The 55669-nt window shown below is 54.2% G+C and carries 50 protein-coding genes and 1 pseudogene; 25 read left to right on the top strand and 26 right to left on the bottom strand.

Features of this window, described 5'->3' with window-relative positions; translation table 11 throughout:
* Nucleotides 1-86 precede the first annotated feature (86 nt).
* The 3 genes and pseudogenes from MWU64_RS12480 to MWU64_RS12470 all read right to left on the bottom strand — a co-directional run.
* A pseudogene (locus MWU64_RS12480) lies at nucleotides 87-806 on the bottom strand (IS1380 family transposase); the annotation flags it as partial.
* Nucleotides 807-1428: 622 nt separating this feature from the next.
* Nucleotides 1429-3243 (bottom strand): Wzy polymerase domain-containing protein, encoded by a 1815-nt coding sequence (locus tag MWU64_RS12475; RefSeq protein WP_247064714.1) that lies wholly within the window; start codon nucleotides 3241-3243, stop codon nucleotides 1429-1431.
* A 69-nt stretch (nucleotides 3244-3312) separates the two neighbouring features.
* Complete coding sequence (locus MWU64_RS12470) at nucleotides 3313-3771, bottom strand: pilin (RefSeq protein WP_281496355.1); 459 nt, start codon at nucleotides 3769-3771, stop codon at nucleotides 3313-3315.
* Nucleotides 3772-4165: 394 nt separating this feature from the next.
* Here MWU64_RS12470 and pilB point away from each other — a divergent pair, with 394 nt between their 5' ends.
* From pilB to MWU64_RS12410, 12 genes are all read left to right on the top strand, one after another.
* Nucleotides 4166-5878: a type IV-A pilus assembly ATPase PilB gene (gene pilB, locus MWU64_RS12465; protein ID WP_247064713.1), complete on the top strand. Its 1713-nt coding sequence runs from the start codon at nucleotides 4166-4168 to the stop codon at nucleotides 5876-5878.
* 2 nt (nucleotides 5879-5880) lie between these two features.
* Nucleotides 5881-7101 carry a type II secretion system F family protein gene (locus MWU64_RS12460; protein ID WP_247064712.1) on the top strand — a complete coding sequence of 407 codons (1221 nt, stop codon included), beginning with the start codon at nucleotides 5881-5883 and terminating at the stop codon, nucleotides 7099-7101.
* A 121-nt stretch (nucleotides 7102-7222) separates the two neighbouring features.
* A complete protein-coding gene (locus MWU64_RS12455; protein ID WP_247064711.1) occupies nucleotides 7223-8098 on the top strand; it encodes an A24 family peptidase in 876 nt (291 codons plus the stop codon).
* 9 nt (nucleotides 8099-8107) lie between these two features.
* Nucleotides 8108-8707: a dephospho-CoA kinase gene (gene coaE, locus MWU64_RS12450; protein ID WP_247064710.1), complete on the top strand. Its 600-nt coding sequence runs from the start codon at nucleotides 8108-8110 to the stop codon at nucleotides 8705-8707.
* Nucleotides 8708-8759: 52 nt separating this feature from the next.
* Complete coding sequence (locus MWU64_RS12445; RefSeq protein WP_247064709.1) at nucleotides 8760-9791, top strand: hypothetical protein; 1032 nt, start codon at nucleotides 8760-8762, stop codon at nucleotides 9789-9791.
* A 1-nt stretch (nucleotide 9792) separates the two neighbouring features.
* Nucleotides 9793-10542 (top strand): tRNA (N6-threonylcarbamoyladenosine(37)-N6)-methyltransferase TrmO, encoded by a 750-nt coding sequence (tsaA, locus tag MWU64_RS12440; protein WP_247064708.1) that lies wholly within the window; start codon nucleotides 9793-9795, stop codon nucleotides 10540-10542.
* Between the two features lie 19 nt (nucleotides 10543-10561).
* A complete protein-coding gene (locus tag MWU64_RS12435; RefSeq protein ID WP_348645558.1) occupies nucleotides 10562-12940 on the top strand; it encodes a response regulator in 2379 nt (792 codons plus the stop codon).
* 38 nt (nucleotides 12941-12978) lie between these two features.
* Entirely contained in the window at nucleotides 12979-13167 is a 189-nt protein-coding gene (gene yacG, locus MWU64_RS12430; protein WP_247064707.1) for a DNA gyrase inhibitor YacG, read from the top strand.
* Between the two features lie 143 nt (nucleotides 13168-13310).
* Nucleotides 13311-13871, top strand: coding sequence for a YfaZ family outer membrane protein (locus tag MWU64_RS12425; protein ID WP_247064706.1), 561 nt, complete (start codon nucleotides 13311-13313; stop codon nucleotides 13869-13871).
* Between the two features lie 123 nt (nucleotides 13872-13994).
* Nucleotides 13995-16199, top strand: a complete 2205-nt coding sequence (locus tag MWU64_RS12420; RefSeq protein WP_247064705.1) for a hypothetical protein — start codon at nucleotides 13995-13997, stop codon at nucleotides 16197-16199.
* A 77-nt stretch (nucleotides 16200-16276) separates the two neighbouring features.
* Complete coding sequence (locus tag MWU64_RS12415; protein ID WP_247064704.1) at nucleotides 16277-17191, top strand: glucosaminidase domain-containing protein; 915 nt, start codon at nucleotides 16277-16279, stop codon at nucleotides 17189-17191.
* 33 nt (nucleotides 17192-17224) lie between these two features.
* Nucleotides 17225-18121 (top strand): acyltransferase, encoded by an 897-nt coding sequence (locus MWU64_RS12410; RefSeq protein ID WP_247064703.1) that lies wholly within the window; start codon nucleotides 17225-17227, stop codon nucleotides 18119-18121.
* A gap of 28 nt (nucleotides 18122-18149) precedes the next feature.
* Here the strand turns inward: MWU64_RS12410 and MWU64_RS12405 are convergent, their stop codons facing one another.
* From MWU64_RS12405 to zapE, 5 genes are all read right to left on the bottom strand, one after another.
* A complete protein-coding gene (locus tag MWU64_RS12405; protein ID WP_247064702.1) occupies nucleotides 18150-20834 on the bottom strand; it encodes a LuxR C-terminal-related transcriptional regulator in 2685 nt (894 codons plus the stop codon).
* Nucleotides 20835-21100: 266 nt separating this feature from the next.
* Nucleotides 21101-22462, bottom strand: a complete 1362-nt coding sequence (locus MWU64_RS12400; protein WP_247064701.1) for a DUF1329 domain-containing protein — start codon at nucleotides 22460-22462, stop codon at nucleotides 21101-21103.
* A gap of 33 nt (nucleotides 22463-22495) precedes the next feature.
* Entirely contained in the window at nucleotides 22496-24337 is a 1842-nt protein-coding gene (locus tag MWU64_RS12395) for a DUF1302 domain-containing protein (RefSeq protein WP_247064700.1), read from the bottom strand.
* A gap of 470 nt (nucleotides 24338-24807) precedes the next feature.
* Nucleotides 24808-25992, bottom strand: a complete 1185-nt coding sequence (locus MWU64_RS12390) for a thiolase family protein (RefSeq protein ID WP_247064699.1) — start codon at nucleotides 25990-25992, stop codon at nucleotides 24808-24810.
* Nucleotides 25993-26029: 37 nt separating this feature from the next.
* Nucleotides 26030-27127, bottom strand: a complete 1098-nt coding sequence (gene zapE / locus MWU64_RS12385) for a cell division protein ZapE (protein ID WP_247064720.1) — start codon at nucleotides 27125-27127, stop codon at nucleotides 26030-26032.
* A gap of 234 nt (nucleotides 27128-27361) precedes the next feature.
* On the opposite strand from zapE, the gene MWU64_RS12380 reads away from it, so the two are divergent.
* Nucleotides 27362-27796 (top strand): DUF1043 family protein, encoded by a 435-nt coding sequence (locus MWU64_RS12380; RefSeq protein ID WP_247064698.1) that lies wholly within the window; start codon nucleotides 27362-27364, stop codon nucleotides 27794-27796.
* A gap of 206 nt (nucleotides 27797-28002) precedes the next feature.
* Here MWU64_RS12380 and MWU64_RS12375 read toward each other — a convergent pair whose 3' ends face one another.
* From MWU64_RS12375 to MWU64_RS12325, 11 genes are all read right to left on the bottom strand, one after another.
* Nucleotides 28003-28746 (bottom strand): Nif3-like dinuclear metal center hexameric protein, encoded by a 744-nt coding sequence (locus MWU64_RS12375; protein WP_247064697.1) that lies wholly within the window; start codon nucleotides 28744-28746, stop codon nucleotides 28003-28005.
* Nucleotides 28747-28967: 221 nt separating this feature from the next.
* Nucleotides 28968-30029 carry a histidinol-phosphate transaminase gene (gene hisC, locus MWU64_RS12370; protein WP_247064696.1) on the bottom strand — a complete coding sequence of 354 codons (1062 nt, stop codon included), beginning with the start codon at nucleotides 30027-30029 and terminating at the stop codon, nucleotides 28968-28970.
* A gap of 232 nt (nucleotides 30030-30261) precedes the next feature.
* Nucleotides 30262-31566: a histidinol dehydrogenase gene (hisD, locus tag MWU64_RS12365; protein WP_247064695.1), complete on the bottom strand. Its 1305-nt coding sequence runs from the start codon at nucleotides 31564-31566 to the stop codon at nucleotides 30262-30264.
* A gap of 193 nt (nucleotides 31567-31759) precedes the next feature.
* Nucleotides 31760-32410 carry an ATP phosphoribosyltransferase gene (gene hisG, locus MWU64_RS12360; protein WP_247064694.1) on the bottom strand — a complete coding sequence of 217 codons (651 nt, stop codon included), beginning with the start codon at nucleotides 32408-32410 and terminating at the stop codon, nucleotides 31760-31762.
* A 30-nt stretch (nucleotides 32411-32440) separates the two neighbouring features.
* A complete protein-coding gene (gene murA, locus MWU64_RS12355) occupies nucleotides 32441-33703 on the bottom strand; it encodes a UDP-N-acetylglucosamine 1-carboxyvinyltransferase (RefSeq protein WP_199006477.1) in 1263 nt (420 codons plus the stop codon).
* A 19-nt stretch (nucleotides 33704-33722) separates the two neighbouring features.
* Nucleotides 33723-33971, bottom strand: a complete 249-nt coding sequence (locus MWU64_RS12350) for a BolA/IbaG family iron-sulfur metabolism protein (protein ID WP_247064693.1) — start codon at nucleotides 33969-33971, stop codon at nucleotides 33723-33725.
* Between the two features lie 60 nt (nucleotides 33972-34031).
* The gene (locus tag MWU64_RS12345) at nucleotides 34032-34349 is read right to left on the bottom strand and encodes an STAS domain-containing protein (RefSeq protein WP_247064692.1); all 318 of its coding nucleotides are present in this window, start codon (nucleotides 34347-34349) and stop codon (nucleotides 34032-34034) included.
* On the bottom strand, nucleotides 34346-34999 hold the full coding sequence (locus tag MWU64_RS12340) for an ABC transporter substrate-binding protein (protein WP_247064691.1): 654 nt from the start codon (nucleotides 34997-34999) through the stop codon (nucleotides 34346-34348). The genes MWU64_RS12345 and MWU64_RS12340 overlap by 4 nt, the downstream gene beginning before the upstream one ends.
* Nucleotides 35000-35023: 24 nt before the next feature.
* Nucleotides 35024-35473 carry an outer membrane lipid asymmetry maintenance protein MlaD gene (mlaD, locus tag MWU64_RS12335; RefSeq protein ID WP_247064690.1) on the bottom strand — a complete coding sequence of 150 codons (450 nt, stop codon included), beginning with the start codon at nucleotides 35471-35473 and terminating at the stop codon, nucleotides 35024-35026.
* Between the two features lie 21 nt (nucleotides 35474-35494).
* A complete protein-coding gene (gene mlaE / locus MWU64_RS12330) occupies nucleotides 35495-36277 on the bottom strand; it encodes a lipid asymmetry maintenance ABC transporter permease subunit MlaE (RefSeq protein ID WP_247064689.1) in 783 nt (260 codons plus the stop codon).
* Complete coding sequence (locus MWU64_RS12325; protein ID WP_247064688.1) at nucleotides 36274-37086, bottom strand: ATP-binding cassette domain-containing protein; 813 nt, start codon at nucleotides 37084-37086, stop codon at nucleotides 36274-36276. The genes mlaE and MWU64_RS12325 overlap by 4 nt, the downstream gene beginning before the upstream one ends.
* A gap of 203 nt (nucleotides 37087-37289) precedes the next feature.
* Between MWU64_RS12325 and MWU64_RS12320 the strand changes: the two genes are divergently transcribed.
* From MWU64_RS12320 to yjgA, 12 genes are all read left to right on the top strand, one after another.
* Nucleotides 37290-38279, top strand: a complete 990-nt coding sequence (locus tag MWU64_RS12320) for a KpsF/GutQ family sugar-phosphate isomerase (protein ID WP_247064687.1) — start codon at nucleotides 37290-37292, stop codon at nucleotides 38277-38279.
* Nucleotides 38279-38848: a 3-deoxy-manno-octulosonate-8-phosphatase KdsC gene (gene kdsC / locus MWU64_RS12315; protein ID WP_247064686.1), complete on the top strand. Its 570-nt coding sequence runs from the start codon at nucleotides 38279-38281 to the stop codon at nucleotides 38846-38848. The genes MWU64_RS12320 and kdsC overlap by 1 nt, the downstream gene beginning before the upstream one ends.
* Nucleotides 38845-39444: an LPS export ABC transporter periplasmic protein LptC gene (gene lptC / locus MWU64_RS12310; protein WP_247064685.1), complete on the top strand. Its 600-nt coding sequence runs from the start codon at nucleotides 38845-38847 to the stop codon at nucleotides 39442-39444. The genes kdsC and lptC overlap by 4 nt, the downstream gene beginning before the upstream one ends.
* Complete coding sequence (gene lptA / locus MWU64_RS12305) at nucleotides 39428-39949, top strand: lipopolysaccharide transport periplasmic protein LptA (protein WP_247064684.1); 522 nt, start codon at nucleotides 39428-39430, stop codon at nucleotides 39947-39949. The genes lptC and lptA overlap by 17 nt, the downstream gene beginning before the upstream one ends.
* 13 nt (nucleotides 39950-39962) lie before the next feature.
* Nucleotides 39963-40688, top strand: coding sequence for an LPS export ABC transporter ATP-binding protein (gene lptB / locus MWU64_RS12300; RefSeq protein ID WP_247064683.1), 726 nt, complete (start codon nucleotides 39963-39965; stop codon nucleotides 40686-40688).
* Nucleotides 40689-40870: 182 nt separating this feature from the next.
* Nucleotides 40871-42403, top strand: a complete 1533-nt coding sequence (locus tag MWU64_RS12295; protein WP_247064719.1) for an RNA polymerase factor sigma-54 — start codon at nucleotides 40871-40873, stop codon at nucleotides 42401-42403.
* Nucleotides 42404-42474: 71 nt separating this feature from the next.
* On the top strand, nucleotides 42475-42777 hold the full coding sequence (gene hpf / locus MWU64_RS12290) for a ribosome hibernation promoting factor (protein WP_247064682.1): 303 nt from the start codon (nucleotides 42475-42477) through the stop codon (nucleotides 42775-42777).
* A 103-nt stretch (nucleotides 42778-42880) separates the two neighbouring features.
* Nucleotides 42881-43351: a PTS IIA-like nitrogen regulatory protein PtsN gene (gene ptsN / locus MWU64_RS12285; protein WP_247064681.1), complete on the top strand. Its 471-nt coding sequence runs from the start codon at nucleotides 42881-42883 to the stop codon at nucleotides 43349-43351.
* A gap of 42 nt (nucleotides 43352-43393) precedes the next feature.
* Nucleotides 43394-44278 carry an RNase adapter RapZ gene (gene rapZ / locus MWU64_RS12280; protein ID WP_247064680.1) on the top strand — a complete coding sequence of 295 codons (885 nt, stop codon included), beginning with the start codon at nucleotides 43394-43396 and terminating at the stop codon, nucleotides 44276-44278.
* A gap of 6 nt (nucleotides 44279-44284) precedes the next feature.
* Nucleotides 44285-44554 carry an HPr family phosphocarrier protein gene (locus MWU64_RS12275; protein ID WP_247064679.1) on the top strand — a complete coding sequence of 90 codons (270 nt, stop codon included), beginning with the start codon at nucleotides 44285-44287 and terminating at the stop codon, nucleotides 44552-44554.
* A gap of 86 nt (nucleotides 44555-44640) precedes the next feature.
* On the top strand, nucleotides 44641-46002 hold the full coding sequence (mgtE, locus tag MWU64_RS12270) for a magnesium transporter (protein ID WP_247064678.1): 1362 nt from the start codon (nucleotides 44641-44643) through the stop codon (nucleotides 46000-46002).
* Between the two features lie 17 nt (nucleotides 46003-46019).
* Nucleotides 46020-46547: a ribosome biogenesis factor YjgA gene (gene yjgA, locus MWU64_RS12265; protein WP_247064677.1), complete on the top strand. Its 528-nt coding sequence runs from the start codon at nucleotides 46020-46022 to the stop codon at nucleotides 46545-46547.
* Between the two features lie 13 nt (nucleotides 46548-46560).
* Here the strand turns inward: yjgA and MWU64_RS12260 are convergent, their stop codons facing one another.
* Genes MWU64_RS12260 through MWU64_RS12230 form a run of 7 tightly spaced genes read right to left on the bottom strand, consistent with a single transcriptional unit; the run spans nucleotide 46561 to nucleotide 55663 of the window.
* Complete coding sequence (locus tag MWU64_RS12260) at nucleotides 46561-47385, bottom strand: carbon-nitrogen hydrolase family protein (RefSeq protein WP_247064676.1); 825 nt, start codon at nucleotides 47383-47385, stop codon at nucleotides 46561-46563.
* Nucleotides 47386-47400: 15 nt separating this feature from the next.
* A complete protein-coding gene (locus MWU64_RS12255; RefSeq protein ID WP_247064675.1) occupies nucleotides 47401-51114 on the bottom strand; it encodes an AsmA-like C-terminal region-containing protein in 3714 nt (1237 codons plus the stop codon).
* Between the two features lie 40 nt (nucleotides 51115-51154).
* Nucleotides 51155-52636: a ribonuclease G gene (gene rng, locus MWU64_RS12250; protein ID WP_247064674.1), complete on the bottom strand. Its 1482-nt coding sequence runs from the start codon at nucleotides 52634-52636 to the stop codon at nucleotides 51155-51157.
* Nucleotides 52633-53235, bottom strand: a complete 603-nt coding sequence (locus tag MWU64_RS12245; RefSeq protein WP_247064673.1) for a Maf family protein — start codon at nucleotides 53233-53235, stop codon at nucleotides 52633-52635. The genes rng and MWU64_RS12245 overlap by 4 nt, the downstream gene beginning before the upstream one ends.
* Before the next feature lie 6 nt (nucleotides 53236-53241).
* Nucleotides 53242-53718: a rod shape-determining protein MreD gene (gene mreD / locus MWU64_RS12240; protein WP_247064672.1), complete on the bottom strand. Its 477-nt coding sequence runs from the start codon at nucleotides 53716-53718 to the stop codon at nucleotides 53242-53244.
* Entirely contained in the window at nucleotides 53718-54590 is an 873-nt protein-coding gene (mreC, locus tag MWU64_RS12235; protein ID WP_348645559.1) for a rod shape-determining protein MreC, read from the bottom strand. The genes mreD and mreC overlap by 1 nt, the downstream gene beginning before the upstream one ends.
* Nucleotides 54591-54619: 29 nt before the next feature.
* Nucleotides 54620-55663, bottom strand: a complete 1044-nt coding sequence (locus tag MWU64_RS12230; RefSeq protein WP_199006455.1) for a rod shape-determining protein — start codon at nucleotides 55661-55663, stop codon at nucleotides 54620-54622.
* Nucleotides 55664-55669 lie beyond the last annotated feature (6 nt).

The following is a 55669-nucleotide window of genomic DNA, read 5'->3' as shown; positions in this document are numbered from 1 at the left end:
GCTGTACCGTGATTTCTTCATGTCGTTCTCCGTTTGCCTCATTGTAGGCCGGAGAACTCTAATTACGCATGCACCGATTTTAGGGGATGTTTACAGCACCAGCTCAGCAATCGGGGGCGATAGAAGCCGCTGTCACCCCGGAACACGATGCGGGTATCCGGCCAGTACTGCCGGATGAACTTCACCAGCAGGGCCAGAATGGCCCAGCTGTGGCGGCTGTCGCTTCGATTGCTGGTGCGCAGGTAGCTCACCAACAGGTGACGGCCGCAGAACACGTACAGCGGGAAGTAACAATGGTGATCGTAGTAGGCGTTAAAGAACTTGCCGGGCTGGTCGCCATGCACTGGAATGTCAGTGCCATCAAAATCCAGCACAATTTCCTTGGGTGGAGTCTCGTGCTGTTCAATGAAGTGATGCCACAGCAGTTCGTGGGCGTTGATCACCGCCTGCCGGTCCACGCGCTGTTCCATCCGGCACAAGGTCGATTTGCCCGCCAGAATGGCATCTTCACCGGTTGCGGTCTGAAGTGCCTGATCAGCGCGTAGCGCCTCGTGATCGTTGAGGTCTTCGTACCCGGCAGCCACGCCAAAGACCCGCTGCCGGACCATGGTTTGAAGCTTGTGGCGAACCAGCACGGGATTACGGGCATCGTCCAGCACCGTAGCCAGGCGCTGAGTGAGCCGGTGTTGTTTGTCGACTTCGCGAAGCAGGAGCAATCCGGCATCGGCGGTGATGTGGCCACCGGAGAAATCGGCTTCAATTTGACGGCGAGAGAGTGGCGAGAAGGTCAGTTTTTCAGGTACCATTTCGGATAGCGGCTGTTGGTGCTTAGTGAACGGTGTAAGGTCCTGAAACTATAGCACTTTCAGCCGCTTTCTTTTATCCCCTCATGAGAAATCCGGGCTAGGCTGTAGACGTGACAACTCACGAGCTGCGTTTTTTATCGTTTTTTCTATGTAGCACTGGCCACTGGAGATTGCTGCTACACGAATTCCAATAATTTCAACAAGAACCACTAATCCAAAAGGAGCAAAACCGCAGCCCATCTTAATACCCCTCAGTAATTCTGTTAACCGCCTAACAGATTGAGGCAGGCAATTTCGGTGAATATCCGCAGTCAGTGCGCTTTGTACAGATATCACGAAAGTAAAACATTGAAACAGAGGCTAATTTATAGATGCTAGATCAAGCTGCACTGTCACCAAAGCTATACTTTAACCAACCACGATAAGGTTTATCCCCTTGGCGGCACGCGACAAATCGCAATTGAGAGCAAGAACACCGCAGCTAGCAACCCAAGACCGAATACTAGGAGCCCACCCTTCACAGCATACCTACAAATTGTAAGCGAACTACAGCATTAAGAAATAACCACAGAAAAAAACATTGCACACCGGTACATAAAAATATTCGTAGAACTACACGAAGCTACATCCTCGATAACGCGTCTTGGTTTTTGCTTTGCATCGATGGAATCGTTTCTCCTCTTGGGGCCAAACCCCGCTCAATGCATTTTGCAAGCACAATTGTTTCCTGAGGTTTCAACACAACTGACTTAAGAGCATGGTCGAGCATTATGGGTGCAGCTGCTGGATATCGGTAGGCGATTGACTCAGCTACCTGACACGCCTCATTGACGTCGCCCTTCAACACCAGAATAGAGTACTCCCGGAGAACCACAAGATCCCGTGGCTGCCATAATTTCATCCGCCGAGCCTCATTAAGCTGCCAATCAAGATTTGTTGTTTCAGGAGCAAAATCGCGATATTTCCTCAAAATGGCATAAGGCCCCATCAAACTGTCATTGGCAAGAAGAGAAAGCGATGCAAGTTGCTCTCTATCTGGATCCGGCGTTACGGCCACTTTCACTATCCGGCCATATTGAGCCGACAAATTAATAACTAACGCTACAGCCATTATCGTGATTATCGAGCCAAGGATGGGCTTGAGATGTTTAGTTTCGGCATAAAGTGACTTAACATCAAAAAGGCTCACCATCAATAAGCAAGTCATAATCAGAAACCACGGATACCAGAGGGGAAACTCCAAATTACTATGTACAAAAACAACACCCAATCCCCCTATAGCCACGAAACGACTTGAATCCATTGGCTTCGAAAGAGCCACTTTAACGATATAACATATACCAATTAAGATAAGAACCAGACCAAAAACACCAAACTCTACGAAAACCATCGTAAAAAGATTATGGGAATGTAGCCAAGTAGAGGCAGCTACGCCATTTGACGGCAGTGACATATCCGCGCTGTAAGAGAAATTTGGATAATTTCCCGGGCCAACCCCCACTAGAAGCTGTCGCAGTGAAAATTGACTAACCCCTGACGTAAGCTTTAAAAACTCCGATATTCTTGCGTCATCTTGCGTGACAGACCGGTCGATAAGTGCCACGTCGATATTTCGTTCAATCCAGTTGACCTCCACCAAATGGTTTCTAAAAAGACTATTTATCTGAGGAACGACTAGCAACATCAAGAAAACAGCCAACAATCCGTAACTTAAATTCTTTCGCGTAGAATGCGCGTCGACCGCATCAAACCTTGGCAAACGACTCAAAAGCACAAATACGAATAGGCCAAACAGAATCAGCCAGGACATTCTCGAAGCCGAAGATGCAATTACCCACCCAAGCACTACGATATTTAAAATTAGAAATTTTCTATTCGATCCGCTATAAACCACTGAACCAGCAATCAGTCCGAACCAGGCAACCGCTGTTGTCAAATTAGGCTGATTCATGAGCCCGGACAACCGGCCGTATGACGCTTCGACCCAAGGTAAAAAATACGATAAAATTCCATAAAATTTGGCAATCGAGGCTAGGCAGTAAATAAAAGACCCGTACATCAGAGCTCTGGCTAGGAGAAAATTAAACTCTATCGGATTCTGGCTTTTAACTTCACTTGCAGAAAGTATTACAAAAACAGAAAACGTCAAACTAACAAAATACCAGCGCCAAGATGCCTCAAAAGAATAAGAATTAATAAAAACCGAGACAATCAACAATGCAAGCAGCGCAATACAAAATACTACAGGCATACTTACTTTGAAGCTTGCATCTTTAGAGACGAAAAATCCCGAGCCAACAAGCAAACCGGAAAAAAGGAAAACCCCGGCATTAATCAATGCGGAGTTAACTGGCCAGACAGCGACCACCCCAGCCAATGGTGTTATCGCCAAGCCAAAGATAAGCACGCAAAACATTCGCATAGCGTTGCCACGCATATTGACTCCGGTCTTCCATCACAAACAAAAAAGGAGGCCTTCAGGCCTCCTTTCACTGTATAAACAGGATTAGGTGTTAGAGCAACCTACAGGAATGAACGAGTCATCCCACCCATTATTTGCGGTACCATCCTTGACGTTGCATGACCATGCTCCTTGAGGAGTTCTGATCAATTGTATCTTGGCTCCGGTGACCGCAACGCTTGCATTTTCACCCAGTACCGCTTCAATAACGTAATCATTGCCACTCTTACTCACGGTGGAGGCGCCCTCATTGACCAAATTAGACTCGGTAAAACCAACCGTACTCAGCGCACCACTCAAAGTTGCTCCACGCAACAATTGCTCTTCGGCTGAAGTCTTAAGTGCGGAAATCTCTCCGTAAACTCGATTCATCTGCGAACGTGCGACATAATCTTGATATTGAGGAATAGCAATCGCAGCCAAAATACCAATGATCGCAACAACGATCATCAATTCAATCAGAGTAAAACCCTGCTGACCCTTATTCATTTGAATCTTTTGCATAATTCGACCTCTATTGTCGTTTTGGTTCTTAGTAGCTCCGGGGCGGTGGAGCATTACCCCGTGACCGCTTTGAGCTTGGTGTAAGTTAAGCATCGCCCGTGCCAAATGCAAGATAACATAAAAAAACAACGCTCACTCAATAAGTTAAAGCAACTGCGTGACTTAGATCACACAACTAACTGGGTACAACTTTAGTCGCGAAACGGCTATGAGTGACATTTTTCGTCACTAAACCTCTGCACGCTGTTTGGTCAATCTGAATACGACCTCACAGAACCATAATGAGAAGTGGAACCTTAGACCCTACAACCTTTCCAAATTCAACCACTACATCTAAACTCTGTGCTCATAAAGACGTGATTCAGCCACTTACAAGACTTTTCTCAGAGCACTTATGGCGAGCAACAACCGAAACGTAACGCTAACGGGCCTTGCCCGTCGATTTGTCGATGACGGACTTCTGGACGAGGACATTGCGAAAAATGCTTTCATCCAGGCATCCGAAAATCGCATCCCATTGATCACCTACCTCACCCAGAACGATCTAGCTGATAGCTCCAAACTAGCATTTTCCGCCGCTATGGAGTTCGGCATCTCTGTTCTCGACCTCGAGTCGTTCCTGCCAGAAATGATGCCGGAAAAGTCCGTCGACGAGAAACTGATACGCAAACACACAGCCCTGCCCCTCTATAAAAGAGGTAACAGGTTGTTCATCGCGGTTTCCGATCCAACGAACATCCAAGCTCTGGACGAGATCAAGTTTAATACAGGCCTAAGTACCGACGCCGTCTTAGTAGACGACGCAAAGCTCCGGGCCGCGATAGACAAATACCTTGAATCTCAAGACTCATCGATGGGAGATCTTGATGATGCTGACCTCGACGGCGTTGAAACCGAAGGTAGTGACGACGAAGATGACAGCGCAGTACCAACTGCAGAGGTTGATGACGCACCAATCGTAAAATACGTCAACAAAATTCTCCTTGACGCCATTCGTGGTGGCGCCTCGGACATTCACTTCGAGCCTTACGAAAAGACTTATCGGGTGCGCTACCGGACAGACGGGATATTAAAAGAAGTCTCTCGCCCATCTATCAAACTCGCTCCCAAAATCTCTGCGCGCGTGAAAATAATGGCGCAACTGGATATTTCCGAGCGCAGGGTGCCGCAGGATGGCCGGATTAAGATGAAGCTATCCAAAACTAAGGCGATTGATTTCCGGGTCAACACTCTGCCGACCCTCTGGGGTGAGAAAATCGTATTGCGGATTCTTGACCCCAGCCAGGCAAAACTGGGCATCGATGTTCTTGGCTACGAGGAAGACCAAAAGCAACTCTACCTGGAAGCTCTCGAACAGCCACAAGGGATGATTCTCGTCACCGGTCCGACAGGTTCCGGTAAAACGGTTTCGCTCTATACAGGCTTGAACATTCTCAACACCAACGAGCGCAACATCTCGACCGCAGAAGACCCGGCCGAGATCAACTTGGAAGGTATTAACCAAGTAAACGTAAACACGAAAGTCGGCCTCGGTTTTGCCGAAGCTCTGCGCGCCTTCTTGCGGCAAGACCCAGACGTAATCATGGTCGGTGAGATCCGGGATCTGGAAACGGCCAACATTGCCATCAAAGCAGCTCAGACCGGCCACTTGGTCTTATCCACCTTGCACACCAACAGCGCTGCTGAAACCCTCACCCGAATGATGAACATGGGGGTGCCCTCTTTCAATATCGCCACATCGGTAAGCCTGATCATCGCCCAGCGCCTCGGCCGGCGGCTGTGTAGCTGCAAGCAACCCGCAGACGTGCCAAAAGACGTGCTTTTAGCCGAAGGGTTCACACAGGAACAAATCGATACAGGGTTCACGTTGTTCCGCCCCAAGGGCTGTGATAAATGCAGTGGTGGGTACAAAGGCCGCGTTGGTATTTACGAGGTGGTCAAGATTACAGACGAGCTGGCCAGCATGATTATGGAAGAGGCCAGTTCGATTCAAATAGCTAAAAAAGCGCAGGCCGAGGGCTTCCGTACTCTTAGGCAGTCTGCCCTGATGAAGGTGATTCAGGGCGTGACCAGCCTTGAAGAAGCCAACCGCGTGACGAAGGACTAAGCATGGCAGAAAAATCGCAAAAGCTGGAAGCGTACGTTTGGGAAGGCAAAGACCGGAAAGGTAATAAAACCAAAGGCGAGATGAATGGCGTTAGTCTGGCTTTAGTTAAAGCACAGCTTCGCAAACAGGGCGTGATTCCAGACAAAGTCAAAAAGAAGCCGAAGCCGCTGTTCGGGGGAAGCAAAAAGATTACGCCTTTTGACATCGCTATGCTGACGCGCCAGTTAGCAACCATGATGAAAGCAGGGGTGCCCTTGGTGCAGAGTTTTGACATTGTAGCTGACGGTCTCGAGAACAAAGGGTTACAAGAGCTAGTCATGTCGATACGGAATGATATTTCATCCGGTACTGGCTTTGCCGCTGCATTACGCAAACACCCCAAGCATTTCGACAATCTCTACTGCAACTTAGTGGAGTCGGGCGAACAGGCAGGTGCTTTGGAGGCTATGCTAGACAGGATTGCGACCTACCTGGAAAAAACAGAACTGCTCAAGAAAAAAGTCAAAAAAGCCATGACATACCCCATAGCGGTTATTGTCGTAGCGATCGTGGTAACAGCAATCTTGCTTGTGAAGGTAGTTCCTCAGTTTGAAAGTTTATTCCAAGGCTTTGGCGCAGAATTACCCGTATTCACGCAGATGGTTGTAAGGCTATCTGAATGGATGCAATCGTGGTGGTTTGTGGTGCTAATTGGAATTGTAGGCTCAATTTTTCTGTTTAAGGAAGCAAAACGCAGATCGCCAAAATTTTCGGACATCGTGGATAAATACGTTCTAAAGCTCCCGGTAGTCGGTGAAATTCTCGACAAGTCTGCAGTCGCGAAGTTCGGGCGTGTTTTATCGACCACTTTCGCAGCGGGTGTACCTTTGGTGGATGCACTGGACTCTGTAGCCGGCGCTACGGGCAATGCGGTTTATCGCGACGCAATTCAAAACATCAAAAACGATGTTTCCAGCGGTACGCAATTGCAGGCCTCCATGCGCCAGCAGGACGTTTTCCCCGTGATGGCGGTTCAGCTTACAGCTATCGGTGAAGAGTCCGGTAATCTGGATGAGATGCTTGAGAAAGTTGCCGTCCATTATGAAGCAGTGGTTGATGACATGGTGGATAACCTGACAGCGCTGATGGAACCCATGATTATGGCAGTTCTGGGGGTACTGGTCGGTGGTTTGATCATCGCCATGTATCTGCCGATTTTCCAGATGGGCCAGGTTGTCGGCTAACTAATCTCATCACTCTTCGACACACCACTAATATTCTCACCCTCCCCCGCAATGGGAGAGGGTGATCCGAAAACCGGATTCACGCTCCTTCGGGAGCAAAAAGTTCACAAACGAGCCCCCAATGCCATCACTAGAAACCTTCCTCTCAACCCCCTGGCTTCTCTATACCACCGTCACCATAGTCTCTCTCTGCATCGGCAGTTTCCTAAACGTGGTTATCCTGCGCCTGCCCAAGATGATGCACCAAGACTGGCGTTGTCAGTGTGAAGAGTTTCTAGAGGTTTCAGACGAACAACGCAAAAGCGAAACGCAGATAACACTGTCAAAACCAGCCTCCACTTGCCCATCTTGCGGCCATAAGATTCGCGCCTGGGAAAACATCCCTGTCATCAGCTGGCTACTACTCAGCGGAAAGTGTTCTTCGTGCAAGACGCGAATTTCACCTCGCTACCCACTGATCGAAGCCATTACTGCGGCCGCTTCAGTAATCACGGTTTGTTTGCTAGGCCCTACGGAAGCCGCCCTTTGGGCGTTGCTGCTAATCTGGGCCCTGGTTGCGCTCACAGTGATCGACTTTGATACCCAGCTCCTGCCCGACAGCATCACCCTCCCCCTGATGTGGTTAGGCTTGGTACTGAATTACTTCGGCATGCTTACGGATTTCGAGAGCGCTTTCTGGGGCGCCGTCGGGGGTTATTTGTCGCTTTGGTCGGTTTACTGGCTGTTTAAATTACTCACCGGCAAGGAAGGTATGGGGCATGGTGATTTCAAGTTGCTTGCGGCTTTGGGTGCTTGGCTGGGGTGGCAGGTGTTGCCGGCGATCATTTTGCTGTCGTCTTTGGTTGGGGCGGTTGTTGGTATTAGTTTGATGGTGTTTCGCAAGCATGGGCGGGAGGTGCCGATTCCGTTTGGGCCCTATTTGGCGGTGGCTGGTGTGATTTGTTTGTGGTTTGGGGCGGAGATAGTTTCGGCCTGGTATGGGTTTCTTGGAGTTTAGGAGCAAGGTTTGGCGATTGTCGGGTTAACAGGCGGGATTGGTTCGGGAAAATCTACGGTGGTGCGGCTGTTTGGTGAGTTGGGCGTGCACTGGGTGGATGCGGATGATGTGGCTCGGGAGGTGGTTGAGCCGGGCACGCCTGCGCTGAACACTATTGCTGAGCATTTTGGGGATGCGGTGTTGCAGGCCGATGGTGCGCTGGACCGGGCCTGGTTGCGGCAGAAGGTATTTGCGGAGCCGGAGGAGCGGGCTTGGCTTGAGGCTTTGTTGCACCCGATCATTCGTGAAGAGCTTATCCGCCAGTTGCAGCCTTCAAATTACACCCTGCCCTACACCTTGCTGGTTTCACCGTTATTGCTGGAAACCGATCAGCACGCATTAGTGAACAAAACTCTCGTTGTTGATGTCCCGGAATCTGTGCAACTTGAGCGCACCATGGCTCGGGACAACAATTCTCGCGAGCAGGTGGAGCGCATTATGGCAGCGCAGATGGCTCGGCAAGATCGACGCGCTAAAGCAGACGCGATCATCGATAACAACCAGCCTTTGGTTGAGGTTGAGCGGCAGGTGGCAGAGCTTCATAATCAGTGGGTGATAGAATTCAGTTAAGGGGCTCCCTCTGCGTTACCTCCCGTTCTTTTCTCTTCTTCTGCCGCTGCTATTGGTTGTCTCTGCGCACGTCCACGGTGCAGGCCCGATTAGTGTCGAGGAAGATTCCCTAGCGGATAAGCTCTCTCCTTACCGTTTACCCGCGTCGTTCTACACCGTGGAGCCCAGCGAATACTGGGCCGAACCGGTCGATTCCTGGTGGTTGAGTGCCAGTAACTGGGTTATTCGTCAGGAACGCTTGCACGGTAGCAAGGTTCAAAGCATTGGCAACTGGGCAGACCGTACGTTATCCGGCTCGGAACATGGTTTACCGAACAACGAAAGCTATCTTCGGCTAGGCTTTGCCGCGGAATCGGAGTACAGCGACCCGGCACAATTCAAACCAGAGGTACGCTTTCGGCTGGATCTGCCCACCACGAAGAAAAAACTGCGACTGGTTATCGAAAGCGACAGCGATGAATTGGTCCCACTGGGCGAGCGCGAGCGGGATCGGCAGCTGACCGAACCGGAGCGAACCGATACCGACACCACCGGTGCACTGCGCTATTTAACGGACGTAGGCGATGCCATCAATTTGTCGATGGACGTAGGTGGCCGGTTGCGGCTTCCGCCCGAAATGTTCTGGCGGCTTGAGGCCGACAAGCGCTGGCTGGCTGCAGACAACTGGCGTATCGGGGTTAAGCAACGGGTGTATTACTACCACTCCTCCGGCTGGGGCTCCCGCTCCTGGTTCGGCGCAGACCGGCCGGCGTGGAATGGCTGGCACTTCTTCACATCGTCGGAACTGGAGTGGGTACACACCGACCGAAAATTCGAAGCAGCGCAACTCTTTAGTCTGCGAAAGCGCACCAGCTCACGCTCTGTGATCTCGCCCAGAATCGGAATACTCGGTGAAAGCCAGCCGGTATGGAGAACCACGTCGTATTTTGCGGATGTGACCTGGCGCTATCGTGTGTACGAAGACTGGCTGTTTGCCGAGCTTATTCCCGCGTTAGAATTCCCCCGCGAGGAGAGCTTTAAAGACCAAGCTTCGGTAATCTTTCGCATCGAAATGTATTTTGCCGGCACCATTGATAGAGACTGACATGACCCGACCCCGACACAAAAGCAAACCGGCAACCGAAGCCTTAACCCTTACCCCTGTCGCCTACACCCGCTCCTGCTTCAAAGATAAATTCGGCGTGCCACGCCAACCAGGCCTTACCCGCCACGCCCATGCGGATTTGGTGATTGAGCCGCCGTTTGATCGGGAAGATGCCTTTCGGGGTTTGGAAACCGCCAGTCATCTGTGGCTGACGTTTCAGTTTCATGAAGCGGTGCGTGCCGAATGGCGGCCGGTAGTGCGCCCTCCCCGGCTAGGTGGTAATAAGAAAATCGGCGTGTTCGCCAGCCGTTCGCCGTTTCGGCCCAACAGTTTGGGGTTATCGGTGGTGCGTAACGAAGGGCTTGAGCGAAAAAACGGCCGGCTGGTGCTGAAGATTCGCGATCACGATTTGATTGATGGCACCCCCATTCTCGACATCAAACCTTATCTGCCTTTTGCCGATGCCATTCCTGATGCTTCGCTGGGCTGGGCAAACACGCCTCCGGTGGATCGTGTTGAGGTGGTGATCAGCCCCGAAGCCGAGGCCGAACTGGCCTCGTTGTCCCCGATTGACTACCCGGATCTTCGGGGCCTGATAGAAGATGTTGTCAGCTACGACCCTCGCCCGTCGTTCCGCCGCGGGCGGGATGAAGACCGTATTTATGGCGCGCATTTGTACGATCTGAACGTGCGTTTTCGCTTTGTCACGGGCGCCGGAAAGGTACGTGTAGAAGTTGTGTCCATCTGTTAAACTGTCTGCGGATAAATTGTTGTCGACACAGGGAATTCGTGACTTGCCTTCAAACCCGATTTTAAAGCGCTGGGGCGTGCGCCCATTGGCCCTGAGGTTACTCGGGTGGGTGCTGTTGTACAGCCTTGTATTATCGCTGGTGGCCACAGGCGTACAGATGATTGGCGAATTCGAGCGCCAGAAATCGCGCCTGGAATCCGGCCAAAGCCGAGCCGTTGATCTGATATCCGGCAGCTTAAGCTCGAACCTGTGGGTGCTGAATTACAGCGAAGTCGCGGCCAACCTCGACGACCTGCGCAACGTACCTCACATTCAGTACGTACGTGTACAAACCTCTACCGACCAGGAATTCAATTCAGGCACCAACCCCGACGGTCGAACGATTTCCCAAACCTTTCCTCTGGACTTCAAAAGCAGCCATTTCAAAGAGCCGCAAAGAGTGGGCCAACTCACGGTGGTTTCGTCCGTCGAAAGTATTTATCAGGAAATTCTGGCCAGCGCCCTGATCAATCTGTTGTACCAATCGATCGTTGTGATGCTGGGCACCTTGGGTTTGTTGTTGATCGTGCGCGTCGCGCTTTCACGGCATCTGGAAACCATGGCGGACTATGCCGCCAAGCTTAATCTCGATGCACTGGTGGCCCCATTAAAGTTGCGCCGGAAGAAGCCCGCCCAACCAGACGAGCTTTCAGAGCTGGAACAAGCGCTGAACAAGATGCGCCTGCAGATTCTGGAAGACACCCGCTCGCTGCGCCAGATTTCCGTGAAAACCCGCGGTGAACGGGACGAAGCGGTGCGTGCGAACCAAGCCAAGAATCAATTTCTGGCGAATGTCAGCCATGAGCTGCGCATTCCCCTGCAATCGGTACTCGGTTACGCCCACTTGCTGGCCGATACCCCGTTGGATCAGGAGCAAACGGAATACGTCAGCACGCTGATTAATGCGTCTGAAAATCTATCGTCTATTCTCAATGACTTGCTCGATATTTCCAGCATGGAAGCGGGCAAGCTGGAGCTGGAAGAAATTCCGTTCGATCTCCGGGAAACCCTGAACGATCTTGTGCACATGCTCGGTGCCAGAGCCCGTGAAAAAGGCCTGGCGATGGAAATGCGGGTGGATGAAAGCCTGCCTTGGGCGGTCATAGGGGACCCGGTTCGTATCCGCCAGGTGTTGATCAACCTGCTGGCCAACGCCATCAAGTTTACCGATTCCGGTCACGTTCTGGTGAGCGTTGAGGTGCTCGGCCGCAAAGATAACAAGGTTCGCTTGCGGCTGGCAGTGGAAGACACAGGCGAAGGCATTAACCCCGAAGAGCTGCCACTGGTTTACGAGCCCTATATACAACTGGGCCAACGCTTTACCCGGCAGTTACCCGGGGCGGGCCTGGGCTTGACGATTTGCCGGCAATTGGTTGACCGAATGGGCGGTGCGCTGGATGTTGAAAGCCGCCTCGGCGAAGGCTCCACATTCTGGGTAGAACTGAATCTGCAAGAAGTCAGCGACAGCGCAACCCGCATTCGTCCGGATTCCAGCATGGTACGTGGCCGGCGCATTCTGGTGGTGGATTCCTACGAGCTGTCGAGCAAGATCACTCTGGAAATGTTGTCCCGTTTTGACTTGCAGATTGAAGCGGTTAGATCCGCAGGTGAAGCTCTTACTTCTCTACGCCAGGCTTGTGATGCAGCTGACCCGTTCCATGCCATTGTTCTGGACGGCTTTGTCCCGGATATGGACTGCGACCTTCTGTGCCGGCAAATCCGCAGCAACGCACAATGGCGTGAAACCCGCCTGCTGATTTTGTCGTCCAATCCCCAGCGCGGAGATGCCGAGCATTTCCGGCAAGCGGGCGCCGATGCATTTTTAAGCAAGGCGTTGCGGGAATCCTACTTGATCCCGCTGCTCAATCAGTTGTTCAGTGATATCGAACAACAGGAACGGCGCTTCCTCACGCGTTTTTCACTAAAAGGTTTGACCGATTCCGGCGCCACTCCCTACGAGCTGCCTTGCGGTCGCATGAACGTGCTGTTGGTTGAAGACAACCCGGTGAACCGCATCCTTACCCAGCGACTTCTTGAAAAACTGGGGTGCGAGGTGACCGCGGCCAACGATGGCGAAGCCGCCATGTCGCTCTGGCAACAAAAGACCTTTGATCTGATTTTCATGGATTGTCTGATGCCCCAGATGGACGGATTCGAAGCCACAAGACGGCTGCGGGCCTGGGAGCAAAAGAACAACCGTTTAAGGGTGCCGGTGGTAGCGCTTACCGCCAGCGCCATGGAAAAAGACGAAGAGCTGTGTCGCGCTGCGGGTATGGATGTATTCGTTGCCAAACCTGTCAACCTTGAAATGTTGCGGGCAGTGCTGGAACAATACTGTCACGCACCTGCCGATAACTGATCGCCGGCAGCTCATACACACAGCCCGGATAGACTCCCATGAACGTTGAATGCCCCACTTGCAAAAAGTCCGTTGAATGGTCTGAAGCCAACGCCTGGCGACCGTTTTGTTCCGAGCGCTGTAAGCTGATCGATCTTGGGGCCTGGGCCAATGAAGAGTACCGCGTGCCCGCTGAAAACGTATCCCCCGAAGATCTGGACCAGGGCCACGAAGGCCAGCTTCATTAACACCAGCCTTGCCGCCGGCTTACAGGCTTTTAAGTTGTACTGCGTGAAACAGGTGTTACCATCCTGCTTGGTCACCAATATCGCGGATGCACGCATTTGATGGGCGCTTTGCATTCAATAACGACAGCTACAAAGGTGTATACATGAAGATTACCCGCATCTCAGCCTTGGCACTTTCTTTAGCCGCAGCCCCGGTTATGGCTTCTGATCTCGACCTGAGCCTGACGACTGATTCGGTGAAAGGCCAGGTGAACTTCTTTGGCACTCAGGACGAGTTGCAAGTTGGTGCAGGATACACCTACCACGAAGGCGGACGTCACATTGGTAACGTGGATTTTCACGCCCAGGGCCGTACGGCACTCGGCAACCTGCCAACCACTGCGGGCATTGGCCTGCGCGGTGTGGGCTGGGATGATGACCACCTCGACGGCGGCGCGGTTGGCGTAGGCGGTTTTGCGACCGTGAATATCCCAGACGTACCGGGCTTGTCCTTTGGCGGCAGCCTGCATTACGCGCCCAGCATTCTGTCGTTCGGTGATTCCGACGAAATGACAAGCGTTGAGCTGCGCGCCAGCTACCGCGTGATCCGCAACGCCGAAGTGTTCGGCGGTTACCGCTACCTGAACACCGAGCTGGATTTGGCCGGCAGCCCGGATGTGAATCTGGATGAAGGCATTCTAGCGGGCATGAAGATTTTCTTCTAAGTCTTCCGTTATTATTGGGCTATCCGCGCAACACTGGGTAGCCCAACCGTGTTCCCTTTCACGTCTCGCCCCCCGTTTACCTGTTAGGCTCTTCCAATACTTTGTACTTGGATAGGCCCTGGCATGACAACCAAGCTTGCTTCCCTGCTTTCCGTTTCTTTGTTAATCACTGCCTGTGGCGGCGGTGACAGTGCCATTGATGGCGCCCGCAATGCTCCTAACCGGTTTGGCAGCACCATCAACGCGCTGGACGATTTCAGCCCTGGTAGTACCGGCGATTCCAGCAACGCGAAGGGCCTGAAAGAAAACCAGGTACGGGTAACGATGGAAGTGCCGGCCAACTATGCCCCTAACGGTGAACCTACACGCCGCAATCTGCGCATCGTGGTACCCGACCGCATTCAGGTGTACAGAACCAATCATTCCCTGCAGAAACTGGATGACATTGCGCACACCATCGACACCGGCGATGACGGTCACTTCATCCTGAGCTTCAAGAATGGGCTCCCTGTTGGCCCTGACGTTGTCATCGAAGCCACGTGGAATGGCAATGGCGGCATTACCATGAAGGCGCTGGCGGCCGATTCCGACCGGGATGTGAAGGTGAATCCCTTCTCTCATTACGTGGTTGAAGAAATTCTCGGTGACAAGTATCAGGCCAACGATTTCCAAACGGTGATGGATTGCGTGAACGATACGGGCGGCGGTTTGTGCCTGAATAAGTACGTTTGGGCCACGCTGGCCGATCAGGTTCACGATTTCGAGATCGACATTCCCAGCGGCGCAAACCTGTCTGCTGCGCTTGATCGCCTGAGCGCACGGGTCGATTTTGCCAATTATGTGGATGATCTTGCCGAATACGCTCTGCTTAACGAAAGCGCTTCTGGCAGCATTCAAGCCAGCTCTGCTGACTATAATTCAGTGTTTTTCGGGCTGGAACTTGGAGGAGAATTACAGAGCAATGGCGAACCTTCCGCAGGGCTTTGGGGCTTGCGCACCACCCAGGAAGAGGATCTGACCGGCGACGCCGGCGCGTTTCTTTATCCGGCGTTAACGTTAACCACGTTCGATGCGTTTGGTTTGAGCGTAACCTCGCTGGCCACGGACATACCTTATGACCGACAAACCATAAGCCTGTCGCCGGACAATCAGTTTGGTACTGAAGCCTGGCCGTCAAACAGCCATGCCAGTGCCCCCGGTGCGGCAACGCTTACACCGAAGTCATCTAGCGATGAACCAAAAGCCGCGCGGTTGCTGGCCGGGCGCGCCCTTTACCAAACCATTACCTACCCTTCGGAAACTCAAACCATTGGTTGGACCCGCAACCCATATTATTTTGATGGCTTCACAACCAAGCCTGTTGATGCTCAAACCGGTCCCGACCGGGTACTGGCGAGTTACTTTACGGCAGGCAAGGCGATTGCTCTGAATACTCAGGGGAATCAGTTGAAGCGCAGCGGCACGCTGGAAAATCATTACCTGTCAGCGTTCGAACTGCACTTGCTGCGCAGCGACGATTTCGATATTTCGCAGGCCGAGGGTGACTTTAATATAGTGTATTTCGCTGGCAGCTTCGGCGGCAGCGATCCGGTTGCTTTTGAATCGGCAGTGGGCACCATCAATACGGGGGCGGCATCCGATAACGAGCTTTCCGCTAATGTTAGCGCCACCAGCTTTACCGTGTCTCGCTCGGCCAACGGTTCTGTATCTCCCGCTGCAGGCGCTGAGTCGCAGCCGCTGACCATCGCCAACCGCCGCTCAAAACTGAGTGACGGCCCCCGCTTTATGGGCCGCTTGAGCCTGTGCTCTACCTGCCCGGACACCGACTACTCAACCCCCGATGTCGGCGAGGGTGCCGCTTCACCGGATGGCTCGCTGCTGGCGTTCAATCTTGACGACAGCATTTGGGGTGACGGGCTTTTAGTTGCCGGTAAAGCGCCCACTACAGACCTTCAAACCAATAGCCGCTACCGTCTGCAAGGCTCTGTTCTGGCGATGACCGCCAGCTCTAATGCGTTGCAGCAGCTGAATGGCGGCATACTGACCTTCACCAGCAATACTGAAGCACAACTCACCGCGACAGGCTTTGATGTAACCCATACCATCAGCGATGGCCAAGTCACTGGCCCGGCCGCTTCAGAAATCATTGAGACGTTTACCTACACCGCCAACCCGGACGGCAGCATAGCTCTTGTATCGCCCACTTCGGGGCTTGAACTGGAGGGGTTCTATACCGGTGAAGCCGATCAGATATTTCTGGCCGTTAGAGACGCATCGGCTGCCAGCCCACGCACGGGCTTGCTGATCGCCACGCTTATTCCGGATTAGGCCAAGAGGCCTTTGAAGCCGGAAAAAGGCGTATAACCTGTTATAATTCCTTCCATATCGATTATAAAGAGGGTTTTATGACGGCTGTTTCTCGCGCACTGTTGCTCTGCGTACCACTGATATTGTTTGCCGGCGCGGGCGCGCTTTACACGCCATTTGGTGGTCCGTCAGATGACGAAGGCGATGTCGCCCTTAGCTCTTTGCCCGCCCTTCCTTCCTGGGCCGCTGCGCCGCTTCCGGACTTCTCCACCATTCGTGGCACTGTCGAACGTAAATCCGCGTTCTTTTCCTTTTTGTATCCACGGATTGTTTTGGCCAACAGTCGTATTCTGATCGAGCGCCAGTATCTTGAATCTCTGCGCGGCAATGCCGAGTTTTCTGAAACGGAATTAAAGTGGCTGGCCGATCACGCCGCTCGGCTTCGCATTGACGAAGCAAATGGCAGTGAGGCTCAGCTTGCGCTTTTAGAGAAGCGCATCGGGGTGATACCGCCTTCCCTCATTCTTGCCCAAGCGGCGAACGAATCAGCCTGGGGTACATCCCGCTTTGCGACTCAAGGCAACAATCTGTTTGGGCAGTGGTGCTTTTCGAAAGGTTGTGGGCTAGTGCCGCTTAGCCGAGTACCAGGAGCCAGCCACGAGGTCGCCAAGTTCAGTTCACCTTATGGCTCGATTCGTGCCTATATCACCAACCTAAACCGCCATCCGACTTACCAACGAGTTCGGGACGTGCGCCAACAGGCGCGCCAAAACGGCGATCCGTTGTCGGGAATTGCGATGGCCGGCGGTCTGCTCGGCTATTCGGAGCGCGGTGAAGACTACGTTAAAGAAATCCGGGCGATGATCCGCTATAACAACCTTGGCTTCTACGACAAACAGTTCCAGGCCCTGCTCGCAGACCGCTCTTCGGAGCGTTTGCTGGAACTGGCCACCGCCGCCACTGCCGACGCTCTTTTGCCCGGCAGCCGTGGCACCACCTCACCTGAACACTAACCCTGTAACCTGGACCAACAGAGACGTTGCGATATGCTTAACTTCCTGCCCGCCCCACTCAAAGGGGTTCTGGTATTGCTGCTCATCGTTCTGAATACGGTTATCTTTCTGCCGTTTTTGCTGCTGTTTGCAATCGTTAAACTGATTTTGCCCGTTAATCTGGTTCGAAAGGGCTGCACCATCGTGATCAATGGCATCGCTTGGTATTGGATTGGTTTTAACAACACGTTGATGCGGATTTTCCACAAGGTGGAATGGGATGTCCGCGGCGCCAGGACACTCAGCAAAGAACACTGGTATTTCGTCACCTGCAACCATCAAAGCTGGGCCGACATCACGGCCATTCAATATGTACTGAACAACAAAATTCCGTTACTCAAATTCTTTCTGAAAAAAGAACTGATCTGGGTACCCCTGCTGGGTATTGCCTGGTGGGCTCTGGATTTTCCATTCATGCACCGTCACACCAAGGCGCAACTGGCCAAACGCCCGGAACTGAAAGGTAAGGATATTGAGGCCACCAAAGCAGCGTGCGAAAAATTCCGCTATACCCCGGTGACGATTTTTAACTTTATGGAAGGCACCCGCTTCACGCCCGAAAAACACCAGCGTCAGAACTCGCCTTACAAGAATCTGTTAAAACCCAAAGCCGGTGGCACCGCTTTTGTATTTGGGGCAATGGGCGAAATAATCCACACCATGCTGGATGTGACCATTGTCTATCCCGGCGGCACACCCGGGATCTGGGATTATATGTGCGGTCGGGTAAAGAAAATCATCGTAGACATTCGCACCCGCGAAGTCCCGGAGCAGTTCTTAGGCATGAATTATGAAGCCGACCGGGATAAACGAGTCGAGTTTCAGCGCTGGGTCAGCGGTATTTGGGCCGAGAAAGATGCGCTGATCGATCAGCTGAAGCAGGAAGCTTGATACAGAAACAGCAGAGAGCCGGGGCTTTTTAGAGCAGCCCCAACTCTCTGGCACGCACAATGGCCTGGGTTCTGGATTTCACATCCAGTTTGGAATTGATTCGCCGGGCATGCGTCTTCACGGTATGCAACGAAATATGCAGCTTGTCGGCAATCGCCTGATTTGACAGCCCTTTGGCAATCAACTCCAACACACCCTGTTCGCGATCGCTAATGGGTTCTGCCAGCTGCCCGGCCAATGGCTCGGCCTCACAGCCAAACAACTCGCCCAACGCTTTGGTAAACTCACTTTTCGGCAAGAACGAAAACGCCTTGTCCATCACCGGCGCTAGTTCTTTGGACAGCTCCATAAACGGACTGATGAAGTGCTCTGCCGAAGCTTGAACCACCACCACTTCCAGTTGTTTTCTTGCCGCCTGAATCCCTTTTTCAGACAGCAGCAATGCCGAATTCAACAAGCCGACATGTAGCTGCAAGCCCCATGGAAGCGCATCACCATATTTCTGACGAATGCTTTCCAGGTGTTCTCTGGCCCGCACAAGATCACCCGATGCAATCGCCTCTCGTACCTGCAAGCAATCCATCAACCCTGGCATGGTGGGGAACAATTCGGGCACGCAACCGTCTTGTCGGTAAGGCTCAAGCTTGGCAATTGCCTGTTTGGCGCTGTCGGTTTGCCCGCAAGCGAGCCAACAACTGGCTTTTAGTGCCTCAAGTACTGGCAAGTACAGTGCCTCGTCAACCTGCCAGGCGTGCATGGTGCGCTCCGCCCGGCCAATCCAGACAAATGCCTCGTCCAGCCTGCCCTGGCTGCGACACATCAAAATTCTGAGAGCCATAGCCAGTAACAGGCCTAAATCCCGTGTTTGCTCAGCATGGCGTGTGCAGTGAATCAAGAGGCGGTCAGCGTCTTTCACTCGGCCCTGATGCCACAACACCAACACCAAACTCAGCTGAAGACGGGTTTCGCCAATGCGCGCGGGGCGACTTAATTCCTGCAGTGTGGTGTCCAAGCCGGTGCGCAGCAGATTTTCTGCGTGGCCTAAAGCGCCTTTACTTAGCTCAATCCGCGCATGGGAATACACCGCCAACGCTTCTGAACCAGAATCGCCGGCTTGTCTGGCCAGTTTTGACGCATGGCGGTTCGCTTCCCGCGCTTCCTGAAAACGGCCGGCCGCGCACAGTGCGTTGGAACGTACAATATGGGTGACCAGTTGCGCCTGAGCGGATAAGCCTCCGGTGCCGAGCGCTTTGTCCGCCATGGCCAGCGCGGGTTGAACAAACCCTTCGCCTCTCAGGATAAAGGCTTTCAGAGCGTAGATGCGCGACTCGTGATCTCTCCAACCTTCCGGAGCAAAGCCTTCCAACAGTTGCCGTGCCTGGCGGAATTGCCCGCCAATCGCATGCACCCAGCCGTACACAATCCTTAACCTGGCACTGCGCTCAAGGAGGTGCTCCGGCAAATTCTTGCGGAGCATAAGCAGTGACGCGGTGTCTTGCCCCAGCAAAAGTGCTTCGGTGCCTTCTGATGCAATGCGCACAACTTCGTCGTTGTCGCCGGCCAAGACGGCGTATTTCAGAGCCTCCGGAAATTGCTTCCTCTGGCCAAACCACTGGCTGGCCAACAGCATACGATCCGTTCGGCCCGCGACCGGATGGCTCTGTAAAAAAGACTGCAATAAAGGATTGAGACGGAACCAGCGGCCCCGTCCGGGGACAAGCTTAATCGGCAGTCCGAGTTCGGCGGCTTGGGAAGGCGATAAAACCGACGCATTGTCATGCCCGGCGATTGCGTAAAACAGCTCATCACAGCAGCTATCGAGTTCTGCGACGAGTTTCAGAGACTTGACCTGCATAGCGGTCAGAGGCTGGCAGACAGAATCTTTCAGAAAGCGCTCTACATAAGGGCTTTCCTGAATAGGCCGGCGATCTTCAGCCATTTCCAGCTCCCGGCGATATAACGCCAGCGGCGTTAGCCAGCCTTCCGTCAGGTTGTAGAGATGGTCGATGGAAACGCTGGTGATCTGACTTTCAGCGTTGGCTTTTTGGAAGAACTCAAACGTCTCCGCGCGCGTTAGTTCGAGGCGTTCGGAGCCGATTCGATGGTAATTTCCGTTCAGCTGCAAAGTGTGACTGGCGAACGGTAACGGCAAGCGAGATACCAGTGCAATCGCGAGATTGCCCGGAATGTGCGTTACCAAATAATGAAGCAACCCGATAACCGCGGGGTTGGTTATGTACTGAAGGTTGTCCAGAACCAACACTTCTGACTGTGTGGGAGTTTGGCGCGCCTTGGACACCAGCATCAATGCCAGATGATCCTCAAAGGCGTCGCTGGTTCCCTGCCCCATATCGGGGAGCTTTAACGCCGTGGCCAATACGGAGAGAAAACGTGAAGGCGCGTTGTCGCCAGCGCTCAAGGAGATCCAGCGAGTCGCAGACTGGTCGGTTTCTTCGCCGGGCTGAGCAAGGGCACTCACCAGCGCATGGGTTTTCCCATAGCCACCGGGCGCTTCGATGCTCAGCACATGCCCCGGCACCAAAGCTTCCCGCAGGGCTTGCTCCAGTTCCGGCCGGCGCAATCGGTCAGCGGGTATCGGTGGAAGTTGTAGGCGATGTTCAAGAAGATCACGAACCAATTCGCCATGTTGAACGCTTGTATTGGCAATTTGGAATTCGTCGTTCGCTGCACAGCCGTCGCTTAAAGGTTTCACGCTCTGCCCCATTCAAAACCAGGCCATTCTGCTAGATGCCCGGTACAACTATGATTCGCTTAAGCATTTAAGCGCTGACGCCCAACATGGGGGTCGCCTTTAGTATTAGATAATGGGTAGAGGGTAAACCAAACGGCAGGCCATTAGCAAAAAATGGCCCTTTCCGACATTGCAATATATCTGCGTGATTTACATCACGTTTTGAGCAAAAGTAACAATAAAAAAGGCGAGCCAATGGCTCGCCTTGTCATTACATCAACCTGCGATCAACGCGTGCCTGCTCTGCGCAAAGCAGCCGGCGTGTAATCACGTGAGTGACGCTCCGCACCGAAGGTGTACGGATTGTTCTCTTCGTTGGTCAGACCCAACACCAAATAGCGGCCAGAGAGCAAATCATACAACACTTCGACCGCGTACCACGGCACATCCTTATCGTAGAACTGCATGGTGTGCGCTTCCGCCACACGCCACATTTCGCCACGACCATCGTAATGATCAATAACAGCTGCCTGCCAGGAATCTTCATCAATGTAGAAATCACGCTGGGCATATACGTGACGCTCACCTTCTTTCAAAGTAGCGCGAACGTGCCATACCCGATGCAATTCGTAGCGAGTCAGGTCCTGGTTGATGTGTCCGGCCTTGATGATGTCATCGTAGTCCAGGTCACGGTCAACCAGCTTGTAGGAGTTGTAAGGAATGTACATCTCTTTCTTACCCAACAGCTCCCAGTTGTAACGGTCTGGAGCGCCGTTGAACATATCGAAGTTGTCACTGGTACGCATGCCATCGGCTGCAGTACCCGGACCGTCATAGGCCACCTGAGGCGCTCGACGCACTCGGCGCTGGCCGGCGTTGTATACCCATGCACGACGAGGCTCTTTAACCTGGTCGATGGTTTCGTGTACAAGCAGTACGTTACCAGCCAATCGCGCCGGCCCTGTAATGGCCTGTTTGAAGTAGAACAGAACGTTGTCATCCTGCCCCTTTTTGTAGTCAGATAAAGCCGTATTCCAGGTAATTTCGTCCTGGAATCGTACGATGGAGTAGGCACCACTCGCGGTCGGCGTTGCCTGCCCTACGTTTCGCTGGACCGAACCACCACGATAGCGGGTAATGTGGTTCCAGATGGCTTCAAGGCCATTCTGGGGAATGGGAAACGGCGTGGCGCTTTCGTAATTGCCAAGGCCGTTACCGTCCTGGATAAGCTCTACCTTGGTCGCGTTTTCGACCGTCTTATCCATCACGTCTTTCGGGTAGGCCGACGTACGGTGAGTTTCATAGACCGGAATTGTGTAATCGGCATATTGACGAATCATCGCAACCTGGCCTGGCGAGAGCTTGTCGGCGTATTGATCCACGTTGCTCTGATCAATCACAAATTCAGGCTTCTCATCCGGGAACGGGTTGACGTAAATTCCGTCACCTTTATAACCCGCAGGCGGCGTTGTCATGCCTCCGGTCCAAGCAGGGATAGCACCGCCGTTACCGGCCTTTTCAGCACCCATCGGGGTGAGTGTGTCACCCAATTTGGCCGCTTCGCCGGCAGAAACTGCACCCCAGGCCTGGCCAGCAAACATGCTTGCAGCCAATACACCGGTAGCTAATAGTTTCTTGTTCAGTTTCATTTAAATTACCTCTTTGAACAAAATCTGTCCGGTTCAGAATGAGTAGGAAACGCTCGCGCTTACGAAGTCGCGGTCGGTCAATTCGTTATAGGGCTTGCCACCAAAGTAGTTGGTGTAGCCGATGTTGCCGGTGATCTTGTTTTGGTAAACACCGGTTACCGATAGCCCAAGCGACTTGCTACCTTCATTGAACGCACCACCCGGCTGGGGTGAATAACCTTCTACATCGTGGGTCCAAGCCAACTGTGGCTTCAGGTTTATGCCGGCAATCGCGTTCGGGTATTCCCAAACAAGGCGCGTACGGTAACCCCACGAAAAGTCTGTGGTGAAGCCATCGTTTTCGCAGTAATCGGAGTTTAGATTCAACTGCGGACATGCATCACCTGCCGCCGTGGGTATAGGACCTATCCCAAAGGTACCCGAGCGGCCGTAACGCGCTTCATCATAGCCCGGCAAATCATGAACCCAAGTTGCGGCTGCTTCATTGATAAGCGAAAGCCTGCTTGCCCCCATGATCTGATCGAAGAATTTGATCAGCGTGAACTGGAACTGAGACACGTTAAAGCGATCGTTACCGCTTGCGACGATTCCGCTCGGATCCGATATACCCAACTCCTTTTCCCGCTGCCGCTGCAGCATGCTCGCCGGAGTGCCATCAGGCAGTTCCATCTGCAGACCCGCATAAATCAATTCGAAAGCGTTCCACTGGATGGGAACATCTTCACGGAAGCTGTATTCCGCGCCTAATGACCAGCCCCCCGGCGTTGTAGTATTAATACTCACGCCATACAGTTTGATATTCTCCGGATACTCCATGAAGTATTCAGGGAAGCCACCACCGGCAGGTCCAGGCCCATCGTTCACAATACCGCTGACATACGGCAGGCGGCTATGGTACTGAATAAAGTAAAAACCAAGCTCTGAATCATTCAGCTCAGGCACATACCAGCGAAGCGCTACACCAAACTGGTCTTTTGAATCAGGGCGGTCGTCTGCCTCTCGGGCAATCGCATACCGACCGCCTGGTAATCCGAGAGTATTATACTTATCGAAGATTTCGCTCTGTTCTTCGCTTATGTTGCCGTCCGGCCAGATAGGCCCACAGCCATCCGAGACAAAGTCGATGGTGGAGAAGAAGGTGCCGCAATCGTCAGCTCGCACCGGCTCCCACTCGGTCTGGACGAACGCTTCGACAGTTACGTTTTCAGTAACGCCCGCTGAAACGTAAAGCATTTCAACTGGCAGCAGAGCATCTTTCAGCTCGGAACCCGGCGCACGGAACGCAGGCACGTCGACCGGGTTGATGGTGTTGATGCCACCCTGGATAAAGGTGCTCTCGCCCCAGCTCAACACTTGTTTACCGTAGCGGATGCTTACGGGAACGTTTCCGAAGTACCAATCCGAGAAAATGTAGGCATCAAGAATTTCACCGCCAGAGGCGTTGTCTTTGCCATCGCTGCTCAGCGGCCGATAACGGCGCTCTTCGTCCTTCAATTCAAAGTCGTACCAATAACGGCCACGAAGCAAGCCACCGATTCGGGTCAGGTAATCGTTGTCTACGCTGTAATCCAGGAACAGCTCACTGTTACCTTTAACAATTTTGGATACCACATCGCCTTTGTCGAAGTTGCGGTTGCCATCATCGTAGTTGTTTGTTGATGCTGTGCCACGGCCATCGTGTGGTGCGAGCAGTCGCTTGTCAGCATCTTCGGTACGCCATGCAGCCCCGGCTGACAGCGTGGTGTTGAATTGAACTTGCCCGGCATTCCCCAACGGGTACGAAATAGCAAAAGCCGGGCTGGATACGCCGGCTGCGATGGCGACGGCAAGTGGTAACTTGGTCCAGCGCTGCCAGGGTTGAGTTTTTCTTGTCATTGGAAGGCTACTCCGTTGTTGTTCTGAGTCGCTGCTCGATTATTCTGTTGGTTGGTGTTCGTCGGCCGTGTAGACATTGCCGTGATGCTAGCACTATAGCTAAGGCTTCTCGCGGCTTTGATCAGTCAAAAGTATGATTTTGCTGTCACTCTTGGTTAGCCGTCTTTCTCGCACCTCATCACTATAGTCAAGATTCGGGGATGCAACCACTTTGGGGTGGGTGGTTTTGGGCTTGCTCTTTTGCGGGTTTTGGAGAGGAATTCGGCTGGTAGCTACTAGCAGAAAAGAAGGCAGACACCGTGCAAGCGTACAATACAAAACCTCCCCTCCGGAAACCGCTACAAGCACATCCATGTGCGCTTCTCTTCGGCCATCCCTGGCCTACGACATTTCCGGAGGGGAGGTTTTATATTGTGCTCCCAAACTTTTTTAGGGAAGTCCGGGAGCACCTATTCGGCACTAAGTGCCGGTTACATCATTTCGATAGCCATCGCTGTGGCTTCACCGCCGCCGATGCACAGGGCCGCTACACCTTTCTTTTTGCCGTAACGCTGCAGGGCGTACATCAAGGTGACCAGCAGGCGTGAACCTGTGGAACCGACCGGGTGGCCTTGGGCGCATGCGCCGCCGTGGACGTTTACTTTTTCAGGATCCAGGCCCAGTTCTTTGATAGGCATCATGGCGACCATGGCGAAGGCTTCGTTGATTTCGAACAAGTCAACGTCGTCTTTGGTCCAGCCGGTTTTGGCGAAGAGCTTTTCGATCGCACCTACGGGTGCGCAGGTGAACTCTGCCGGTAACTGGGACTGGGTGGTGTGGCCGACGATGCGGGCCAGTGGTTTGAGGCCGCGTTTTTCGGCTTCGGATTCGCGCATCAGGACCAGCGCGGAGGCGCCATCGGAGATTGATGAGGCGTTGGCGGCGGTTACGGTGCCGTCTTTTGCGAAGGCCGGGCGCAGGCTTGGGATTTTTTCGATGTTGGCGTTGTGGGGCTGTTCGTCGTCTTCAACAACCACTTCGCCTTTACGGGTTTTGACGGTCACCGGGATGATTTCGTCTTTGAGTACGCCGTCTTCGATGGCTTTTTTCGCGCGGTTCAGGGAGTTGATGGCGTATTCGTCCATCTCTTCGCGGGTGTAGCCTTTTTGGTCGGCAACTTCTTGCGCGAAGGAGCCCATCAGGCGGCCGGTTTCGGCGTCTTCAAGACCGTCCAGGAACATGTGGTCTTGCGGGGCAGGCCCCGGGCCCATACGGTAGCCTTGGCGGGCACCTTGCAGGATGTGAGGGGCGTTGGACATGCTTTCCATGCCGCCGGCAACCATGATGTCGTTGGTGCCTGCTTTGATCAGGTCGTGGGCGAACATGGTGGCTTTCATGCCGGAGCCGCACAGTTTGTTGATGGTGGTTGCGCCTGTGCTATCTGGCAATCCTGCCTTACGCATTGCTTGGCGGGCCGGGCCTTGCTTCAGGCCGGCGGGCAGTACGTTGCCCATGATGACTTCTTGCACGTCAGCAGGCTGAAGGCCCGCACGCTTGACGGCTTCGGCGATGGAGATGGCGCCGAGTTCAGGGGCGGTGATCGGGGCTAGGCTGCCCATGAATCCGCCCATGGGTGTACGTACACCGCTGACGATAACGACGTTGTCTTGGCTCATGTTGTGACCTCTCTGGTTTCGTTCTTTCTAGTTTTGTTTAAGGCTTGTGCGGTGCTTCCAGATATTCCTGGGATTGCATTTCCAGCAAGCGGGATTCGGTACGTTCAAACTCGAAGCTCAGGCTGCCACCGGAGTAGAGTTCGGTGATGGGTGCTTCGGCGGAGATGATGAGTTTTACGTTGCGATCGTAGAATTCGTCGATCATGTTGATGAAGCGGCGAGCCTGGTCGTCTTTTTCTACGCCCATGACCGGCACGTTGGAGACGATGATGGCATGGAACTGGCGGGCCATTTCGATGTAATCGTTTTGGCTGCGCGGGCCGTCGCACACGTCCAGGAAATCAAACCAGACGACGTCGTCGGCGTGGGCTTGGGCCGGGATTTTTCGGCCGTTTATTTCCATCGATTTACTGTGTTTGCCAGCTTCAACAGCCAACGCGTCGAAGCTTTCACGCAAGCTCGCATTGGCACCTTCGTCCAGCGGGTGATAATACAGTTTGGCTTGTTCGAGTGTGCGCAATCGGTAATCGACACCGCCGTCTACGTTGACGACGTCGGTGTGTTGTTTAACGAGTTCGATGGCGGGCAGGAAGCGAGCTCGTTGCAGGCCGTCTTTATAGAGCCCGTCGGGTACGATGTTCGATGTACAAACCAGGGTAACGCCGCGGCTGAACAATTCTTCCATCAGGGTTGCCAGGATCATGGCATCGCCGATGTCCGATACGAAGAATTCGTCAAAGCAGATAACCCGGGTTTCGCCGGCGAAGGTTTTGGCTACTTTTTCTAGCGGGTTTTTTTCGCCTTTGAGCTTTCTTAACTCAGCGTGAACGCGCTGCATGAAGCGGTGGAAGTGCACACGCATTTTGCGCTCGAAGGGCAGAGCTTCGAAGAAGGTGTCCATCAGGTAGGTTTTTCCGCGCCCTACCCCACCCCAGAAGTACAGGCCTTTTACCGGCGTTTCTTTGCCTTTTTTCAGCTTGCGGCGTAATTTTTTAAGTCCTTTGCTACGCTCGCTTTCAGCTTCCACCAGTTTGTCGTACAGTGCTTGTAAGCGTCGAACGGCGTCTTCCTGCGCCGGGTCCTTGTGAAAATCCGGGCGCTCTAGATCCTTTTGGTAGCGTTGCCAAGGAGTCAGGTTCGCAACAGTTTCGGTGGACACGGCTTCTGTCATCAGGGTTTTCCTGCCATCTGGGTGGATTTCTGGGCGCGGTATTGTCGCTCATTTCGCGCTTTTTGGCCACGCCAAGTAGGCTGTGGGGCAATACGACGATTGGCGCAGTGTTTCGGCATGTGCGCTGGTGCTTTGGAGGGGTATACTCTTTTTATAGGTTTTCGCTCTCTCGCATGTACTGACTAGGACGATTGTTATATGACGAACCTGATTCTTGCGGCAGTAGTCGCGCTGGTGGTAGGTATTATCATTGGGGTTCTTTTTGGGCGCTCTGGCCAGGGTGCTTCTTTGCGTCAGCGGAGGGCTGAGCAGAAGATTGATGAGCTTCGGGGTGAGTTTACGCGCTATCAGGCTCAGGTGAATGAGCATTTTCTGGAATCGGCTCAGTTGTTGGAGCGGTTTAATCGTGCCTATCGCGATGTGAATGATCATATGGCGCGTGGGGCGAATCGTTTGTGTAATGATGAGGAGTGGCCGGAGTCGCTGGGGCACAATGTGTCTGGGCGTATCGAGCACTCGGATTCTGATTCTTCTGAGCCGCCGAGGGATTATGCGCCTAAGGCTGATCCTAAAGAGAAGGGTACGCTTTCTGAAGACTTTGGGTTGCCTAAGGGTGAGAAGCGGCCTGCTTGATATTAGTTTTACGGAGTAGGCTTATCTAAGCTCACAGTTAGATCAGGATGGGGCGGCTTTTCAAAAACCGCTCCTTCGGCCCGTCCATGTGACGCTTCTGCTCCGCCATCCATGGCTGCGCACATTTTTGAAAAGCCGCCCCACCCTGATCTTGCAAACTTGTGAGTGTCCCGCTCCTACCCCATTTCTGCAGTAATTCCGTTCAATTATGCCGGATTATCACAGTCGATGAACTGGTGCTCTATTCCAAATTCTTTCGCTAGCGCTTCACCCAATGCTTTCGCGCCATAACGTTCTGTGGCGTGGTGGCCGGCGGCGTAGTAGTGGATGCCGGATTCTCGGGCGGTGTGGGTGGTGGGTTCGGAGATTTCTCCGCTGATGTAGGCATCCACACCAAGCTCCAGTGCTTTGGTGATGAACCCTTGAGCTCCGCCGGTGCACCAGGCGACGGTTTTTATCAGGTCTGCGCCCTCGCCTACGTGGAGTGGCTGTCGGTTCAGCACGCTTCCAATGTGCTGGGTAAAGGCTTCTGGCGTCATGGGCTCGAACAGTTCGCCTTGCCAGACCAGACCGCCTACCGGGCGTGGGTTTTGGATGCCCAGTACGTTGGCCAATTGGCGGTTGTTGCCGTAGTCGGGGTGGTCGTCTAATGGCAGGTGGTAGGCAACGAGGTTAATGTCGTTTTCCAGTAGCTGTTTGATGCGGCGCTTTTTCATTCCGCGGATGGCTTGGTCTTCGCCTTTCCAGAAGTAGCCGTGGTGGACGAGGATCATGTCGGCGTTTTGTTTTACGGCGGCGTCGATAAGGGCTTGGGAGGCGGTTACGCCGGAGACGATTGTTTGGATTTCGTCTTTGCCTTCAACTTGCAGGCCGTTTGGGGCGTAGTCTTGGAAGTTTTCGGGCTGGAGCCATTCGTTTATTTTCGCCAAAATCTCGTTGCGGGTTGCCATGCTGTCTACCCCTTTCCTTCAGACTTTTGAGATTGGATCAGCGCTTTGACTTGGGGTGTCGGGATGGGGCTGGGCGGGCTTTCCAAAAACCGCTCCTTCGGCACGTCCATGTGACGCTTCTGCTCCGCCATCCATGGCTCCGCACATTTTTGGAAAGCCCGCCCAGCCCCAACCTTTAAACTTGGGTGCGCGCTGATTTGTCGATCATATTTCTCGCGCGTTTAGAGAAAGTCCAAAGCTTTGATCAACGCGTTGTTTTGGTCGCTGGTGCCAATAGTGATTCGCAGGAATTCACTGATTCTCGGTTTATTGAAGTGGCGGACAATAATGCCCTGCTCTCTGAGCTCCGCAGCAACATCGGCACCTTTGTGTTCAGGGTGACGGGCAAACACGAAGTTGGCTTTTGAGGGCAGCACTTCGAAGCCGAGATTTTCCAATCCTTTGGTGACTTTTTCACGTTCTCGAATAACGCCGTTGCAGGAGTCTTCGAACCATTGGCGGTCTTCGAATGCAGCCACGGCACCCGCCAGCGCCAAGCGATCCAGCGGGTAGGAGTTGAAGCTGTCTTTGACTCGGTTCAATCCTTCAATGAGCTCTGCATTGGCGACGGCGAATCCGACTCGCAAACCCGCCAGCGAACGCGCTTTTGACAACGTTTGGCACACCACCAGGTTCGGGTATTGGTTAACCAAGCGAATCGCGGTTTCACCACCGAAATCGATGTAGGCTTCGTCCACTACCACAACACTATCCAGATTCGCTTCTACAATGGCCTGCACATGCTGCAAGCCCATGTAGCGTCCGGTGGGGGCGTTGGGGTTCGGGAAGATAACGCCGCCGTTGTCTCGTTTGTAGTCGTCCGGGTTTATTTCAAAGTTTTCGGTCAACGGGATGATGTTGCTTTCAACTTTGTACAGCCCGCAGTACACGGGATAGAAGCTGTAGGTGATGTCCGGAAACAGGATGGGTTTGTCTTGTTTCAGCAGGCCTTGGAAGATGTGGGCCAGCACTTCGTCGGAGCCGTTGCCAACGAAGACTTGGTTTTCTTCTATGCCGAAATCGGTGTAATACGAAGCGATCGCCTCTTTCAGAGCGTGGCCTGTGGGATCTGGGTACAGGCGAAGGTTGTCGTTTAGCTCTGATTTAATGGCCGAGATCACCTTCGGGGATGGCCCGAAAGGGTTTTCGTTGGTGTTCAGCTTTATCAAATTGGCCATTTTAGGCTGCTCACCTGGCACATATGGCTGTAACTCGCTGACTAGTGAGCTCCAGTATTTACTCATGATTCACGCACTCCGAGTTGGTGCAATAATAAGAATTCAATGATGACGCTGATGCAGGGCGGCAGTGCACAAGGTTTGGATGAGTGTGGCAAGAAGGCCTTTCCAAAAATGTGCGGAGCCATGGATGGCGGAGCAGAAGCGTCACATGGACGTGCCGAAGGAGCGGTTTTTGGAAAGGCCTTCTTGCCATGCTCTCAAGCACCCAATCCGAAACCGCCCTGCGCACAACGACTCAGTCTTTAATACGGTATTCCGCCGAACGGGCGTGAGCGGTCAGCCCTTCCCCGCGAGCAAGAACCGACGCCACACGCCCCATGCGGTTCGCGCCTTCAGGCGTAAAACCAATCAGCGACGAACGTTTCTGGAAGTCGTAAACGCCCAGAGGCGAACTGAACCGCGCGGTGCCGCTTGTGGGCAGTACGTGGTTCGGGCCGGCGCAGTAGTCTCCGAGGGCTTCTGCTGTGTAACGGCCCATGAAGATCGCGCCTGCGTGGCGGATGTCTTCCAGCATGGTTTGCGGGTCTTCTACTGACAGCTCCAAGTGCTCGGGAGCGATGCGGTTCGACACTTCCGCTGCTTCTTTCAGATCAGCCACGTGGATTAGTGCGCCGCGGCCTGTCATAGATGTGCGAATGATCTCTTCACGCTCCATGGTAGGCAAAAGCTTGTTGATGCTCGCTTCCACGGCGTCAAGGAAATCTGCATCCGGGCTGACGAGAATACTTTGCGCCTGCTCGTCGTGTTCGGCCTGCGAGAACAAATCCATCGCGATCCAATCGGGATCGGTTTTACCGTCGCAGATCACCAGAATTTCAGAGGGTCCGGCAATCATGTCGATACCAACAATACCGAACACTTCACGCTTGGCCGTCGCCACAAAAATATTGCCCGGCCCCACGATCTTATCCACCGCCGGCACGGTTTCGGTGCCATAAGCCAACGCACCCACCGCCTGCGCGCCACCCAGAGCAAACACACGGTCAACACCTGCAATGGCAGCAGCAGCCAGTACCATATCGTTCACCACACCATCCGGCGTAGGAACCACCATAATCAACTCACCGACACCCGCCACCTTGGCGGGGATCGCGTTCATCAATACGGACGACGGATACGCAGCCTTACCACCCGGCACGTACAAACCAGCGCGGTCCAGTGGCGTTACCTTCTGCCCCAGAACCGTTCCGTCTTCATCCTGATACTGCCAGGATTGCTGATTCTGCCGCTCATGATAATCCCGAACCCGCTCCGCCGCCTTCTCAAGCGCCTCACGCTGATCCTGCGGAATCGCCGCCAGCGCCGCCTGCAAACGATCCTGCCCCATCTCAAGCTCGGCCATGGAGCCAACCTTCAAACGGTCAAACTTCTCCGTAAACTCCAGAACCGCCGCATCGCCACGGGTCTTCACCTCATGCAGAATATGACGCACCGACTCATTCACCTGATGATCCACACTGTCATCCCACGCCAACAGCTTGGCCAGCGCACTGTCAAAGTCGCCTTGGGTGGTGTTAAGTCTGGTGATTTTATCGGTCATAACTCAAATCCTGCTTTGGATTGAAATTATTAAGTAGAGAGGCTTCCCTACTCAAAAGCCGGAAGCAGCCATTGGGGTGGCCCTTCCAAAAATGTCGTAGGCCATGGATGGCCGGAGAGAAGCGCACATGGATGTGCTCGTAGCGGTTTTTGGAAGGGCCGCCCCAATGGCTGCCCACCCAAAGTAAAAAAACTTACTCCGAAGAACCGCGACGACGCTCCACAGCAGCCGCCATCATCTCGATGATCGGATTAATCTTCCCATGCTGCATCTTCATCGAAGCCCGGTTCACCACCAACCGCGTACTGATATCGTCAATCAGCTCCCGCGCCTCAAGGCCATTCGCCTTCAGCGTATTACCGGTATCCACGATATCCACAATCTCATCGGCCAGATTCAGAATCGGCGCCAACTCCATCGCACCATACAGCTTGATGATATCCGCCTGACGACCCTGCGCCGCGTAATAACGGCGAGCAATATTCACAAACTTCGTCGCCACCCGAATACGCCCGGCCGGCGGCTGCTCGCCCACTTTACCGGCCGTCATCAAACGACAACGGGAAATGTTCAAATCCAGCGGCTCATACAACCCTTCCCCGCCATGCTCCATCAACACATCCTTGCCGGTCACGCCAAGGTCTGCGCCACCATACTGAACATAAGTCGGCACATCCGTTGCGCGAAGGATCAGCACGCGCACACTGGGATCCGTAGTGGGGAACACCAGCTTGCGGGACTTTTTCACGTCGTCTACCAGCTCAATGCCGGCTTCCGCCAACAATGGCAGCGTCTCTTCGAGAATTCGTCCCTTCGACAAGGCGATGGTGATGGAATCTGTCATGGGTCTTTCCGGGTTCCCGTTGGTGTTTGATTACGCTGGCAAGCGGCGAATGCTTCCGCCCAACAGCTGCAACTTCTCTTCAATACATTCGTAACCGCGGTCAATGTGATAAATGCGGTCTACAATGGTGTCGCCCTCAGCAACCAAACCGGCAATGACCAAACTGGCCGAGGCACGAAGGTCAGTGGCCATAACCGGCGCACCGGTCAAATGATCCACGCCCTTGATAATGGCTGCGTTACCTTCCAGCGTGATGTCGGCACCCATGCGGATCAGTTCCTGAAGGTGCATGAAACGGTTTTCGAACACCGTTTCCACGATGGTGCCGGTACCTTCCGCGACCGCATTCATAGCCGCAAACTGGGCCTGCATGTCGGTGGGAAACGCTGGATAAGGTGCGGTCCGAATGCTCACCGCTTTCGGGCGCTTGCCCTTCATATCCAGCTCGATCCAATCTTCACCGGTGGTGATGTGGGCTCCGGCTTCTTCCAGCTTCAGCAGCACCGCTTCCAGAATATCCGCGCGGGTATCTTTCAGCTTCACCCGGCCGCCAGTGGCCGCAGCGGCAACCAGATAGGTACCGGTTTCAATACGGTCTGGCTGAACATTGTGGTGACAACCGTGCAGGCGCTCCACACCGTTGATTTCAATTGTGGCTGTGCCGTGGCCTTTGATATCTGCACCCATGGCAATCAGACACTCAGCCAAATCCACCACTTCCGGCTCGCGGGCGGCGTTTTCCAGAATGGTTTTGCCGTCAGCCAAGGTAGCCGCCATCAACAGGTTTTCCGTACCGGTTACGGTGACGGTATCCATGAAGATGTGCGCGCCCTTCAGGCGGCCATTGGTTTTTGCATGAATGTAGCCATTTTCAACCTTAATCTCTGCACCCATCTGCTCAAGGCCGTGAATGTGCAGGTTGACCGGCCGTGTACCAATGGCACAGCCACCGGGCAACGACACCTGAGCTTCGCCAAAGTGTGCGACCAGCGGGCCCAGCACCAGAATAGAGGCGCGCATGGTTTTTACCAGCTCATAAGGCGCGTGGTAATGCTCGATGGTGTTGGCGTGTACTTCAACACTCATTTTCTCATCAATCAGCAGCTCGACACCCATACGGCCCAGCAACTCGATCATGGTGGTGACGTCATTCAGATGCGGCAGGTTGCCAACGGTAACCGGCTCGGAGGCCAGCAGCGTTGAAGCCAAAATCGGCAGAGCCGCGTTTTTGGCGCCGGAAATCCGAATCTCGCCATCCAGAGGCTTTCGGCCTCGGATCAGAAGTTTATCCACAATAGTAATCCTGTTCTGTTTAGCCGTTGGCCTGACGCGCAGCCCACTCGCTTGGAGTGAAGGCTTTCGGGTGAAGAGCGTGAATGGTGCCGTCCATGATGTACTGGAACAGTACCTTGTTGATCATCTGCTGTCTTTTAATGGTAGGCAGGCCTTCGAATACGTCACCCACTGCAACGACCATGTAGTGGTTGCCATCGACTTGTACCTGAACCTCGCAATCAGGCAGGGCTTCTTTAACAAGTTCGGTAACCTGGGCGGCGTCCATAGAAAATCCTCAGCTTTATTAAAATCAGGAGCGGAATTGTAACCAATTCCCGGGCAGCGGTCAGCTATGCGGGGAAAATCCCGGCAGATGGGCATCCAAATTACTCAAAGCCGCCAGCGACTGCAGGCGTTCACTGGCACCTTCAAACGCGAGCGACACCTGTTTTGTTTGCGCCAACCGCTGCCAGCACATCAGCATGGAAAGTATCGCACTATGAGCGGTTTGCAGCCCGGCAAGATCAACCGTTAATGAGCCCTGAGCGCCGCTTACAAGCTTCTCACCCTGCTTGCGGAGCTCAAGAACACTGCTCGCATCAACCTCGCCGGCAACGCTCAATACAGAGCCGTCAAGGCTCACATCCGGGCGGGAGTTACTCATGAGGCGTTAACGTCTTCTTCCAGGTTCAACGATTTCACCGAATCGGTCCAGCCATCAATGACGACCTGCACCTGGCCGCGATTCTCCTCCATTTCCTGAGCAAAGCGGTCCCGGAAAGCCAAGCCAATGTTGACGCCTTCAACAATCACATTTTCCATCAACCAACGTCCGTCGTCTTTTTTATACATGGAATAGGTAACGGGGTAACGATTGCCCGAGGCGGTGATCACCACCAACTGCACCGATGCCCGGTTTTCGTTCTGGGGCAGAATCTCCGCTTCACGCACCTCGATCCTGAAATCGTCGGCAGTCACCAACGCCTTGGCATAGCTATCAAACAAACTGCGTTTGAACTTGGCCACAAACTCGTCGCGCTGCTCACGGGTTGTTTGGCGAGCGTAGCGCCCCATCACCCGGGCCGCTATACGACGAAAATCCACGAAATCCGTCAAGGCGTCGTCCATGCTCTGGTAAAAAGCTTCAGGATCCTTTTCAAACAAGCCTTTCTCGGCGTTCAGTTTCTGAACCAGCATTTGGGTGTTATCGCTGACGTATTGCTCCAGATCTTCTTCGACACCCGCCGACGCCTGACCAGCAACCATCATCAACAACGCAAATACAACAAACAGCTTTCGCTTGAAAATTAACATTTTAATCTCCTGTCCTGTTTTGCATCAGCGGCCAGAGGCAAAGTTGCTGATCAATCTTTCAAGATTCATTGCAGACTGGGTGGAGTAAAACGTATCACCCTCGCCCAACGACTCCATGTCGCCACCAATCGAAATATCGATGTACTGCTCACCGAGCAGCCCTGACGTGCGAATTACCGCGGCACTGTCTGCCGGTATGGTGTCCACATCCGAACGAATGGCCATGGTTACCTTGGCCTGAAACGTGTTCTTATCCAGACTGATGGATTCAATCGAACCGACGGTTACACCTGCCATCGACACTTTGCCGCGCGGCGTTAGTCCACCGACATCGTTAAAGTTAGCGTATACCGTATACGTTGCAGCGGCCGATTTGGGCGACAAACCACTCACCTGAAGCGCCAAAAACAGCAAAGCTGCCAACCCGGCGATCATGAAAAAACCTACTACTATTTCCGTTGTTCTTTGCACCATAACAGGGCCCTGAAATCCTTATTAGAAATCGCCAAACATAACAGCGGTCAGCACGAAATCGAGGCCGAGTACCGCCAGTGATGAATACACAACCGTTTTGGTCGTCGCAGAACTGATACCTGCAGACGTGGGCACACAGTCGTACCCTTGATAAACGGCTATCCAAGCGCACACAAAGCCGAACACAACACTCTTAATAACGCCGTTCAGCACATCGTCCACAAAATCGACCGATGACTGCATGTTGCCCCAGAACGAGCCTTCAAAAACACCCAGCCAATCCACGCCAACCAGCATGCCGCCCCAAATACCGACCACGGAGAAGATCATCGCCAGTATCGGCATCGCAATAAATCCGGCCCACAGACGGGGCGCTATGACACGGCGCAAAGGATCAACGCCCATCATTTCCATACTGGACAATTGTTCGGTCGCTTTCATCAACCCGATTTCCGCGGTCAACGCAGACCCTGCACGCCCGGCAAACAAGAGCGCCGTAACCACCGGCCCCAACTCTCGAACCAAGGTTAGTGCAATCATCTGACCAATCGCGGCTTCGGAGCCGTAGTCGCTCAGAATGGTATAGCCTTGCAGCGCCAATACCATGCCTATGAACAAGCCGGAAACCACAACGATCGCCAGCGAAAGCACACCTACGGAATAAAGCTGTTTGATCAGAAGCGGAAAGCCGGTTGCAGGCTTGGGCACTCCAACCAGAACGCCAAACAGAAACTGAGTCGCACGCCCTAAAGAACCCACCACTTCCAGACTTCTTCGACCGAAGCCCGCTACGTAATCCATCATATTGACGCTCCCTTGATACCAAAGTCATCAACGGGATTACTGGCCGGATAATGGAAGGGTACCGGGCCGTCTGGCTGACCGCTCAGGAACTGCTGAACGAGCTCAGAAGGGTGATTGCGCAATTCGTCCGGTGTGCCCGTGCCAATCACTTTGCCGTCAGCAATGATGCACGCGTAGTGGCAGATACTCAGGGATTCCGGTACATCGTGAGACACCAGCACGCTGGTCAGCCCCATTGAGCTATTGAGGTCCCGGATCAATTTGACCAACACCCCCATGGCGATTGGGTCTTGCCCCGTAAAAGGTTCGTCATACATGATCAATTCGGGGTCCAGTGCAATGCTTCGCGCCAGCGCCACTCGTCGGGTCATGCCGCCCGAAAGCTCAGAAGGCATCAAATCCCGCGCGCCGCGCAGCCCGACCGCTTCCAGCTTCATCAGCACAATGTCGCGAATCATGTCTTCCGGCAGCGAGGTGTGTACCCGCAGAGGGAAAGCAACGTTCTCGAACACACTGATATCTGTGAACAACGCGCCACTTTGAAACAGCATGCCCATCTTTTCGCGCAGGCGATATAGTTCCTTTCGCTTAAGCTTCGGAACTTCGTGACCGGCCACCGAGACCTGGCCGGAATCCGGCTTCAGTTGCCCACCGATGACCCGAAGCAGCGTGGTCTTTCCCGTGCCACTCGGCCCCATAATGGCGGTAATTTTACCCTTGGGTATATCCAGGGTAATGCCATCAAAAATGCGCCGCCCTGAACGGGAAAACACCACATCTTTTAGAGAAATGTATGCAGATGACTCCATAATTGATCCTTTTCGAGGAGCGCCTACATTAAGATAAGCGTCGCCGGACCTCAATCTCAGGTTATTAAAATGTACTGATGGCAACGTTCAGATCCCCTGAACATTGGCAGCCCTACCGGGTATCAGTGATATACTTTCCGCCATAGTCGTCCGTCCCGATAACCGGGCCGGGTCCACAGACCGACCGAGTAAAGCCAGCCGAGATGACAGATTCAAACACTTCAAGTTCCCGGGATTACCGCAACTCCGCCGTTCGGGCCATCCAGATTGAACGGGATGCCATCGAAGCACTTGAACACCGTATCAACGGCGATTTCACCCGCGCTTGCGACATCATCATGGCCTGCAAAGGCCGTGTTGTGGTGACGGGCATGGGCAAGTCTGGCCACATCGGAAACAAAATTGCCGCCACACTGGCCAGCACCGGCACACCGTCATTTTTTGTACACCCGGGCGAAGCCAGCCACGGCGACCTGGGCATGATTACGCCGCAGGACGTGGTTATTGCCATTTCCAACAGCGGCAGCACCAGCGAAGTTGTCACCATTCTACCTTTAATTCGAAGAATGGGCGCGCCCCTGATCAGCATGACGGGTAATCCGGATTCGTTGCTGGCGAAAGAAGCCGCAGCCAATCTCGACGTGAGCGTTGCCAGTGAAGCCTGCCCGCTTGGGCTGGCCCCCACATCCAGCACCACCGCCACCCTGGTTATGGGCGATGCGTTAGCCGTTGCACTGCTGGAAGCGCGCGGGTTCAGCGCGGAAGATTTCGCTTTTTCCCACCCCGGCGGTCGCCTTGGCCGGCGCCTTTTGCTGCGTGTTTCCGACATCATGCACTCCGGCGACAAGGTGCCACGGGTACTGGAAACCACCACCCTCAGCGGCGCTCTTCTGGAGATAACCCGTAAAGGCCTGGGCATGACCACCGTGATTAACGACGCTGGCGAATTAACCGGCATCTTTACCGACGGCGACCTGCGCCGAACGCTCGACAAATCCGTTGATGTACACACAACCAACATCGATCAGGTGATGACGCGTAACGGAAAAACCATTCAGGCCGATCAATTGGCGGCCGATGCGCTCAATATTATGGAAGAATTGAAAATTAATGCCCTGCCGGTGACCGATACCGAAGGTAACCTGGTGGGCGCCATCAACATGCACGACTTGTTGCGGGCGGGGGTGATCTGATGCCAGAACTCACCCCACCCCTGAGTCCGCACTGGACCGACGATGTCCTTACCAAAGCCGCTGCCATCAAGCTTGTTGCCTTTGATGTGGACGGCATTATGAGCGACGGCAAGCTCTACTTCAGCGCCAGCGGAGACGAGCTTAAAACCTTCAATATTCTGGATGGCCTGGGGCTGAAGCAACTGATGAACGCCGGCATCACGGTTGCCGTGATCACCGGCCGCCGCTCCCCGCTGACCGAAAAACGCATGAACGATTTAGGCATCACCCACCTCATGCAAGGGCGAGAAGACAAGAAGATTGCTCTACAGGAACTGGTGGCCAATATGGACATCACGCCCGATCAAATCGCTTACATGGGCGATGATCTGCCCGATCTCCCCGCCCTGCAATTCGCCGGCCTGGGCATCACCGTACCGAACGGATACTGGCTGGTGCGGCAACACGCGGACTATTGCACCACGATGGCCGGGGGCAGCGGCGCAGTGAGAGAAGCCTGCGACCTGATCCTCTGGTCGCAAGACCGGCTTGCGGAAACGCTCGAACCCTATGTGAGCACCCAGCCGTGATCGCCCGACTGTTCAGCCCCGGAAAAGGCAAAGCCTGGGCCCGGACACTGGCCTTAGGCAGCACAATCGCAGCCACCTTGTTTCTCATGTGGCAAAGCGACGAGCCGCCCGGCAGTCAGGATGAAGCTAAGAAATTGCGCGGCCCCGCCGAACCGGACGGTTTTATCATTCAAGCGGATTACCGGACCTGGGATGCTCAGGGCAACCCTAAAATCCGCATGACCAGCCCTCGCATCGAACAATTCGAAAGCAACAACCTCGCTGCCATGGAGCAGCCCCGCGCCACCCTGCACGGAGAAGGCGATCCGGTACCGTGGAATATCGAAGCGGATCAAGGTAGCCTTTTGCAAAATGACGAGTTGGTAAATCTGAACGGCAACGTGGTGATTCGTCGCCAGTTTCAAGGCACCGACACCACGTTTGAAACCAACGAACTGACCCTGAACAACACCGAAGGTACCGTGTACACCGACCAGCCGGTGACCATCACCGAGCCACACGGAACCACCAAAGCGACAGGCATGAAAGCCTGGCTGGACGACCGCATTCTGGAACTCAATTCCCAAGTGGAAGGGCATTATGATCCCATCAGGTAACCGACTTTTTTTACTGCTAATTCTGGCAGCCACGCTTCTTGCCAACCCGGCAGCTGCCTTCACACCGGACTCCGACGAGCCCATCAAAGTTAGCGCCAACTCTGCGCGACTGGATGACAGTGCCGGTACAGCCGTTTACACCGGCGCGGTCGAGTTGGTGCAAGGGGAAGTAAAACTAGACGCGGAACGGGTGGTTCTTTATCGCAGCCCCCAAGGTCTGAGCCGCATAGAAGCGAGCGGCTCCCCCGCTGTTTACCGCCAGCCGTCCCAAGATCAAACGGCGGTTATCAATGCCGAGGCGCGGAACATCACCTGGTCTGCCAAAGACAACCAATTAACCTTCGAACGAGAAGCCTTAATTGAACAAGGCGGCAGCACATTCCGTGGCGATATCATTCATTATGACACCGTGAATCGGGTGGTAACGGCAGAAGGTGGCAACTCCGAGGGCACAAACTCGGGCCGTGTCGAGATGGTGATTCAGCCCCGCAGCTCTGGTCAATAACAGGAAAGTTCTGATGGCAGTTCTCAGGGCCAGTAATCTGGCCAAAAGCTACAAACAGAAAAAGGTGGTTCTGGACGTTTCTCTGGAGATTCGCTCGGGTGAAATTGTCGGTTTGCTGGGCCCGAACGGTGCCGGTAAAACCACCTGCTTTTACATGATCGTCGGACTGGTTCCCGCTGACCACGGTCGCATCACGATCGACAACAACGACATTACTCCCCTGCCCATGCATGGGCGCGCCCGAAAAGGCATCGGCTACCTGCCTCAGGAGGCATCGGTGTTTCGGAAACTGACCGTGCGCGACAACATCATGGCCATTCTGGAAACCCGCAAAGCGCTGTCAAAATCGGAACGTGAGGCGAAGCTGGAAGAGCTATTGGAAGAGTTTCATATCACCCACATTCGCGACAGCGTGGGCATGGCGCTCTCGGGTGGGGAGCGCCGCCGGGTAGAAATTGCCCGAGCACTGGCCATGGAACCTGCGTTCATCCTTCTGGACGAGCCCTTTGCCGGCGTTGACCCCATATCGGTCAGTGACATCAAACACATCATCCGACATCTTCGCGACAAAGGCATCGGCGTCCTCATCACCGATCACAACGTACGCGAAACCTTGGATATTTGTGAAAACGCCTACATTGTTTCAGGTGGTCACATCATTGCCTCAGGCAACGCAGATGCTATTTTGGCCAACCAGCAAGTGAAGGAAGTGTACCTCGGGGATGAGTTCCGACTTTAGACAATCGTAGACCTGAAAGCCGGGCTGATTGTTTTGCTGAACGCGAGCAAGTAAACTCGGCAGGGTACTTGCTTAAATTGTTGATCACGCGCTGTAAGTTACCAGCGCACAACAGTTTTTTATATTTGCAAGCAATGCTTTTGATCAGGATGCAAGCACGTTATGGATATTGAGCCATGGTTATGAAAGCTTCATTACAGCTTAAAATGGGCCAAAGCCTAACCATGACACCCCAGCTGCAACAAGCCATTCGGCTACTGCAGCTCTCCACGTTGGACCTGCAGCAGGAAATCCAGCAAGCACTCGATTCCAACCCGATGCTGGAAACCTCCGAGGACGACGATCAGGCGGACTCAAACGACCAGCAAGAGAACAGCCACGACGACCAGCACGAGACAGATTCGGCTCAGGAAGAGCAAAACACCGACTCGCAAAGTTCGGATTGGGACGAATCGGAAGCCGCTCCCGACTGGTCGGCGGAAGACCAAACGCCGGATACCATTCCTGACGATCTGCCTGTCGATACCGCCTGGGATGACATCTACCAATCGGCACCGGCCCCGGCCAGCCGGGGTGAAGACGAACACGACTCCGATTTCGAAACCCGAAACTCCCCGAGTGAAACGCTACACGACCATCTTGAGTGGCAGCTGAACCTAACACCGCTCAGCGAACGGGATCAGGCGATTGCACACGCCCTGCTCGATGCCGTCGATGACCGCGGGTACTTAACGTCTTCCATCGAAGAGATTCACTCCGGTTTATTCGAAGGTTCGGAAGACGATCCGCTGGAACTCGACGAAGTTCAGGCGGTGCTGCGCAGGCTCCAGCATTTTGATCCGCCCGGGGTATTTGCCCAGGATCTGCAAGACTGCCTGATGATCCAACTGAACCAGCTGCCGCCAGACACCCTTTGGCTACGCCAAGCGAAGCTCGTCGTTACCCAGTTCCTGCACTTGCTGGGCAATCGTGACTACGCTCAGCTGCTTCGTCGTAGCCGCCTGAAAGAAGATCAGCTGAAAGAAGTGCTGGGCTTGATTACCAGCCTGAACCCCACCCCCGGCGACAGCATCGATCGCACCGAACCGGACTACGTCATCCCGGATGTCATCGTGCGCAAACACGAAGGTCGCTGGCGCGTAGAGCTGAATCCCGAGATCGCGCCGCGCATTCGCGTGAACGCAAGCTATGCTTCGCTTATAAGGCGGGCAGACAGCAGCGCTGATAACACCTACATGCGAGATCAGTTGCAAGAGGCCAAATGGTTCATCAAAAGCCTGCAGAGCCGAAACGAAACCCTGCTCAAGGTAGCCACGCGCATTGTTGAATACCAACAGGGTTTTCTGGACCATGGCGATGAAGCCATGAAGCCACTGATTCTTTCAGACATCGCCCAAGCAGTGGATATGCACGAGTCAACCATATCGCGGGTGACCACTCAAAAATACATGCATACACCACGGGGCATTTTTGAGCTTAAATACTTTTTCTCCAGCCACGTGGGCACTGCCGAGGGTGGAGAATGTTCCTCAACGGCGATTCGTGCGATGATCAAAAAACTGATTGCGGACGAAACTCCAAAAAAGCCATTGAGTGATAGCAAAATAGCAGCCATGCTAGGAGAACAAGGGATCAACGTGGCCCGACGTACGGTAGCCAAGTACAGAGAAGCCATGCACATCCCGCCTTCGAACGAGCGTAAACGTTTGGTTTAAGGATTCGTCAGCACAAGAGGTGCTGACACTCAGTCCGGCACAAGCCGGCTATATGACAACAGGAGAAGCCTATGCAACTCAACATTTCAGGCCATCATGTAGAACTGACTCCCGCACTAAAGGATTACGTAACCACCAAGTTTGATAAGCTTGAGCGACACTTTGACCACATCAGTAATTGTCAGGTGACGCTGCAAGTTGAGAAAGTTCGCCAGATGGCCGAAGCTACCCTCCACGTGATTGGTGGCGAAATTCACGCAAAGGCTGAAAACGAGGATATGTACGCCGCCATCGACGGCCTGGTCGATAAGCTCGACCGCCAGATCCTCAAACATAAAGAAAAGACAGTTGCCCGGATGCAAGGTAACGGTTAACGCGCCTCTTAGCGTGAAACCGAACCGGGTGTTTCAATAAAACGTGCTGCGGCAGGAGTATCATCCGGCCGCAGCCTTTTTTTTACGGAAATGAAGTCGATCTATGAGCGATTCATCCCTGACCATCGACAACATTCTGGCTCCAGAACTGACTCTGTGCCGTGTTGCAGCGTCAAGCAAAAAGCGCGTACTGGAGTTTATCGCTGAATACATTCACCAACAGGATGAAAGTCTCAACGATACAGATATCTTCAACAACCTGGTGTCCCGTGAACGTCTGGGCAGCACCGGTATAGGGGAAGGCATAGCAATCCCCCATTGCCGCCTCGACGGACTGGACAGAGTCATTGGCGTACTCATGACATTGGCCGAACCGGTCGACTTCGATTCCATCGACAACCAACCGGTTGATATTGTGTTTGCCTTGATCGTGCCGAAAGAGGCAACCAGCGAACACCTGGAGCTGCTCAGTCAGCTTGCTGAAAAGTTTAATGAAAGCTCTTTTTGCGAAAAGCTGCGCCAGTGCCAGGAAACCGACAGTCTGCACAAGGCTATGATTTCGAATCAGAATTGATACGGGTTCAGCAAAAGCGCGCAGCATGAGAGGAATACTGTTATGAAGCTGATCATCGTCAGCGGCCGCTCAGGCTCGGGTAAAAGTACCGCACTGCATGTACTGGAAGATCTGGGATTTTACTGCATCGACAACCTTCCCATCGGGCTGCTCTTCCCCCTGACACAAGAAGCCGTTCCTCAGGAGGCCACCACTCGCCTGCGAAAAATGGCCGTCAGCATTGACGCCCGCAACCTGTCCGGCGAGCTGGCCAATTTTGAGGCGATATACAGCCAACTCAAAAGCACTGGCATCGATGTGGAAATCATCTTTCTGGATGCCGACGAGCAAACCCTGCTTCAGCGTTTTCATGCAACCCGACGCAAACACCCGCTCAGCGATGATAAAACCTCGCTTCCTGAAGCGGTATCCTACGAGAAAACCCTGCTGGAGCCGCTGTCCCGGCTCGCCGACCTGTATGTCAACACCACAGGGCTGTCCATGTACGAGCTGCGGGATATGGTCAAGCAGCGGGTGGCCGGCCGGAAAGATCAGGAGTTAGCACTGCTGGTTCAATCTTTTGGTTTCAAACACGGAGTACCCGTTGATTCCGATTACGTGTTCGACGTTCGCTGCCTTCCCAATCCCTATTGGGACACCAGCCTGCGAAAGTACACAGGCATCGACCAGCCGGTCATCGACTTTCTCGAACGTGAGCCGTTAAGCCAGAAAATGGTTAGCGACATCGTTGGGTTTCTGGATTCCTGGCTGCCTTCATTTGCCGACAGCAATCGTAGTTACATGACTATTTCCATCGGCTGCACCGGCGGCCAACACCGTTCGGTGTATGTGTCGGAGCAACTGACGAAACACTTCGCGACAAAGTACAGCAATGTGCAGGTTCGCCATTCCGAACTGCCTCACCTGCAGGCTCGGGGGGAAATCTGATTCGCCATGATCAGCCGCACCGTGACGATTATCAACAAGCTCGGCTTGCACGCCCGGGCTACCGCGAAATTGGTCGCCACCGCCTCCGAGCATGAATCCCGAATCTGGATCAGCCGCAACGACCGCAAGGTAGACGCTAAAAACATCATGCAGGTCATGATGCTGGCGGCAAGCCAGGGCACCACTGTTGAACTCATTGCCGACGGTCCGGATGAGCAGCAGGCCATCGAAGCACTCACCGAGCTGATTGCCGATTATTTTGGCGAAGGCGGCTGATTCTTCGCAATTCACCTACAACTCTCTCTCACCGACGCTCGCTAACTCCGCTATAATACGAAGGTTTTCTGACCGTAGGTGGATCCATGTCCGATATTCTGGAACAAAGTCAGGCCCACCAGAGACTTCGCTCCCTAAGCGAGGCTCTGGATAGTGGCGCGCTGAAACAGGTTGCCCGCATCCTGAACGGCGGCCTCAGCCCCAGTGATATCGCCCACCTTCTGGAATCCTCCCCACCTCGTCAACGGGCTTTGCTGTGGAACCTGGTTGACAAGCAACTGGAAGGCGAAGTTCTCCAGCACCTTGGTGACGACATCCGAGGGTATTTCCTGAGCAAGTTTAACGCTCAGGAACTGGCTGACATTATTGAAGATTTCGAGTCAGACGACCTGGCCGACTTACTTCAACAGTTACCGGACACGGTGATCCTGGAAGTTCTGGACACCATGGACGAGCAAGACCGGCAGCGGGTAGAGGAAGTTCTCTCCTACCCCGAAGACACTGCCGGCGGCTTGATGAACACAGACACCATCACGGTGCGCCCGGACATCAGTATCGACGTAGTACTGCGTTATTTACGCCGGCACCGCAGCCTGCCACCCATGACCGACAGCCTGATCGTGGTGAACCGGCGGGATGAGTTCATCGGCACCCTTGCCATCACCCGCATGCTGGTATCCAACCCAGCGTCTACGGTTCGCGAGGTCATGGACACCGACATCGAACCTATTCCGGTCAGCCTGTCCGACACCAAAGTGGCCACCCTGTTCGAACGTTATGACCTGATCACCGCGCCGGTCGTTAACGAACAAAACAAGCTGCTGGGCCGTATCACCATCGATGACGTGGTCGATGTTATTCGTGAAGATGCCGATCACTCCCTGATGAGCCTGGCCGGTCTTGATGAAGATGAAGACACCTTTGCCCCGGTGATGAAAACCACCCGCCGTCGTGCAGTCTGGCTGGGCATTAATCTGCTGACCGCCTTTACCGCCTCGGCGGTGATCGGGCTGTTTGAGGACACCATCGCCAAAGTCGTTGCCCTGGCCGTTCTTATGCCCATTGTCGCGAGTATGGGCGGCATAGCGGGCAGCCAAACATTAACACTGGTGATTCGCGGCATGGCGGTGGGACAAATCAGCAGCGTTAACGTTGCATGGTTGCTGAATCGAGAGCTGCTCTCCGGTATCCTTAACGGGCTTTTATGGGCCGGTGTTGTCGCTACTGCGGCCATCCTGTGGTTCGGCGACTGGATGATAGGTGCTGTTATTGCCGCTGCCTTGGTCATCAATCTGGTTGCGGCCACCGTGGCGGGCACCTTACTGCCCCTGTTTCTGAAGTCCCGCAACATTGACCCGGCCCTCGCCGGCGGTGTTATTCTGACAACGGTGACCGATGTTGTTGGCTTCATGGCCTTTCTCGGATTGGCCACCCTCTTTTACGCCTGACAGAATCGATAAACAACATGACTGATCATACAGACGACCAACTTCCAGAATATCTGGGGCCCAGTAAATCGCAATTGAAGCGAGAAATGCACGAACTGCAGGATCTCGGCAAGCGTATGCTGGAACTGAACGACGACCAGCTGGCCACGCTTCCGATCAGCGACAGACTGCAACGGGCGATTCTGGAATCACGCCGTATTACCCAGCGTGAAGCCCGCCGCAGGCATCTGCAATACATTGGCAAGATAATCCGTCAGGAAGACGACCCCGAAACCATCAGCAAAACCATTGATGCGTTCTATGCGGGCAGTGAAGAGCACACCCGACGCCACCATCTCGCGGAGCGCTGGCGCGACAAGATGATCTCGGAAGGGGATTCCGTGGTTGGCGAGTTTATCGACTACTGCCCGACCGCCGAGGTGCAGCACCTTCGGAATCTGGTGCGGAACGCCCGCAAAGAGGTCGAAAAACAGGCCAACACCGGGCAGTCTCGCAAGTTGTTCCGTGCGCTTCGGGAATGGATTGACGAAGCCGAGCAGCACTAAGGCTGCTGATCACTTATAAACGCCGGTGTTCCCACACCGGCATGCGCGTCCGCACTTGTTTCAATCGTTCCAGACTGACATCAGCCAGAGCCACACCCGGCCCTTCTTCGATTTCGACAACCACCTTGCCCCATGGATCGCACACCAGACTGTGACCAAAGGTCCGCCGCCGCTCGCTGTTCTGACCGCCTTGCCCCGGTGCCACCACCCAGACCTGATTTTCAATGGCACGAGCCCGGATCAACGCATGCCAATGGGCATCTCCGGTTTGCCAGGTAAATGCACTGGGCAAACACACCCAATCGGCCCCCTGCTCCCGAAGCGCACGAAACAATTCCGGAAACCGTAAGTCGTAGCAGATCGCCATTCCCAAACGGCCTGCCGGCGTATCAACCGTCACCACCTGTGCACCGGGCTCGAAGGCGTCGGATTCCCGATATTGGCCGTGGGCGTCTTCGACCATGGCATCGAACAGGTGGATCTTGTCGTAACGAGCAACTTCACGGCCCTGGTCGTCGTACACCAGACAGCTCGCCCTCACCCGGTCCGCAATGGCCGAGCCGTCCGGCCGATTGGCCAAAGGCATGGAGCCCCCGACAATCCAAAGCCTGAGCAATCTGGCTTGTTCCGCAAGAAAACGCCTGACCACGGGACTGTCACCCACTTCTTGCTCACCACAGGCCCGCATTTGGCTGGTGGCCAATACCGCAAAGTTCTCAGGCAGCACGGCCACTTTGGCACCGCGCTCAGCAGCCTCTTTCAGCAGGCGGGCAGCTTCTGCCAGATTGACGGCACTATCATGACCACTGACCATTTGAATTGCAGCAACCTTCGTCATAACCAGTCTCCCGAATTACTCGCCGGTATCAAATACGCCTTTCAACTCAACCTTAGGATCGCTCCAGCTACCTGTCACAGTATAGGTGGCGCTGGTCAGCTTACTGAGAGGATCACCCAGTATCTTATCCAACACAAACAAGGCGCCCCCAATGGGCGCGCTGGCCCCCATCAAAAGAGCCGCCAAGGGTAAATTTTGGGTGATCGGCAACACCATCACCAGGCGCATATTCAGATCTTCCGTTGCCATATTCGTGTTGCCGCTGATTTTAAAAGCCCCCGACGGGCCTACCAACTGCAGTTCGGGGTCCAGGCTGAGCAAGCCGCTGGTGATAACCGCTTTGCCCGAGATGGCATCAAAGGCAACCCCTGCTTCATACAGATCCGAGAAATCCAGACTCAAGCGCCGCCATAAGGTATCGGTATTCAGCAGGTTAAATATCCGGAACAGTTGCGCCGAGTTGTTTTGCTCAAGAATTACACCGTCATCTAACCGCACACTGACGTTACCACTGAGCTTGCCAAGCTCCAAATGCGCAGGGCTGCCGGGCCAATCCAGATCCAGTTCGATGGTCGTCTCATCGTTGTTCAACGGGATGGAGCCGCCGGTAATGGGCTCCAGATCCTTGAGTGCTCCACCTGCAAGCTGCCCCTTAAACAGGGTCACCTCCCGACCGTCCAGAATGCGCCAAATCATATCCCCAGTCAGCGTTAACGAGCCGACTTGCCCCTCAATCTCGGTGACATTCAACTGGTGATCCTCCGGGCGAAGCTTAAACGCCCAGCGCCCGGCCGGTTTATCCCCAACGGTCAACGCAGCTATTCGGCCATTTATGTTCGGCCAGCTGCCAATATCCAGTTCCCGAAACGCTTCCAGTTGTTGTTCAAGCGTTAAAAGTTCTGGCTCATCTAATTCTTCATCGTCGCTCTGCCGAGTCAGCGTCAGGCTCTGAAGATCCACTTCAACCGTGCCGTCATTGTCTGGAATAACCACGCGCCCCACCGCCCGTTCGGACTCGGTATTCACCACCCAGCGGTCGCCTAAATCCAGTGCACTGACCTGGATATCGGAAAGGCGATTGTCGCCAAGGTACAAGTGGTCGAAGGTCAGATCAACGCCGCCTTCTCTCAGATTCATGTCGAACGCCAGTCTGTTCACCCACTCACCGGACACTTGCACGCCCTCATCCACAAAGGGATTAACCTGCACATCCAGTTGCGCGGTGTCCAAAGCCTCTTTGCCATGGGGTTCCGGCCAGTCAACGGCCAACCCGAACAGATCGGACGATACCGAAATCGGGGACACACCCTCTTCGCCAATGGTCAGTCCTGCGCTGTATTCCATCGATCCGCTCAACCCCAATGAGCTGCCGCCCGCCAGATCAAACTGTTTCAAAAAATCCGGCAACCTGACACGGCCAGTCTGTTGGATGTGCAAAGCACTGCCCTGCCCACTGTGGCCAAACCAAAGGTTGACCGGTTGCTGTAAGAACTCAGCTTTGACAGGGCCGCCGGAGAAACCAGCTTCGGTGTGGTACGTCAGGTTCGTGGTGATATTGCGCCACGCCAACCCAGTTTGAGGCAAAGCAAACCCGGCACCATCGGTTTGCACGTTCGCTTCAACAACCGGTGGCGCGTCGCTCAAGGGTAAATCAATGTTCAGGCCCAACTGGAACTGCCCGCGAATGTCCGCATCTACCAGCGCTTCCCCACCCATCTCACCAAGCGGACTGTTGTCCAGCCACCATGACACGGCATCGCCAGTGACAGGCGCCGAGGTTGCTATACGAATTCGAGCAGGGTCACCCATCTGGCCGGGCACCACCCGCACCTTTGCCTGGTCAACCGCTAAACCACCGGTAATTCCCTTTTCGAGGGTTACCAAGGTATCGCCATTCTGAACCTCGACCCTGCCAGCCGCGTCGGTAACTACCGGCCATTGATCATCGTAGCGAACCCTGCCATTTTCGAATTCATACCACATAGACGACACGAAGGATCCCTCCGGGGCGTCGGCGCTAATGCGGCCATGGCCATAATATTCACCGGCAAGAACATCTGCCTCTTCAATTCGGGTAGACAACCACTGGTAAAGCCCTTCATCCACCACATAGGCAGGCACAAAGGCCGCCAGCATGTCAGCGGTGCCGTTTTTGACACCCACTCGCAAACCAAGGTTGTCTTCACCCTGTCCGTCGAGTTTCAGATCGAACGCGCCGGTGATCGCCGTGTTCTGCTGATACCCGAACTCAAGATCATCAGCGAAGACCCGAACCACAGAGCCATCCGTTAACCAGGACACCCGCCCTGTCAGTGAGTCAAAAGCCCATTCGTCAACGAATAAGGAAGGAAAACCCAGAGTAACCGGATCCGTGGCATCTAATTCGACAAAACCGCCTTGCGCGGACAACTCGAAATACCCGGCAAGCCCCGTTGCCCCCGGCGCACCTTCCCAGGCCTGCGCGCTGACTTCTCTCAGTTGCCCAGACAAGCTGAAATCTCCGGTCTGCTCAGGCAGTTGCAACAGCATGTCATCCACATAACCTTGCGGTCGGTAATGCTCCAGCGCCTGATTAGCCACTTCCGGTAACAGCTGCAGGTTCAGTATCAGCCTTCGGAGTGGGTCGAGCGGCAAGGCATCGGCCACGAGGGCCGTGCCATAGTCTTCGGGCTGAATTCTGAAACTGAATGGTTGCACCACATCTCCGGCCCACTGCCACTGCAGTTGCTGGAACATGAGTGCCTCGCCCCGCTTCCAGCCGAACCGTGCGTATATGTGTTCCAGTGGTGCCAGCGACTGACTGTTTACACCCAACTGCAAATACGGTGTTTCGACTTGCCCCTGAATCTGTTCCAGTTCGCCTTCTTCAAAGGTCAGCCAGGCCTTGCCGCCGACATCGAAGCCTTCCACGCGAATGCCTTTCCAGCTGAGGTCGTCCACCAGGCCGTCGAATAATCGGCCGGAATCGACGTCAAGGTACAGTTGCCCGGTAAAGTCGCCCCGAAAAAATTGCTGCCCTACTAAGGCAAAGCTCGCCAACTGGGTGGCCGTGCCGCTTTGCATTGCACGCCCTCCGGCCTGAAACAGCCCACGGCGGTAAAGCAAATCCAACTGGGGAATATCGATGTGGCGTAAATGCTCTTTGCCGTCATTCAGAGTCAGGCTTACCCGGGTAATTCTGACTTCCGGGTCGGACAGCCAAGTGCCGGCATAATCCAGCCACTTTTGCAGGTTGCGCCCCTCTTTCAACGGGTTTTGCAGCAATTCTTCGACGGGACTTTCATCCCCGGGCACGACTGATCGGGTCAACGTGAGCACAAGCTCGTCCGCTTCGAAATTTTCAAATACAATACGAAAGCGCATTAAAGACGACAGGAAATCCAGCTTGGCATTCAGATACTCAAGATCTGCCACCACTTTCCCTGTTTCGGGATGACGCACGGTGATTTCAGAAGCGGTAACCGACGGGTTGAGCCACTGCCAGGAAGAGGAAAGGCGGCCGATGCTGATGTCCAGACCAGTTTGTTCGGAGAGGATTCGGGCAGTCCGATCGGTGAATTGATCAATATTAGCGGTAAGCTGCCGGCCAATGCCCGCGTATAAGGCGAGTAACACCAGAAAAACCAGCAACGCCCACCACACGCACGAGGCAACGCCCGCCAAAACGCGGCCGATCAGTCCTCCGGGTGGCGGGTCTGCCTGAACACTGTCTTCATCGCGGATCGACATGGTTATCGGTCAGCCCTTGGAATTCTCGGCCGCTCAGAGATCAGAGCAGAACCACATCATACTGCTCCTGGCTGTAGAACGGTTCAACCTGGAATCGAATGGTCTTTTTGATGAAGGTTTCCAGATCCGCCACGTTGTCAGATTCCTCATCAAGCAACCGATCAACCACGTTCTGGGAGGCCATCACCAGATAGCTTTCCGCCTCGTACACCCGGTTCACCCGAAGAATTTCCCGGAAAATCTCATAGCAAACGGTTTCAGAGGTTTTCAGAAAACCGCGGCCATCACAGATCGGGCACGGCTCGCACAGCACTTGCCCGAGGCTTTCCGTGGTGCGCTTTCGGGTCATTTCCACTAAGCCTAGCTCGGAAACACCGGTGATTTTGGTTTTCGCATGATCGCGCTCAAGCATTTTCTCGAGCATACGGAGCACTTGTCTTTGGTGTTCCGTATCATCCATGTCGATGAAATCGATGATGATAATGCCACCGAGGTTGCGCAGTCTCAGCTGCCGGCTGATCGACCGGGCGGCTTCAAGGTTGGTCTTGAAGATGGTTTCTTCAAGATTACGATGCCCGACAAAGGCGCCGGTGTTGATGTCGATGGTGGTCATCGCTTCGGTTTGATCTATGATCACGTAACCGCCGGATTTCAGCTGCACTTTGCGGCTGAGGGCTTTTTGGATCTCGTCTTCCACGGAGTACAGATCAAAGATGGGGCGTTCGCCAGGGTAATACTCCACCTTGTCGGCAAACTCGGTGACGAACTCATGCACAAAGTCCATCACCCGCTGATGACTTTCCCGGCTGTCGATGCGCACCTTCTCGGTTTGTGGGCGGATCAAATCGCGAATGGTGCGGATAAACAGCGGCAGGTCCTGATACACCGCAGACGGTGCCGGCGCTTTGTTGATACGTTCGTGCACCGACTGGCTCAGCCGGTGCAAATACACCATGTCGGCGATGAGTTCTTCCGCCTGCGCACCTTCGGCTGCGGTGCGGATGATATAGCCGCCATCCACTTCCTGATGCTCTGCGGCGGCTTCTTCAACAATGGATTTCAGACGGGCCCGTTCGGTGTCGTCTTCGATGCGCTGAGAGATACCAATGTGCTTTACACCCGGCATGAACACCAGATACCGGGAGGGTACCGAAAGCTGCGTGGTCAGCCGTGCGCCTTTGGTGCCGATCGGGTCTTTCGTCACCTGAACCACTAACGACTGACCTTCCCGCAGTAAAGTGCGGATATCCGGGACCACTCGCGGGCCGTCCGATTCGTCTTCCGTTGGTGGTTGGCTCGCGACAACATCCGAAGCATGAATAAAGGCTGCCCGCTCAAGGCCGATGTCTACAAACGCGGCCTCCATACCCGGCAAAACCCGAACCACTTTGCCCTTGTAGATATTGCCAACAATGCCTTTGCGGCTGGTCCGCTCGATGTAGGCTTCCTGCAACATGCCGTTTTCGACCAGCGCCACCCGGGTTTCCACCGGTGTTACGTTGATCAGAATTTCTTCACTCATTGCTGACTCTCCTTAGTTCTCGGCCAGGACTGGATCACCGAGTGGCCCGCTTGAGCGAGCAATGCCGCAGTTTCCTGAAGAGGAAGCCCCACCACCGCACTGTAACTACCCTTGATCGCACTGACGAAAATGCCACCCAAGCCCTGAATGCCATAGCTCCCCGCTTTATCCATGGGTTCACCGCTGGCAACATACGCGCTGATCTCTGCGGCTTCCAGCTCCCGGAAGGTGACATCGGTGGTCACCACCCGGGACCAACATTCCGCACCTTTGGCCAGAGCCACGGCGGTTAATACCTGATGAGTGCTTCCGGACAACGCCTGAAGCATACTCACAGCCTGCTCGGTGGACTCGGGTTTTCCCAATATTTCTTCATAGTGGATGACAGACGTATCAGAGCCCAGCACCAACTTTTCCGGATACTGCCTGGCGATGCTCAGCGCTTTTTCCCGAGCCAGACGCTCGACGTAATGCTCAGGCGTTTCCGACGAGGCGGGCGTTTCATCAATATCCGCTGGTTGTACCTGAAAATCTAAGCCTATCTGTTGGAGCAATTCAGCGCGCCGGGGGGAAGCGGAAGCAAGAATCAGATCAGGCATATGGTTTTACCCCAGTTTTCGATTGATATGGTCCAGTACACTGCTGAACAACGGCCAGATCAAGGCACTGGTGACGGCAGGCCAAAGATAGCTGAAGCCAGTATTCTCGGCACCCACCAGCTGTTTAATAAAGTGCACCAGCATCTGATTGATGCCCAACAACAGAAAGACCATAAGGCATTGTTGCGGCAACGGATACATGCGAAGTCGCTGGTGTACTGTCAACACCAAAAACGCTATCAACGCCATGCCCATGGCGTTAACGCCCAGCGGGGTAGACTCAAGAGTATCCAGCAACAAACCCAGGCACCACGCCAGAATTACGCCAAATTGCGCCGGTGCCCGGAAAGTCCAGTAAAACACCACAAGCCCCAACCATTCGGGCCGAAATTCGAACCAGCCCACAGGGAACAAGGAAATGCTCAGAACCAGCGACACCAGAACGGAAATCAAAAACAGTGGGTAGCTAATAACCGACAGCATCAGGGTGCCTCCCCTTCATCCGGAGCCAGCTCTTCGCTCTCCGGCTCTTCATCTTGCCGGGTTTTCGGCTGGAACACGACCAGCACCAGTCGGCTCTGATTCAGTCGCGCTTTCGGCGCCGCACCTATGGTCACAAAGGGTTCGCCCGGTTCTTTTACGATCTCGGTGATTTCAGCCACGGGATAACCAGACGGGAAACGCCCTCCCAAGCCGGAACTGACCAGTACATCTCCTTCGCGAATGTCCGCGGTGTCCGGCACGTGCACCAGATCCAGAGTATCGGGTTGGCCACTGCCTAGCAGGATTGCACGCAGGCCGTTGCGCAACACTTCCACGGGTACGGCATGGCTACTATCAGACACCAACAGCACCCGCGAGGTAAACTGGCTGGTCTGGATCACCTGCCCCATCAAGCCTTGGGCATCCAGCACCGCCTGGCCAACGGTAATACCGTCACTCTGACCTTTGTTGATGACGATTTCGTGGGTGTACGGGTCTGGCGAAACGCCTACCACTTCGCCGACGATGACACGGTCATCCAACACTTCGGCAGAGTTCATCAAACGGCGGAGTTCGTTGTTTTCGGAAGCCAGGGCGGCGTATTTCAGCGCTCGTCGTTCCAGAATCAGCAGGCGGGTTTGCAGCTCTTCGTTTTTCTTTTGCAGATCTTCGTGGTCTTCAAACGAGCCGTCGAGCCAATCCCCAAAGCGCGTGGGCATATTGCCCAGCCAATAGACCGGGGCCAGTCCCGTTTCGATGGAGCTGCGTACGATCGACAGTCTGTCAGAACGGCTATCGGCAGCGATTAACGCTGCCGATAACAGTATGACGAGGAGGAGTCTGAAGCCGGGTATTGGCCCCTGAACGAAGATTGTTTTAATGGTGAGTTCCCCCCACGGGATTAACCCTCTTGGGAGAACATTCCGATGCCACTGCGATCAATCACTTCCAGCGCTTTGCCGCCACCGCGGGCAACGCAGGTCAGCGGATCTTCGGCAATGATCACGGGCAACCCGGTTTCTTCACTGATCAGCTTGTCCAAACCGGCCAGCAATGCACCGCCTCCGGTCAGTACGATGCCACGCTCGGCAATATCAGAAGCCAGTTCGGGCGGAGACTGCTCAAGCGCACTTTTAACGGTTTGTACGATCTGTGCCAGTGACTCTTGCAAGGCGTCGAGAATTTCTTCGCTGTTCAGGGTGAACGCACGGGGTACGCCTTCCGCCAGATTGCGGCCGCGAACGTCGATTTCTTTCAGTTCGAGCCCTTCGTAGGCACAACCGATTTCGTGTTTGATACGCTCAGCCGTGGAGTCACCAATCAGGCTACCGTAGTTCCGGCGTACGTAGGTTACGATGGCTTCGTCGAATTTGTCGCCGCCTACGCGTACGGAGTCGGCGTATACGATGCCGTTCAGGGAGATAATGGCAATTTCAGTGGTGCCACCGCCGATATCAACGATCATGGAGCCGCTGGCTTCTTCTACTGGCAAACCTGCACCAATGGCGGCAACCATCGGTTCTTCAATCAGGAAGACTTCACGGGCACCGGCACCGAGTGCGGATTCGCGAATGGCTTTGCGTTCTACCTGGGTCGATTTGCTGGGCACGCACACGAGTACACGCGGGCTTGGGGTGATGAAGCTGTTTTCGTGCACTTTGTGGATGAAGTGCTGGAGCATTTTTTCGGTGACCACGAAGTCGGCGATGACGCCGTCTTTCATGGGCCGGATGGCGGTGATGTTTCCGGGGGTTCGGCCCAGCATGCGTTTGGCTTCGGAACCAACGGCGGCCACCATTTTCTGGGAGTTGCTGGTTCGGATGGCGACCACGGACGGTTCGTCCAAGACGATGCCACGACCCCGCACATAGATGAGTGTGTTGGCGGTGCCCAGGTCAATGGACAGGTCGCTGGAGAATAGGCCTCGGAGTCTTTTGATTAACATTCGTGT

The organism is Marinobacter sp. S0848L (genome assembly GCF_023016065.1).
In the GTDB taxonomy this organism is placed as follows: Bacteria; Pseudomonadota; Gammaproteobacteria; order Pseudomonadales; family Oleiphilaceae; genus Marinobacter.
This window is presented reverse-complemented; position numbering and strand designations above follow the sequence as displayed.

What these genes read in the sequence shown, in the direction of transcription:
- MWU64_RS12275 (WP_247064679.1), top strand. Translation starts at nt 44,285, where the DNA reads ATGATCAGCCGCACCGTGACGATTATCAACAAGCTCGGCTTGCACGCC.
- MWU64_RS12320 (WP_247064687.1), top strand. Translation starts at nt 37,290, where the DNA reads ATGACAGATTCAAACACTTCAAGTTCCCGGGATTACCGCAACTCCGCC.
- rapZ (WP_247064680.1), top strand. Translation starts at nt 43,394, where the DNA reads ATGAAGCTGATCATCGTCAGCGGCCGCTCAGGCTCGGGTAAAAGTACC.
- yjgA (WP_247064677.1), top strand. Translation starts at nt 46,020, where the DNA reads ATGACTGATCATACAGACGACCAACTTCCAGAATATCTGGGGCCCAGT.
- MWU64_RS12455 (WP_247064711.1), top strand. Translation starts at nt 7,223, where the DNA reads ATGCCATCACTAGAAACCTTCCTCTCAACCCCCTGGCTTCTCTATACC.
- MWU64_RS12470 (WP_281496355.1), bottom strand. Translation starts at nt 3,771, where the DNA reads ATGCAAAAGATTCAAATGAATAAGGGTCAGCAGGGTTTTACTCTGATT.
- rng (WP_247064674.1), bottom strand. Translation starts at nt 52,636, where the DNA reads ATGAGTGAAGAAATTCTGATCAACGTAACACCGGTGGAAACCCGGGTG.
- kdsC (WP_247064686.1), top strand. Translation starts at nt 38,279, where the DNA reads ATGCCAGAACTCACCCCACCCCTGAGTCCGCACTGGACCGACGATGTC.
- MWU64_RS12475 (WP_247064714.1), bottom strand. Translation starts at nt 3,243, where the DNA reads ATGCGTGGCAACGCTATGCGAATGTTTTGCGTGCTTATCTTTGGCTTG.
- MWU64_RS12395 (WP_247064700.1), bottom strand. Translation starts at nt 24,337, where the DNA reads ATGACAAGAAAAACTCAACCCTGGCAGCGCTGGACCAAGTTACCACTT.
- MWU64_RS12380 (WP_247064698.1), top strand. Translation starts at nt 27,362, where the DNA reads ATGACGAACCTGATTCTTGCGGCAGTAGTCGCGCTGGTGGTAGGTATT.
- MWU64_RS12460 (WP_247064712.1), top strand. Translation starts at nt 5,881, where the DNA reads ATGGCAGAAAAATCGCAAAAGCTGGAAGCGTACGTTTGGGAAGGCAAA.
- lptA (WP_247064684.1), top strand. Translation starts at nt 39,428, where the DNA reads ATGATCCCATCAGGTAACCGACTTTTTTTACTGCTAATTCTGGCAGCC.
- MWU64_RS12350 (WP_247064693.1), bottom strand. Translation starts at nt 33,971, where the DNA reads ATGGACGCCGCCCAGGTTACCGAACTTGTTAAAGAAGCCCTGCCTGAT.
- hisD (WP_247064695.1), bottom strand. Translation starts at nt 31,566, where the DNA reads ATGACCGATAAAATCACCAGACTTAACACCACCCAAGGCGACTTTGAC.
- MWU64_RS12345 (WP_247064692.1), bottom strand. Translation starts at nt 34,349, where the DNA reads ATGAGTAACTCCCGCCCGGATGTGAGCCTTGACGGCTCTGTATTGAGC.
- mlaE (WP_247064689.1), bottom strand. Translation starts at nt 36,277, where the DNA reads ATGATGGATTACGTAGCGGGCTTCGGTCGAAGAAGTCTGGAAGTGGTG.
- pilB (WP_247064713.1), top strand. Translation starts at nt 4,166, where the DNA reads ATGGCGAGCAACAACCGAAACGTAACGCTAACGGGCCTTGCCCGTCGA.
- MWU64_RS12425 (WP_247064706.1), top strand. Translation starts at nt 13,311, where the DNA reads ATGAAGATTACCCGCATCTCAGCCTTGGCACTTTCTTTAGCCGCAGCC.
- MWU64_RS12245 (WP_247064673.1), bottom strand. Translation starts at nt 53,235, where the DNA reads ATGCCTGATCTGATTCTTGCTTCCGCTTCCCCCCGGCGCGCTGAATTG.
- MWU64_RS12390 (WP_247064699.1), bottom strand. Translation starts at nt 25,992, where the DNA reads ATGAGCCAAGACAACGTCGTTATCGTCAGCGGTGTACGTACACCCATG.
- MWU64_RS12400 (WP_247064701.1), bottom strand. Translation starts at nt 22,462, where the DNA reads ATGAAACTGAACAAGAAACTATTAGCTACCGGTGTATTGGCTGCAAGC.
- hpf (WP_247064682.1), top strand. Translation starts at nt 42,475, where the DNA reads ATGCAACTCAACATTTCAGGCCATCATGTAGAACTGACTCCCGCACTA.
- MWU64_RS12340 (WP_247064691.1), bottom strand. Translation starts at nt 34,999, where the DNA reads ATGTTAATTTTCAAGCGAAAGCTGTTTGTTGTATTTGCGTTGTTGATG.
- mgtE (WP_247064678.1), top strand. Translation starts at nt 44,641, where the DNA reads ATGTCCGATATTCTGGAACAAAGTCAGGCCCACCAGAGACTTCGCTCC.
- MWU64_RS12295 (WP_247064719.1), top strand. Translation starts at nt 40,871, where the DNA reads ATGAAAGCTTCATTACAGCTTAAAATGGGCCAAAGCCTAACCATGACA.
- hisG (WP_247064694.1), bottom strand. Translation starts at nt 32,410, where the DNA reads ATGACAGATTCCATCACCATCGCCTTGTCGAAGGGACGAATTCTCGAA.
- MWU64_RS12410 (WP_247064703.1), top strand. Translation starts at nt 17,225, where the DNA reads ATGCTTAACTTCCTGCCCGCCCCACTCAAAGGGGTTCTGGTATTGCTG.
- MWU64_RS12420 (WP_247064705.1), top strand. Translation starts at nt 13,995, where the DNA reads ATGACAACCAAGCTTGCTTCCCTGCTTTCCGTTTCTTTGTTAATCACT.
- MWU64_RS12415 (WP_247064704.1), top strand. Translation starts at nt 16,277, where the DNA reads ATGACGGCTGTTTCTCGCGCACTGTTGCTCTGCGTACCACTGATATTG.
- MWU64_RS12325 (WP_247064688.1), bottom strand. Translation starts at nt 37,086, where the DNA reads ATGGAGTCATCTGCATACATTTCTCTAAAAGATGTGGTGTTTTCCCGT.
- mreD (WP_247064672.1), bottom strand. Translation starts at nt 53,718, where the DNA reads ATGCTGTCGGTTATTAGCTACCCACTGTTTTTGATTTCCGTTCTGGTG.
- yacG (WP_247064707.1), top strand. Translation starts at nt 12,979, where the DNA reads ATGAACGTTGAATGCCCCACTTGCAAAAAGTCCGTTGAATGGTCTGAA.
- MWU64_RS12230 (WP_199006455.1), bottom strand. Translation starts at nt 55,663, where the DNA reads ATGTTAATCAAAAGACTCCGAGGCCTATTCTCCAGCGACCTGTCCATT.
- lptB (WP_247064683.1), top strand. Translation starts at nt 39,963, where the DNA reads ATGGCAGTTCTCAGGGCCAGTAATCTGGCCAAAAGCTACAAACAGAAA.
- ptsN (WP_247064681.1), top strand. Translation starts at nt 42,881, where the DNA reads ATGAGCGATTCATCCCTGACCATCGACAACATTCTGGCTCCAGAACTG.
- MWU64_RS12255 (WP_247064675.1), bottom strand. Translation starts at nt 51,114, where the DNA reads ATGTCGATCCGCGATGAAGACAGTGTTCAGGCAGACCCGCCACCCGGA.
- hisC (WP_247064696.1), bottom strand. Translation starts at nt 30,029, where the DNA reads ATGAGTAAATACTGGAGCTCACTAGTCAGCGAGTTACAGCCATATGTG.
- mlaD (WP_247064690.1), bottom strand. Translation starts at nt 35,473, where the DNA reads ATGGTGCAAAGAACAACGGAAATAGTAGTAGGTTTTTTCATGATCGCC.
- MWU64_RS12375 (WP_247064697.1), bottom strand. Translation starts at nt 28,746, where the DNA reads ATGGCAACCCGCAACGAGATTTTGGCGAAAATAAACGAATGGCTCCAG.
- tsaA (WP_247064708.1), top strand. Translation starts at nt 9,793, where the DNA reads ATGACCCGACCCCGACACAAAAGCAAACCGGCAACCGAAGCCTTAACC.
- MWU64_RS12260 (WP_247064676.1), bottom strand. Translation starts at nt 47,385, where the DNA reads ATGACGAAGGTTGCTGCAATTCAAATGGTCAGTGGTCATGATAGTGCC.